The organism is Sanguibacter inulinus (assembly GCF_013415325.1).
Classification (GTDB): Bacteria; Actinomycetota; Actinomycetes; order Actinomycetales; family Cellulomonadaceae; genus Sanguibacter; species Sanguibacter inulinus.
The window spans coordinates 1-47589 of the sequence record NZ_JACBYE010000033.1; the positions used below are offsets into that span (position 1 = coordinate 1).

Below are 47589 nucleotides of genomic sequence, written 5' to 3' on the forward strand. Positions count from 1 at the left end.
CCTGCAGGCTGGACGCCCCCGCCCGGCTGGAGCCCGGACCCCTCGTGGCCGTCGCCGCCCCCGGGCTGGCAGCTCTGGGTCGAGGACGGCGCCGACGGTGGCCCGGCCGGGGCCTCCGACGACGTGTCACGGTTCTCCAAGCCTGACGCCCAGTCCGCCCCGACGTCGGTCATGCCGACGTACCAGGCACCCGGAGCCCCCCAGCCGGGCGCTGTCCCGCCGAGCGGCTCTGTCCCCACAGCACCTCCAGCGCCGTGGTCGGCGCAGGGCTCGGCCCCGTCGTGGCAGCAGGGTCCGTCCGGGCCCGGCGGCCCCGGCGCCGGCGGTGCTGACGGCTCCGGACCGTCGCGCTCGGGCGGCAAGCAGTGGCTCATCCCCGTGATCATCGCGATCGTCGCGATCGGTGCCATCATCGCCGTCCTCTTCGCGACAGGCGTGCTCGGCGGGAGCGACGACCCGGAGCCCAAGCCGACCACCTCGTCCACGGCCGCAGAGACCGAGGACCCGACCGACGAGCCGACGACCGACGACGCGACGGACGAGCCGACCGACGAGCCGACGACCGACGACGCCACGGACGAGCCGACGGTCGAGCCGACCGATGAGGCGTCCGCCCCCGTGACCGGAGACGGTGGCTCGCGCACCTCTCCGCTCGCTCCCGGCGAGACTGCCCCGCTCGGGGAGTGGACGACCTCCTTCGCGGCGACGAACACCGATGCCTGGACCGAGATCTCTGCGTCGGGCGAGGTGTCGGACTACTACGCGCCGACCGACGGGAACAGCTTCCTCATGGCGCCCGTGACCGTCACCTTCCTGGGTGAGGGCAGCGAGCCGCTGTACATGCTGGAGTACGTCTTCGTCTCGGCCGACGGCGTCACCTACAAGGACAAGTGCGGCTACGCACCGCTCCCGAACGAGCTCGACACCGGCCAGGAGCTCTACACCGACGCGTCGGTGACGGGCAACGTCTGCATCACCGTCCCGACCGACAAGATCGACGGCGGTGTCTGGCGCATGAGCGGCTGGGACCGTGTCAACAAGGACACCGAGGCGTACTTCGGCCTCAAGTGACCTGACGGGACCTCGGCTCGCGCCGACGGTCCCGTGCCCTGACGGAGCCAGGTGGTGGACACGCACCGCCTGGCTCCGTCGTTCGCGGCCTGAGCACGGATAGATTGGCGCCTATGGCTACGCGGACTACCCCCACCCCTCGCTCGACCTCGGGTGGCGCGAGGGGCGGCAAGACAGCCGCCCCCCGGACCGCTGCCAAGAAGGCACCCGTCGTCGAGACCCGCCCCCCGTGGTTCGTCCGGGCGGTGCGTGGTTTCTTCATGGGCATCGCCCACCTCTTCGGAGGCACGGCCCGCAGGGTCGGCCGCGGAGCACGTGACCTCGACCCGGCCCACAGGCGCGACGGGCTGGCCTTCGTCCTGCTGGCCTTCGCCCTCGTCGTCGCCGCCCGTGAGTGGTGGGGCGTCGAAGGGTCGGTCGCCGAGGGTCTGCACGTCCTGGTCGCCGGCACGCTCGGCGTCGTGGCCATCGCGCTGCCCGTCGTGCTGCTCGGCATGGCTGTGCGCATCATGCGCCACCCGGACCGCGAGCAGGCCAACTCCCGCATGACCATCGGGCTGTGCGCGATCACCGTCGCGGTCTGCGGCGTGGTGCACATCGGGTCTGGACGTCCCGTCCCCGCAGAAGGCTTCGAGCAGCTGCGCGAGGCCGGCGGGATCGTCGGGTACGCGATCGGTCACCCCCTCTCCGCAGGGCTGAGCACGTGGGTCGCCGTGCCGATCCTGCTGCTGCTCGCCTTCTTCGGCGTCCTCGTGGTCACCGCCACACCCGTGCACGCCATCCCGACGCGGCTGCGAGGCGTGTACGACAGGCTCACGGGCAACGACCAGCACGGCCTCGGCCGCGACGCAGCCGACGTCGAGCACGACGACGACGACCTCCACCTCGCCGAGGGCGTCTCGCGCCACGACGGCACCGACCCCGAGCCCGCACCGGCTGCGAAGCCGCGACGGGTCCGCGGCTCGCGAAAGTCACGCGAGCAGACCGCCGACGACTCTACGACGGTGCTCCCCGGGGGCTACGTGGGCGACGAGGCCTTCGAGCGCGCCGCAGCCCTCGAGCGCGAGCTGCTCGAGAACGCCGCCGCCGACGGGGGAGACGTGTACGCCGACCCCGAGACCGAGATGCTCGCCGCCGCCGTCGTGTACGGGGAGGACGACCCCTCCGACGCCTCACGCCCGGCGGCACCCTCGGACGCCCCGACCGCGGCCATCGCGACGGTCGTCGAAGACCGCACCGCCCGGGTCTTCGACGCACCTCCGACGACCGCCGTGCCGCCCGGCGAGCAGCCCATGCTCGACGGCGACACCGTGTACGTGCTCCCCGACGAGGACACCCTGGTCAAGGGCGCGCCGCACAAGGTCCGCTCCGCGGCGAACGACAGGGTCGTCGAGGCCCTCACGACGGTCTTCGAGCAGTTCGACATCGCCGCGAAGGTCACCGGCTTCACGCGCGGCCCGACGGTCACCCGGTACGAGGTCGAGGTCGGTCCCGGCCTCAAGGTCGAGCGCGTCACCGCGCTCAGCAAGAACATCGCGTACGCGGTCGCCTCGGCCGACGTCCGCATCCTCTCCCCCATCCCCGGCAAGTCCGCGATCGGCATCGAGATCCCGAACACGGACCGTGAGACCGTCGTGCTCGGAGACGTGCTGCGCTCAGCCGTCGCGCGGCGGTCCGAGCACCCGATGATCATGGGTGTCGGCAAAGACGTCGAGGGTGGCTACGTCGTCGCGAACCTCGCCAAGATGCCGCACATCCTCGTGGCCGGGGCGACCGGAGCCGGTAAGTCGAGCTTCGTCAACTCGATGATCACCTCGATCCTCATGCGCGCGACCCCTGACGAGGTGCGCATGGTGCTCGTCGACCCCAAGCGTGTCGAGCTGACGATCTACGAGGGCATCCCGCACCTCATCACCCCGATCATCACCAACCCGAAGAAGGCTGCCGAGGCCCTCGAGTGGGTCGTCCGCGAGATGGACGCCCGCTACGACGACCTCGCGATGTTCGGGTACAAGCACATCGACGACTTCAACGCCGCGGTCCGCTCCGGCAAGGTCAAGCCGCTGCCCGGCTCCGAGCGCAAGATCGCGCCGTACCCCTACCTGCTGATCGTCGTCGACGAGCTCGCCGACCTCATGATGGTGGCCCCCCGCGACGTCGAGGCGTCGATCCAGCGGATCACCCAGCTCGCCCGCGCGGCAGGCATCCACCTCGTGCTCGCCACGCAGCGTCCGAGCGTCGACGTGGTCACCGGGCTCATCAAGGCCAACGTCCCGTCGCGGCTCGCCTTCGCGACGTCGTCGCTCGCCGACTCGCGCGTGGTGCTCGACCAGCCCGGGGCGGAGAAGCTCGTCGGTCAGGGTGACGCCCTGTTCCTGCCGATGGGGGCGTCCAAGCCGATCCGTGTCCAGGGTGCGTGGGTGGGGGAGAGCGAGGTCCACGCCGTCGTCGAGCACGTCAAGGCCCAGCTCAAGCCCGTCTACAGGGCCGACGTCGCCGTCACGGCGACCAAGAAGCAGGTCGACGAAGACATCGGCGACGACCTCGACCTGCTGCTGCAGGCCGCCGAGCTCGTCGTGACCACCCAGTTCGGGTCGACGTCGATGCTGCAGCGCAAGCTGCGGGTCGGCTTCGCCAAGGCTGGGCGCCTCATGGACCTGCTCGAGTCCCGTGAGATCGTCGGCCCGTCGGAGGGGTCCAAGGCGCGCGACGTCATGGTCCAGCCCGACGACCTCCCGGCCACCCTCGCGATGCTCCGCGGAGACGGCGGGGCCGCTGGCGGCGCGTCCCAGGGGCCAGGTGCACCCTTCGACGCCCAGGCCGACGAGCCGCCGCCGTCGCACTACGAAGACCTCAGCGCGAACATGCCACCGACGGCCGTGGACTACCACGACAGCGCCGACACCGAGGACGACGGCTGGAGCGGCCCAGTCAGGTGAGGCCGGTGTGCTCAGTGCTGGCCGGGCGAGGCCCGCGCTGCGATGTCCTCTGCGGCGGGTCTGGCGTCGCGAGGGACGCGCCCGATCGTGCGGCCTGACGGAGGAGCCGCGGACTGGCTGTCGCCGTGGGGTGGCGCAGGCTGACTCACGAGCGCCTACGCTGGTCGGGTGAGTACCCAGACAGCGTCGCCGTGGAACATCGCGAACATCATCACGATGGTGCGCATCGCCCTCGTCCCCGTCTTCGGGTGGGCGTTGATGCAGGAGGGCGGCGACGACGTCACCTGGCGGCTCGTGGCCGTCGTGATCTTCGGGGTCGCGGCGATCACCGACAGGCTCGACGGCTACCTCGCCCGCAAGAACGACCTGGTGACAGACCTCGGCAAGATCCTCGACCCGATCGCCGACAAGGTCCTCATCGGGACGGCGCTCGTCCTGCTCTCCGTCCTCGGAGAGCTCTGGTGGTGGGTCACGATCGCGATCTTGGTCCGTGAGCTGGGCATCACCCTCATGCGGATGGTCATCCTGCGCTACGTCGTCATGCCGGCCTCGCGCGGGGGCAAGCTCAAGACCGTCCTGCAGTCCGTGGCGATCCCCATCTTGCTGCTCCCGCTCGACCACCTCCCCGCCTTCGTCGGGTGGGTCGGCAACCTGGCGATGGGGGCTGCCTTCGTCGTCACGATCGCGACGGGTGTCGACTACGCCCTCCAGGGATGGCGGGTGGTCCGCGAGCACAGGGCAGAGCAGCGGCTCTCGGGTGCCGACGGCACCGAGACCGTGCGGCACGGCTCGCAGCAGCCGTGAACAGCCCTGCGGGCAGCCCGACCCGGCTGGTCGGTCTGCTTGCGGCGTCCGGACGGACGCTCGCCACGGCTGAGTCGCTGACCGGAGGGGCTCTCGCCGCGCGCGTGGTCGACGTCCCTGGGGCGTCGGCAGTCTTCAGGGGTGGTGTGGTCGCCTATGCGACCGAGCTCAAGGCACGGCTTCTCGACGTCGACGCGGACCTGCTCGCGCGCCGCGGCGCTGTCGACCCCGACGTGGCTCTCGCGATGGCGGCCGGGGTCCGCGCGCGTCTGGGCGCTGACGTCGGCGTGTCGACGACAGGTGTCGCCGGACCCGACCCCCAGGACGGCGTCGCCCCGGGCACCGTGTACGTCGCCGTCGACGACGGGACGGGTGAACCTCGCGTCCGCCGGCTCCAGGTCGAGGGACCGCGCGACGCGGTCCGGGCCGCGAGCGTGGAGGCTGCGCTCGGTCTGCTCGACGAGGTGCTGTCTGCGGGGTGAACCCTGTCCCACCTGGTGCAGCGCGGGAACAACGGGGCAGCCCGTCGCGTTGGACAGGGCGTGATGACAAATCGTGGTGACCGCCGGACCGATGTGACGAGACCGTCGAGATCTGGCGTCGGTGTTCCCCTCGCAGGGCAGCCTGTCGGTCGATCAGGGTACGGTAGAACAGACGCAGCGTCGACGTCCGCACGACCGGACGGACGACGGAGCGTCATCATGAGACCACAGCCAGCACCGGACACGAGAGGAGGACGTCAGATGGTCGTACTACGCCGCGAGATCGGTGACGTACTGCGAGATGCTCGCCAGCTTCAAGGACGCACGCTCCGCGAGGTGTCCTCGGCAGCACGGGTGTCGCTCGGGTACCTCAGCGAGGTCGAGCGAGGCCAGAAGGAAGCATCGTCGGAGCTCCTCGGTTCGATCTGCGAGGCTCTCGACATCCCCCTCTCCTCGATCCTGCGAGAGGTCAGCGACCGCATCGCGGTCGCCGAGGGTCTGCTCATCCCCGACACCGTCCCGGCAGACCTTGCCGCCATGGGTCGGGACCAGCTCGGGCGTCCCGTGAAGGACCTCCAGCCGATCGGTTGACGGCTCGGCCCTCCGGGGCCCCGCGGTCAGACCGCACGCACGACCTCGATCAGGCCGCGTACCCCAGGGTGCGCGGCCTGATCGTCTTCTGTCTCGAGTCCCTGCTCAGGTTCGCGGGAGCCCGCGCTCGTTCAGGCCCGGCCGGGCGGCGGAGGCTGGCACGTCGGGCAGTAGAACATCGGGCGCTCCATCGGGGCGACCCCCGCGAGACCGCGGACGATCGTGGTGCCGCAGCGGTGGCACGGAGACCCTGACCTCGAGTGCACGTGCACGATCCGACCGTCGACAGGTCGAGCGATCCCTCGTCCGAGGTTGCGCCGTATGCTGCCCAGGAGCGGGCGCAGGTCGACCTCGGCCGCAGGGGTCCACGGCCAGATCTTCTGGTCGAAGAGGCCTTCGGCCGCGAAGAGGGTGCCGACACCGACCATGAGCGTCTGGTCGAGCAGGCAGTCTCCGACGGGTCGGGCCCCCTGCTCCTGATAGCTGCGGATCACCGCGGTGAGCCCGTCGGGCGAGCTGGCGAAGTCTGGCGCGAGGATGTCCGGGCCGAGATGGTCGAGCAGCGTGTGCTCGTCTTGGGTCCTCACCAGGTCGAGCATGCCGAGCCTGTCGCCGACGCAGGTCCAGGTCTCGTTGGCGAGCACGGCGCGGACCGTCGGGCTCCGGGCCAGGCGCGCGGCGGGGTCTGTCCTGTGCACCCGCCACGTGCCGTCCATCCGCAGGTGGGTGTGGAGCGTCCACCCGGTGTCGACGGTCGTCAGGACGTGCTTGCCGTAGGCGCGAGAGCGCAGCACCGTGGCTCCGGACAGAGCGGTCGGGTCCAGGTTCGGCCACCGGAGCTCGGCCCAGGTGAGGACCGTGCCGCTGAGCGCCTCGTCCAGCCGGCGGGCCGTCAGGTAGACGGTGTCGCCCTCAGGCACGGCCCGCTCCTGACGCAGGACGGCCTGCTGGCAGACCGGAGAGCCGCAGGCCGGAGGGCGTCGGGCCGAAGCCCGCTCCGACGAGGGCAGCCACGCCAGCGGTGCGGCTCGAACCGCCGACAGTCAGCGACTCGTCGCCGTCGACCCTGCGGAGCGTCACCTTGCCGAGCCTGCCGTCGGAGACGGCGCGTGCGAGCGCTCGGGCGGCCGCGTCGAGCACGACAGGGTCGTCGCTGAAGGTCAGGAGGCTGCGCCCCCCGCGCTCGAGGTACAGGGCGAGCTCACCGCGGACCACGACGACGTGCGCCCCAGCCTTGCGTCCCGGTCGGTGCCCCGAACGTCCTGCCTCGTCAGCCCCCGGCGAGGCAGGCCAGGCGAGCGCCGCGCCGTAGGGCTGCGCGGGGTCGGTCGCGGCCAGGCACAGGGCTGTCGGCGGATCGATCCGCTCGGCCTCTCGGAGCCTGTCGTTCTCGGCCGTGCGGAGCTGGTCGACAGCGCCGGGGAGCGCGAACTGCGACCCCCCGAGATGCTCGACGAAGTACCCGCGACGGACCTGACCGGCCGACTCGAGGGCGCCGAGCACCTTGTAGACCCCCCTGTACTCCGAGGTCACCTGCTCGGCGCCGGTGACGGCCCGGGTGAGCACACCGTGCCGGTCCAGCAGGACCGTCGCGAGCGCATGGGCGCGACGGGTCGTGTCGACGTCGCGCACCGGGAGGGCAGACCATCTCCCGCCGCCTGACGGGTCGGCGGCTGCCTCTCGGAGCGACGAGGCGGTGGCTCCGAGCGAGGAGAAGCGCGGACGACGGCTCAGCGGTCGCGGCCTGGCCGCCGGGGTGGACCTGCTCGCCGCTCGGCGACCGCTCAGCCGGCCGCGCAGGGGGCCGAGGGTGTCGTTGGTGACCTGGCCGGACCAGACGAGCTCCCAGAGCGCCGCGAGCACGTCGGGGCCGGGGTGCTCGAGCGACGAGGCGAGCCGAGGGTAGAAGAACCCGCCCGCTGCCTCGAGGAGCCCGAGGACTGCCGCCTGCAGCTCGGTCAGGGGTGCGTCGTCGGTCTCCACGGGGCGCAGCGTCAGGTGGGCCGACTCGGCGAGGTGCAGGCTGACCATGGCGTCCGCCGTACCTCGACCGCCCGGGAGCTCGTGGTGGCCGCACCAGACGACCTCGCCCGAGGTGGTGAGCTCGTCGAGCATCGAGGGTCTGTAGTCGACGACACGGGCGGGGAGGATCTGGGACTCGAGGGCGGAGACGGGCACGGGTGCGCCTGAGAGCTGTTCGACGACCCTGTAGAGCCCGTCGACGCCTCGCAGGCCGCCGACAGACTGCCAGCGGGGCAAGAAGACACCGAGGGCCGGGTGCTGGACGGGCTCGACCTCGGCGCGCAGGGCAGCGAGAGACCTGCGGCGCAGGGTGCGCAGGACGTCGGCGTCGCAGTACTCCTCGCCCGTCCCGCCGAGGACGTCGGGCCGGAGGCGTCCCGTGACGAGCTGCCCCGCCTGCACGTGGCGTCGAAGGACGTCTGCGACGACAGCGACCCCGAGCCCGTACCGTGCCGCGAGGTCGCGTGCTGCGAAGGGGCCGTGCGTGCGGGAGTACCGCCTCACGAGGTCACCGAGCGGGTCGGGCACGAGCTCCGTGACGCTCTCGGGCAGCCCGACGGGCAGCGCGACACCGAGGGCGTCGCGCAGACGTCCGGCGTCCTCGGCGACGGCCCACCGCTCTGCGGGATCGACCCCTGCGATCCTCACCTGGATGACCCGCCGGCTCGCGGCCAGCGCGTCGAGCCACGCCGGCGCCTCGGACCTGACGTCCTCGCGGGTGCGCTCGACCACCTCGGCGGTGGTCAGCGGTCCGGTGCGACGGAGCAGGTCCCACACGTCTTCGCCGTGGCGGGCGTGCCGCTCGGGCGTGAGCCCGCTGAGCTCTTGCTCGGTGCGGACCACGGCGTCGGGGTCGAGCAGGTCGGCGATCTGCGAGCTGCCGTCGCTGCCGAGCAGCTCGGCGAGCAGGTCCGGGTCGAGGGTCAGCGCGGCCGCGCGGCGCTCGGCGAGCGGGGCGTCTCCGTCGTAGAGGAACTGAGCCGTGTACCCGAACAGCAAGGACTGGGCGAAGGGCGACGGTGTCCGCGTGGTCACCTCGACGACGCGCACGGCGCCGTTCTCGACGTCTCGCATGAGGGAGACGAGGGACGCGACGTCGAAGTCGTCCTGCAGGCACTCGCGGATCGCCTCGAGGACGATCGGGAAGTCGGGGAACCCCGACGCGACGCTCAGCAGCTGGGCGGACCTGTGGCGCTGCTGCCAGAGCGGCTGGCGTCTGTCGGGCCGGCGCCGGGGGAGCAGGAGCGCTCGCGCGGCGGCCTCGCGGAACCGTGCGCCGAACAGGTTGGAGCCGCTGAGCTCGGTGCGCACAGCCGTCTCGACGGCCTCGGGGTCGAGCAACAGCTCGGCGAGGTCGACCTGGTCTCGCGACCCGTCGGTGCTCGTGCCGTCGGGGAGCTCGGCGAAGGGGTCGGAGACGTCCGGCATGCGCAGCACGATGCCGTCGTCGGAGTGCATGGCCGCGGCGTCGATGCCGAAGCGTTCCCTGATCCGCGCGGCGAGCACCAGCGCCCAGGGGGCGTGGACCTTCGCGCCGTAGGGGGAGTGGATGACCACACGCCAGTCTCCGAGCTCGTCGCGGAACCTCTCGACCAGCAGCGTCTTGTCGTCGGGGACGACACCCGTGGCCTCGCGCTGCTCGTCGAGGTAGGCGCGGAGGTTGTCTGTCGCCCAGGGGTCGAGCCCGGCCCAGGGGCTGTCGTCGGTACGTGATGTCTCGGTGCCCGGGGACGCTCCGGGCTCCCGGGCGGGTCCGGCGGCTCCTGCGGGGCCTGTCGCCTCGCGGACCCAGGCGCCGATGGCGCGGCCGAGCTCGGCGGGTCGTCCTGGGGAGTCGCCCTTCCAGAACGGCAACCGGCCCGGCACACCGGGCGCCGGGCTGACGAGCACCTGGTCGGGGGTGATGTCCTCGATCCGCCACGTGCTCGAGCCGAGGGTGAAGGTGTCCCCGACGCGTGACTCGTAGACCATCTCCTCGTCGAGCTCACCGACCCGTTTGCCACCTCGTGGTGCCCCGGAGTCGCCTGTCGCGTCGGTCGCGCCGGAGGCGAGGAACACCCCGTAGAGCCCGCGGTCGGGGATCGTCCCGCCGCTCGTGACAGCGAGCCGTAGCGCGCCGGGCCGCGCGGAGAGGGTGTCCGTCACGCGGTCCCACACGATGCGCGCGCGGAGCTCGCCGAAGTCTTCGCTCGGGTACCGGCCGGCCAGCATGTCGAGGACGGCCCGCAGCGTACGGTCACCCAGGGTGGTGTACGGGTCCGAGCGGCGCAGGACTGTCGCGAGCTCGTCGAGGTGCCAGTCTTCGGTCGCCACCATCGCGACGATCTGCTGCGCCAGGACGTCGAGGGGGTTGCGCAGCACGTGCACGGGTTCGATGCTCCCGGTCCGCATGCGCCCGGCGATGACTGTCGACGGGACGAGGTCACCTCGGTGCATCGGGAAGACGACGCCGTGCGAGACAGCGCCCACCTGGTGCCCTGCGCGCCCGATCCGCTGGAGCCCGCTCGCGACGGAGGGCGGAGAGCCGATCTGGACGACGAGGTCGATGGCACCCATGTCGATGCCGAGCTCGAGAGACGAGGTCGAGACGACGGCGGGCAGCCGCCCTTCTTTGAGCTCGGTCTCGGTGTGGGTGCGCTCGGCGCGGCTCATCGAGCCGTGGTGGGCGCGGGCGAGGACGCCGGGTGCCCCGGTCGAGGCACCAGACTGACCGGAGACGAGCGCCGGGTGCACCTCGCCGTGGTCGACGGTGCGCTCGCCCTGACGCTCGGCCCACACCTCGTTCATGCGGGAGGTGAGCCTCTCGGCGCCGCGCCGGGAGTTGGTGAACACGAGCGTCGAACGGTGCGCCGCGACGAGGTCGACCACGCGTTCTTCGATGTGGGGCCAGACCGAGGGTCGGGCCCGAGGCCCTGCGGCAGCACCGGAGAGGTCCGGCACGCCCGGGGCGGGCTGGGACGTGCTCGACCTGTCGGTGCTCACGGCGGGTGCTCCGCCTGCGGGTGCTCCGCCTGCGGGTGAGGTGCCTGCGGGTGAGGTAACTGACGCGTCGAGGCCCTGCGGGTCTGTCGTCACGGCGGAGCCGGCCAGGCCGGTCTGCTCAGGTCCACCTCCGACCGACGGCGCCGACCGCAGGTCGGCGAGGTCGGGGACCGGCACCACGACGTCGACCTCGATCGTCTTCGATGCCGGCGGCTGGACCACGTCGACAGGTCGACCACCCTCGGACGGAGTCCTGCCCCCCGCGAGGAAGGCTGCCACGGCCGCCACCGGGGTGACTGTCGCCGAGAGCCCGATCCGCTGGACCGGAGCCTCGACGAGGGCGTCCAGCCGCTCGAGCGAGACGGCGAGGTGGGCACCGCGCTTGGTGCCGGCGACGGCGTGGATCTCGTCGAGGATCACCGTGGTGACACCTCGGAGGCCTTCCCTGGCCCCTGAGGTGAGGATGAGGAACAACGACTCCGGTGTCGTGATGAGGATGTCGGGGGGAGTGGTCGCGAAGGCGCGGCGCTCGCTCGCCGGGGTGTCCCCGGTGCGGGTGCCGACACGGACCTCACGGATGCTCTCGCCGCGGCGCGCTGCGGCCTGCCGGACCCCGGCGAGCGGAGACCGCAGGTTCCGCTCGACGTCGGCGGCCAGGGCCTTGAGGGGTGAGACGTAGACCACGCGGCACCGAGCAGCAGGGTCGGGCTCGGGACCTGAGGCGTCCAGGAGCCCGTCGAGCGCCCACAAGAAGGCGGCCAGCGTCTTGCCCGAGCCTGTCGGTGCGACGACGAGGGCGTGGTGGCCGTCCGCGACGGCGTCCCAGGTGCCGCTCTGTGCGGCGGTCGGCGCGTGGAAGGCACCGTCGAACCAGTCCTGAGTGGCGGGCCTGAAGCGACGCAAGCCGCTCAGAGGAGTCGTGCGGGCGCTCCCTGCGGGAGGGCGGGTGCCGCTCGACGTCTCGTCCTGCTCTGGTGTGGCCACCCTGACATTGTGTCTGGTCCCGCCGACACACGACGGACGTGGCACCCTACTGGTGTGCGAAACAGAGAGTTCTGGGACCTGGTGGACGAGGTGTTCGGCCGTGGGTACGGGCGGACGCTGGCTGACGACCAGATGCTCACCGCCCTCGGAGACCGCACAGCGGCCCAGGCGATCGAGGCGGGTGTCGAGCCGCGGGTGGTGTGGCACGCGCTGTGCGACGCCATGGACGTGCCCGACGAGCGCCGCTGGGGGCACGACAGGTTCCGGCAGGCACCGCCGCCGCGCTGACAGGTCCCGACGGGCGCTGACGGTCGCCGACGGGCGCTGACGGCACCGCCGCCGCGCTGACGGGAGCTGACGTGCACTGACGGGCACTGTCGGTCAGCATCCGCAGACACGCCGGGGCCGCACTGGATCTTCGAACAGATGTTCGGTTATCGTTGTCCGCAGGGCGCCTCTTCTGATGCGTCGTCCACAGGTCCGCACGGCCGAGAGGTCGTTGTCAGTGGGTGGACGTAGCGTCCTCACCAACGACAGGCACCACACCGAGCGGGCTACCGCTCACAGACGGAGAGGCGGCAGACATGCCCGCACCAGCAGACCGCGAGAAGGCCCTCGAGGCGGCGCTCGCACAGATCGACCGGAACTTCGGCAAGGGCTCGATCATGCGGCTCGGCGAAGAAGGCCGCGCCCCCGTCGAGGTCATCCCGACCGGCTCGATCGCGCTGGACATCGCACTCGGCATCGGTGGGCTCCCGCGCGGCCGCGTCGTGGAGATCTACGGCCCCGAGTCGAGCGGTAAGACGACGGTCGCCCTCCACGCCGTCGCGAGCGCCCAGCGCAACGGTGGCATCGCCGCCTTCATCGACGCCGAGCACGCTCTCGACCCCGACTACGCGAAGAAGCTCGGCGTCGACACCGACGCGCTGCTGGTCTCGCAGCCGGACACCGGAGAGCAGGCCCTCGAGATCGCCGACATGCTGATCCGCTCCGGTGCGATCGACATCATCGTCATCGACTCTGTCGCGGCCCTCGTGCCCAAGGCTGAGATCGAGGGCGAGATGGGTGACAGCCACGTCGGTCTGCAGGCTCGCCTCATGTCGCAGGCGCTCCGCAAGATCACCGGTGCGCTCAGCTCCTCAGGGACCACCGCGGTGTTCATCAACCAGCTGCGCGAGAAGATCGGCGTGATGTTCGGCTCGCCCGAGACGACCACAGGTGGAAAGGCGCTAAAGTTCTACGCCTCGGTCCGCCTGGACATCCGACGCATCGAGACCCTCAAGGAGGGCACCGAGCCCGTCGGCAACAGGACCCGCGTCAAGGTCGTCAAGAACAAGATGGCCCCGCCGTTCAAGCAGGCTGAGTTCGACATCCTCTACGGTCACGGCATCTCCCGCGAGGGTGGGCTGATCGACATGGGTGTCGAGCACGGCTTCGTCCGCAAGTCCGGCTCGTGGTTCACCTACGACGGCGACCAGCTCGGGCAGGGCAAGGAGAACGCCCGCACCTTCCTCAAGGACAACCCCGACCTCGCCAACGAGCTCGAGAAGCGCATCAAGGAGAAGCTCGGCGTGGGCGCTCAGGTCGACGCCCCGGCCGTCCCAGCGCCGATCGACGCAGCGCCCGCCAAGGCTGCTGCCAAGGGGAAGAAGAGCGACTCCTGAGTCGCTCGACAGGCTCGCAGAGGCCGCAGACCGCTCCTGGGGAAGAGGAGAGGGCTGCGGTCTCTGCGCTGTCCCACGCCGAGAAGATCGAGAGCGCTCGCAACCGTGCGCTCAAGATCCTCACCGCCACGGCCAAGAGCAGGCACCAGCTCGAAGAGCGGCTGCTGAAGGCCGGGGAAGAACCTGAGATCGTCACCGAGCTGCTCGACAGGCTCGAGAACGTCGGGCTCCTCGACGACGCCCAGCTGGCGGCCATGATCGTCCGGACGCGGTTCTCCGAGCGTGGCCAGACGCGGCGTGCTATCGCCCAGGAGCTCCGCCGCAAGGGGATCGACGGGGAGGTCGCCGAGGAGGCTCTCGCGCAGGTGGACGACGCCGACGAGGCCGGTGCAGCCGTCGAGGTCGCCCGCAAGAAGCTCCGGCAGACCGCGTCGCTCGACCGCCCTGTGCGTATCCGTCGGGCTCTCGGAGCCCTCGGACGCAAGGGCTACTCCTCAGGTGTCGCGATGCAGGCGATCCAGAGCGTGCTCGCCGAGGAGCCGGCGATCCCGGACGACGGCGGGTCGACGGAGGACGATCTCGGCGACACGGGCCCTGGAGACGACTGGATCTAGCGGCGGTCGGTGATGATGGGACCCGCGCCCGTCCGAGGTGCCCGCCCAACCTCGAAGGAGTGCCCCGCCGTGACCGGTGCAGAGCTCGGAGTCGTCCTCGCGCTGCTCCTTACCTGCCTGGTCGCGCTCCTGCTCGTCCAGACCGCCCGTCGCGAGGCAGCGGCGGTCCGTGCCCGGGCAGCTGACGACGTCGCGGACCTGCGTGCCGACAGCCGCCGCAGGGACGAAGAGTCCAGGGCGCGGGTCGACGAGGTCCGAGCACTCGAGAAGGACCTCGTTGCTCGCCGTGCACGGCTCGAGGCTGCCGAGGCGCGGCACCAGGACCAGGTCCTCTCCGCCGCCGGAGCGGCCCGGCTCGCCTCGGAGGAGCTCGCCGGTCGTCAGGCCGAGGTCGAGCGAGAGCTCGAGAGCGCTGCTGGCCTGAGCCGGGAGGACGCGCTCGCCAGGCTCACCGACGTACTCCGGACGCAGGCCACCCGCCAGGCGGAGGCGACCGTCCGCACGGCGGAGGCCTCGGCGCGGCGCACGGCGGACCAGACCGCGCGACGCATCGTCGCCGCTGCCGTGCAACGCCTGAGCGTCCCCACCAGCTCGGCAGTCGCGGTGACCCTCGTCCCGCTGCCCTCGGACGACCTCCGCGGTCGGATCATCGGACGGGAAGGACGCAACATCCGGACCTTCGAGGCTGTCACCGGGGTCAACCTCCTCGTCGACGACGACTCGTCCACAGTCCAGCTCTCGTCCTTCGACCCCGAGCGCAGAGAGGTCGCGCACGCGACCCTCCAGATGCTCTTCGACGACGGGCGGATCCACCCGCAGCGCATCGAGTCCGCCTACGCCCTCGCCCTCGCCGGGAGCGACGACCGCGCTGTCGCGGCCGGGCACGACGCCGCCGAGCGCGCCGGGGTGCTACGCCTGCCCCACGACCTCGTGGTCGTCGTCGGTGCGCTCCGGCTCCGGACCTCCTACGGCCAGGACGTCCTCGAGCACAGCGTCGAGGCTGCTCTCGTCGCGGCTGCCCTGGCGGCCGAGCTCGGGGCGGACGTCGAGGTCGCGCGGCGCGCCGCGTTCCTCCACGACATCGGCAAGGCCCGCAGCCTCACGGCTGGCGGTACCCACGCGGCTGCGGGTGCGGACCTGCTGCGTGATGCGGGGGAGTCCGCCGAGGTGGTCAACGCTGTCGCCGCCCACCACGGCGAGGTCGCTGCCGAGACCGTCGAGGCCGTCCTGGTCCAGGCGGCCGACGCGATCTCGGCGGCGCGGCCCGGTGCACGCCGTGACGAGCTCGAACGGTACGTCGAACGGATGGAGCGGCTCGAGGGTCTCGCCGCAGCGCACCACGGGGTCGTGCGCGCCCTCGCCCTGGCGAGCGGCCACGAGCTCAGGGTGGTCGTCGAGCCGGCAGCCGTCCCCGATGCCGACCTGCCCGGCCTGGCCCGCGAGATCGCCCGAGACATCGAGGCTGCGCTGAGCTTCCCCGGGGAGATCTCGATCACCGTGGTCCGTGAGCTCCGCGCGCACGCGACCGCCGGCTGATCCCAGCCCGCCGACCTTGGGCACGGCCTGTCAGGGGCTCCAGAGTCGTCAGCCGATGCCTCGCGCGGGTCGTAAACTGGGGCCGATGTCATCGAACACCCTGCCGCTCGACGCGCTGACCCAGACCCCGTCGGACACCGGCCACGAGACCCCCCGGACCTACGTCGTCCGTACCCTCGGGTGCCAGATGAACGTCCACGACTCCGAGCACATGTCCGGCATGCTCGAGCAGGCCGGCTACAGCCGCGCGACCCCCGAGGCGGCGTCCCGGGACGAGGCCGACGTCGTCGTCATCAACACCTGCGCGGTCCGCGAGAACGCCGCGACCCGCCTCTACGGCAACCTCGGCCAGCTGGCAGGGGTCAAGAGCAGGCGTCCTGGGATGCAGATCGCCGTGGGCGGCTGCCTCGCGCAGAAAGACCGGTCCACGATCGTCGAGCGTGCTCCGTGGGTCGACGTCGTCTTCGGCACCCACAACCTCGATGCGTTGCCGGTGCTCCTCGAGAGGGCTCGGCACAACGAGGCCGCGCAGGTCGAGATCGCCGAGTCGCTCCAGGTGTTCCCGTCCACGCTGCCCACCCGCCGAGAGTCCGTGTACGCGGGATGGGTGTCGATCTCCGTCGGCTGCAACAACACCTGCACCTTCTGCATCGTGCCCCACCTGCGGGGCAAGGAGCGGGACAGGCGTCCGGGCCAGGTGCTCGCCGAGGTCGAGGCGCTCGTCGCGCAGGGCGCCATCGAGGTGACGCTGCTGGGCCAGAACGTCAACAGCTACGGCGTCGAGTTCGGAGACCGCGGCGCGTTCGCGCACCTGCTGCGGGCGTGCGGGCAGATCGACGGTCTCGAGCGGGTGCGCTTCACCTCCCCGCACCCCGCGGCCTTCACCGACGACGTCATCGAGGCGATGGCGCAGACGCCGAACGTCATGCCGCAGCTGCACATGCCCCTCCAGGCCGGGTCCGACAGGATCTTGCGCGCCATGCGCCGTTCGTACAGGTCCGACAAGTTCCTCGGGATCTTGGACCGCGTCCGTGCCGCGATGCCTGAGGCGGCGATCACGACAGACCTCATCGTCGGCTTCCCGGGGGAGACCGAAGAGGACTTCCGCGAGACGCTGCGTGTGGTCGAGGCGAGCCGTTTTGCCTCGGCCTTCACCTTCCAGTACTCACCGCGCCCCGGTACCCCCGCCGCGACGCTCGAGGACCAGGTGCCGAAGGAGGTCGTCCAGGAGCGCTACGAGAGGCTCATGGCGCTCCAGGACTCGGTCTCCGCGAGCGAGAGCGCGCGGCAGGTGGGCCGCACCGTCGAGGTCCTGGTCGCCGAGGGTGCGGGACGCAAGGACGGCGCGACGCACAGGCTCACCGGGCGTGCCCAGGACAACCGCCTCGTGCACCTCGCCGTCCCCGCTCACCTGACCCACGCCCTGCGGGACGGACCGACAGCGCCGGTCGACGACCCGCGCCTGAGCGAGAGCATCGATCCGGAGCTTCCTCGTCCCGGCGACGTCGTCACCGTCCAGGTCACGGGGTCTGCGCCCTACCACCTGGTCGCCGACTCGGTCCTCGCTGGAGAGCAGCCCGTCGGGCACGACGGGGTGACCTCGGCCGGTGGCCGGGTCTACGCGGTCCGTCGCACCCGGTCTGGCGACGCGTGGGCGGCTCGCGAGCGAGCCAGGGCCGGGCTCGGAGACGACGCGCACTCGCACGGCGACGCGGCCGCACCGGCAGGTGGGCCCGTGGTCCTCGGGATGCCCGTCCTGCGCCGCAGCTGACGCGGTCCGACCGGCACCGTGCACGTCAGCGGGTCGACCGCTGTCATGCTCCGTCGTTCGCGAGCTCGGTGGTTGACGTGCTCAGCCGTCGTCGTGCTCAGTCGTCGTCGACGGGGCCGTCGTTGTCGTCCATGTCGCCGTCGTCCTCGTAGACCTGCGGCCTGAGCGATGCGGCGACCGAGGCGAACAGCTGGAGAGAGTTCCCGAGGCCACCTGCGAGGGTCTCGTCGATCTGGTCCTGCGTCGCTCCAGGGCCGAAGTCGACCGAGTGCTCGGTGTACAGCGACAGGGCTCCGTTCTCACGGCGCACGTAGGCCTTCGGCCAGATCCTGTCCCTGTTCCAGTCGTTGACGATCTGCAGGGTGGCCACCCGGTTCGACTCGGCGAGCGGGCGGTGCCAGCGGCCGCGCACCTGGATGATGTCTTTGTCGACGCCCAGGAGCATGAACCAGAAGCGGTTGCCGTCCCACGTCCCGGTGATGTCACCGTCTTCGTCGAGCCGGAAGGTGTACCCGCGGGACCCGAGGTACGACGCCAACCTGTCGCGGGTGACCGCCGTCGGGACGTCGAGCAGGTTCGCGCTGGTCTCTTCGGCAGGCAGCGGGCCGGTCCGTTGGCGCGGGACGGCGTCGGGCAGCACGGACAGCAGCCTCGACAGCCACGCGCGACGCGGCGCAGGGGTGCTCATGGGGCCGCCTTCGCAGGGTCGGGGTAGTGGGCGTCGAGAGAGTCGAAGAGCATCGCGGCCGTGCTCAGCCCGCAGCTGAGCAGCCTGTCGAGCTGTTCGTCGGTCGCGCCGTGCTCGAGGTCGACCGACATCTCGGCGTAGACCTGGATCATGCCGTTGTCGCGCACCCGGAAGTACGCCTTGGGCCAGATGCGGTCGGTGTTCCACTCGTTGCAGAGGTCGAGGACCTCTTCGATCCGCTCGATGCTGATCTCACGGTTCCACTGGCCACGGACCTGGAGGATCTCGGAGCGGGACCCGAAGATGAGGAAGTAGAAGAGCCGAGAGTGCCACAGCCCTCCGACGTCCCCGTCCGAGTCGATGAAGTACGAATAGCCGTAGTCGCTGATCCACTCGATGACGCGCGCCCGTGTGACAGGGCGGACGCCGTGGACCTGGTCGAGAGCTGTCGCTGCACCGAGCTCGCGGGCGATGACCTCTTCGACGTCGAGACGCAGCTGCTCGTCGTCCCTGTCAGCCCCGCCGACGGCGGCCTGGGCCTCGTGAGAGGCGTGCGTGCCGGAGAGGCCACCCGTCCTGCGGTGACGCCGGTCCTTGAAGAGCCCCATCCGTCCAGCCTACAGCCGGTCCTGGGACCCGCGTCCGCTCGACAGCCGACGGTCAGGTGGTTGACGTACGGTGACACGATGCACGCCATCCTCGCTCGTCTCACGCTGTCTCCGGTGCTGCTCCCCGGTGCCTCAGGACGCACGGACGTGTCTGCGCGGGCTCGCGCGGTCGTCGTCGCCCGGATCACCTCGCTGCTCGAGGAGGCAGGACTCAGCAGGCTCGGGGCGGGCGCGGAGGCCGACCACCCCCACGTGCTCGTCGTCGCGCCTGCCCGTCGGCCGATGATCGCTGTCGACGCACGGCCCGACCTCGGCGCTCTCGGGCTCGAGACCTCCAGCGCTCCCGGCGGGCCAGGCTCCGGCGTCGGCGGTGGTTCGCCGGCCCTCGACGTGACGTCGGCCCTCGACGTGACCGCGACCGTCGCCGTCACGCTGCTGAGGCTGGCGGGCTGGCACGGGGCCGTCGAGACCATCGAGGTCGCCGGGCACGCCGACGACGGGGCGAACAGTGCCCATGACGCGCTCGCCGCCCTCGACTCTCTCGAGGCCGTGGTGTCGGCAAGGCTCCCAGGGCGCAGGCTGGTGCTGCTCGCGACGGGGTCGGACGAGGCCGAGCTGCCCGCCGGTGCGCGACCCGCGCTCGCCGTAGCGCACGCGAGGGTCCGCACGCTGGGCGACCGGCTGGGTGTCGCGCGGGTCAGCCCGGACGCTCTGGTCGACTGAGCCTGTTCCAGCGCCCAGCGCCCCTGCGCCCAGCGGCACGCAGGCTTCCCTCGAGTCTCTGAGCGGCTGCTCAGAGCGACAGGCGTCGGACCAGGTCCTCGGCCTCGGACGTCCGGCCCAGTGCTGTCAGCACCTCGACCAGCTCGCCCGTGACCTCAGCACGGGGCGCTGTCGACCGCACCATGGCGAAGCCCTCCGCTGCTGACTCGAGGAGCCAGACGGCGTCCTCGAGGCGGCCCTCGGCGCGGTCGAGCCGACCGGCGAGCCAGAAGGCGTGGGCGGCGTCCTCGACCATCCCGAGCTCGGCGAACGCCTCGGCAGCGGTCCTGGCTGCTGCCGTCGCCTCGTCGGTCTGGCCTGCGGAGGCCTGCGCACGAGCGAGGGTGTCGAGCAGCTGGGCGTGCTCCGCCGCGAGGACCGTCGCCCGACGCGCTCGGGTCGTGGCCTCGTCGGCCATCTCGGCCTCCGCGGCACCTGCGACGGCCTGGACCGCTCCGCGCGCCGCGGCCGTCTCGATCTCTGCGGCAGCCACGAGCGGCCCGAGGACGGACACGGCCGTCGGCACGGCGCCGACCGACACGCAGACCCGTGCGTAGGCCCTGGCGACAGGTCCTGTGTACTCGATGCCCGTCTCGGCGCGGGCGAGCAGCGCGAGGGCCTCGCGGAACGAGGACTCTGCCCCCTCGTCGTCTCCGAGCGAGCCGGCCAGGGCTGCTGCCTCGGCCAGGGCGAACCCGGCGGCCTCCGGCTCGTCGATCACCTCGAACATCTCAGCCGCCTGCGCGTACAGCCGCGCGGCGCTGACGGTCTCGCCCCGCGCTGCCGAGCTCTCGGCGGCCGAGACCAGGGCGTCGGGTCCGACACCGGCGCGGCCAGCGGTCTGGTCTCGCGACGGCTCAGCCGATGCCGCGGCGGTCGGAGCGCCTGCAGGCGCGCCGTCGTGCTCGGTCTCGTCCAGCAGGTATCCGGGTACGTCGCCCGCACCTGTGCCATGGTCTGCACCCACGGGCGACCCTGTCGACCCCGTCGGTGCGGCAGCGGCCGCGGAGCCCGCAGGCGCGTCAGGCGCACCGGAGCCTGCGACCTCGTCCCGTCCAGCAGTCAGGTCGCCGCCCCGTCCCGCGGGCAGGTCCGCGCCGTGGCCTGTGAGCACGCTGAGGTCGACGCGGAGCTCGCTGTGCCCGCCCGACCAGGCGCGCAGCACACGCTCGGTCGAGGCGCTGGTGCCACCCCGCCTGTCGAAGGCGGCGGCGAGCTCGAGGGCCTCTCCGTGCATCCAGTCGTCGAGCTCGGCGACTGTCGTCGCAGGGACCCCCGGGTACGAGACGGCCCGCAGCGGGTGGTGCCGGCGCAGGACGCTGACCCCGGTCCCGGCGTGCAGCAAGAACGAGAGCCTGTCGGCCGGGGTCTCGGCCTTCGTGAGCAGCCCGGCGGACCTGTCGAGGAACCTCCAGGCCGCGGAGTGGTTGCCCGACCGTGCGAGGAGCTGGACGTGTCGCCCTTGCGCCCCCGCCAGCTCACCGCTCGTCGGCAGGCTCTGCAGGCCGTGCCGGTGCGCCCTGGCCGCGCCCTCGGCGTCCCCGACCTCGAGATAGGCGAGCTGGAGCTGGGAGAGCCTGTCTGCCGGTTCGGAGTGGCACGAGGCCGACGTGGCCTCGGCGGACTCCAGCAGGCGGATGCCCTCCTCGTAGCGGCCAGCCTCGAAGAGGTAGGCGGTGCGGTCGCCCGGCTCGCAGGCCGGGCACTGCGAGAAGTCGTCACGCTCGGTCGTGATCCACCGCTCGTAGGCGGCAGGCAGCTCGTCGTCGCCGAGCAGGTGGTGCCACTGGAAGGTGAGGTGGTTGACGGCGCTCATCCCGTTGCCCGCCAGCTGGTAGCGGCGACGCATGTCGTCGAGCGTCGAGGTGATCTGCGCGGCCGGGATGGCCGGGAACTCCATGAGGTTGCCGACCATCCACTTGAACGACCAGAACAGGGAGTGCACGTCGTGCTGGTCGAAGAGCTCGGGGTGCTCGTCCCACAGCCTCACGGACTGGGTGAACGGGAGGTACGCCTTCTCGACCTCGTCAGAGAAGGCGTAGGACTCGGTGAGGGCGAACAGCGCGAAGGCGCGTGCCTCCTGGGGGCCTTCGGTGGTGACCTCGCGGACGAGTGCCGCGGCCACCTCGTTGCGGGCCGAGCCGAAGGGCAGGTCACGGGCCTTCATGATCGCGCGGTTCATGTCGTCGAGCTGGCGTGCCATCAGGCTGCGCCCCCGTCCAGGTGGTCGTGGCGCTCGGGGTCTCGCGGCGCGGCGGCGCTGCGCATCAGGGTCGAGAGCGCATCGGTCATGAGGTTCGCCTCGTGGGCGGGCAGCGGGCGGCCGGACTGCAGCAGCGCCGTGACGTACAGCGCCTGGGCACCGGCCTCGCGGACCACCCGGTCAGCGACGTCGAGCACGTCGCGCACGGCAGGGTTGGCGTCGTTGAGCACGAGCCGGCGTCGGTGCTGCGGCTTGGAGAACTGCCCGAGGACGCCGCCCCACAGGTCGGCAGCCTCGGACACCGTCGAGGTGACCTCCTGCTCGTGGTCTGCGTCGCGGTCGTCGAGGAGCATCGACGGGATCTGCGCAGGCTCGAAGGTCCGCAGGTCCACGTCGCACCCGCCTGCTGCGAGGACCTCACGGATGCTCACGAGAGCGTCGGTCGTCTCGAGGGCACGCAGCGGCTCGAGGGGGAGCAGCACCTGGGAGACGTCCGAGGCCGAGACCGGCATGACGGTCCACGACGGCCTGCGGGTGCGCACGCGCTCGAGGAGGTCGGCGTCGTAGACGTACCCGGCGTTGACGACGGGGAGGTCCTGGGCGTGCGCGACAGGCGCGATCCGCCGGTATCCCTCGACCGTCGGTGTGAAGTGGATCTGGCCGTAGCGCTCGTGGATCTCGGCGAGGGTCGCCTGGCCCGTCGTGCACTCGAAGGGCAGCACCTCGACGGCCAGGTCGAGCATGTCGTCGTCGACGAGGGCCAGGGCGCGCACCGCGAGGTGGTGCACGGCGAGGAGCTGGGCCGAGCCCGCGTCGCGCAGAGCGAGGGTCTCGAGGGTCCACCGGCGGATCCGCGCGCCGAGAGCGTCACGGGTGGCGAGCAGCACGTCGTCCTCGTACAGGCCCTCTCGTGAGGCTGTCGGGCGCACCGCGGTCGTGTTGACGACGCAGCGCACGAAGAAGGCCCACGGCGGCAGCAGCTCGTCGACCTTGGTGCCCAGCAGCATCCTCTTGAGGTAGACCCTGTGGGCGCTGCTCGTCGTGGGGGACACCGCCGTCGGCAGCACGAAGGCCACGCCGCTCAGCCCGGCGAGCGGCAGGTCGAGGTCGATCGAGGCGAGCGGCGTGAACCCGAGGGCCGACTCGCAGTACGACCTCAGGGCGAGCTCCCGCGCTCGGGGGGTCTCGTAGGTCTGCTCCCACGGGAGCACGGGCTCGCTGAGGGAGCGGGAACGGACCGAGCCGTCGGCGTCCTCGACCTCGAGCAGCAGCTCGACGGGCAGGAGCGAGCCGAAGTCGGCGGCGAGGGCCGCCACGGTCTCGGGCTCGAGCCAGTGCTCGAGGTCTCGGCGCGGCGCGAGACGCACCGTGCTGCCCGGCTGCTCAGGTCTCCTCGGGTCGTCGTCGGAGAGCTCGACCAGCGTGTACCGCCCGTCCGCGTGACCTGTCCACCGCACGGCCGGGGCCTGGGGGTGACGGGCCGAGCGCGAGACGAGCTCGATCTCGTCGGCGACCATGAAGGCCGACAGCAGCCCGATGCCGAACTGCCCCAAGAACTGCTCGCGGCCCGTGCCCATCTCCAGGTCGCGCTTGGAGCTGCGCCCGATGGTCGCGAGGAGCTCTTCGGCCTCGGCCAAGGTCAGCCCCACACCGGTGTCGGTCACCTCCAGGCTGCCGTCGGGACGGCAGCGCAGGGTGACCCGGGGGGTGGTCGCCCCCGGACCCGCCGTCGACGGGTCGCCGGGGGACGAGACACCGGGGGACGAGTCGCCCACCTCGGCCAGCGCGGTGATGGCGTCGGTCCCGTTCTGCAAGAGCTCCCTGAGGTACACCCGAGGGCTGCTGTAGAGGTGGCGGGCGAGGAGGTCGACGATCCCGCCGAGGTCGACCTGGAAGGTCTGGCTCATGCGCGGGCCGTCACTCCTCGGGGATGCCGAGGCGCTCGGCCAGCCGCTCGAAGGAGCGCAGACCCGTGAAGAGGCCGCAGGAGATGAGCTGGCCCAGCTGCGCGTCGCTCACACCGTGCTCGAGGTCCGTCGAGACCTCGGCGTACACGCCGATCTCGTCGTCCTCGGCCCTGACGTAGAGCTTGGGCCAGATGAGGTCGCGATTGTACTCGTTGAGCAGGAGGGCGAACTCCGCCTCGCGGGCGACCGGGAAGGAGTGCTTCCACCGCCCGCGCACCTGCAGCACCTCCTGGGACTCGCCCATGAGGAAGAAGTAGAAGACGTTGTCGTCCCACTGGCCCCCGACGTCGCCGTCAGGGTCGATCCCGAAGTTCCAGCCCTGCTCGGTGAGGAAGGACTCGATGCGCGCCCGGGTGAGCGGTGCGTTGTCGCCGGAGGCGGCGAGTGCCGGAGCAGTCTCCGGCTTGTTGAAGAAGCCCATCGTGTCGTTCTCCTGGGGTGGTGTCGGTGCGTGCTGGTGCCACGGCGCCGTGCTCCTGGTGGGGCCAGGCGGTGCCGTCGGCCCCTCGGCGGGGCGGGCGCCGCTGTCGGCCCCGGGAGCGGGGTCGGGCGGTGCTGGCGAGGGTGCCGCGGTCGAGGACGCCGCGGTCGTCTGCTGATTCCCGTTCACCCTAGGTCCACACGGCGACAAGCACCAAGGGCTTCGGGCCCGGCCCGGCGAGCCTGTACCGTCTCGGTGTGCTGATCGTCGCAGTGGTAGGCCCCACGGCCACCGGAAAATCGGACCTCGCCCTCGATCTCGCCGAGGCTCTCCAGGGCGCCGGCGGGGACTTCTCCCCACCGGAGGTCGTCAACGCCGACGCCTACCAGCTCTACCGCGGCATGGACGTCGGGACGGCGAAGGTGCCCGTCGACGAGCGCCGCGGCGTGGTCCACCACCAGCTCGACGTCCTCGACGTCCAGGACGACGCGTCCGTGGCCACGTACCAGACCCAGGCGCGCGCAGACCTCGCCGCGATCGAGTCCCGGGGCGCACGTCCCCTCGTCGTGGGAGGTTCGGGCCTCTACCTCCGAGCCCTCCTCGACGACATGCGCTTCCCGGGGACCGACCCGCAGGTCCGTGCTGCTCTCGAGGCGCGCGCGGAGGCCGAGGGCACCCGCCGTCTCTACGACGAGCTCGCCGAGCGCGACCCCGCTGCCGCTGCGGCCGTCGAGCCCCGCAACACCCGCCGGATCGTCCGCGCCCTCGAGGTCATCGAGCTGACCGGGGCCCCGTACTCCGCGAACCTCCCACGCCAGGAGTACGTCAGGCCTGCCGTGCAGATCGGCCTCGACATCGACCGCGGTCTCCTCGACGACCGCGCGCAGGCACGCGTGGACGCCATGTGGGAGCGCGGCCTCGTCGACGAGGTCGTCGCGCTCGCGGACCGCGGCCTGGGCACGACGGCGTCGCGCGCCGTCGGCTACGCCGAGATCCTGCGCCACCTCGCGGGGGAGACCACGCTCGACCAGGCCAGGGCGGACATCGTCGCGAACACCCGACGGCTCGCCCGCAAGCAGATGGGGTGGTTCGGCCGCGACCCGCGCGTGCACTGGCTGCGGGCCGAGTCGCCCACTCTCGTCGAGGAGGCCCTCGCCGTCGTCGCGTCGGCCGACCGCGGGACACCGCCCCCGCCCGCGGACGGACCCGTGCGCCGTAGTCTGGGCTCATGACGCCAGGAACGATCCCCACGACGCCCCTGCCCTTCACCAAGGGCCACGGCACCGAGAACGACTTCGTGCTGCTCGACGACCGCGAGGCGCTCCTCGACCTCACGCCGGCGCTCGTGCGGGCGCTCGCAGACCGCCGCGCCGGGATCGGCGCAGACGGCGTCATCCGGGTGGTCCCCTCGTCGGCCCTGCCCGAGGGACAGGCTGTGCTCGCCCACGAGCCCGCAGCCCACTGGTTCATGGACTACCGCAACGCCGACGGGTCCGTCGCCCAGATGTGCGGCAACGGCGTCCGCGTCTTCGCCGCCTACCTCGAAGAGCTCGGCCTGGCGACCTTCGCCGACGGGCGCGACCTCGTCCTGGGCACGCGCGCCGGAGCTCGGCGGGTCCGCAAGGAAGACAGCGGCTGGTACGCGGTCGACATGGGCGTCTGGTCCTTCCCCGGGGGAGACTCCGCAGTCAGCGACGGCTTCGACGCCGAGGTGACCGTCGCCGGGCTCGAGCCTGCCGACGCCCAGGTCCCCAGACCCGCACTGAGCGTCGACCTCGGCAACCCGCACACCGTCGTCGCGCTCGCGAGCCTCGACGACCTCGAGCGCGCCGACCTCACGACAGCGCCCGACGTGCTCCCGCTGCCCGCCGACGGGACCAACGTCGAGCTCGTGGTCCCTCTCGGCGAGGAGACCAGCGTCGACGGCACCGTCGTCGGCAGGGTCCGCATGCGCGTCCACGAGCGCGGCGTGGGGGAGACCCGCTCGTGCGGGACCGGTGCCTGCGCGGCGGCGCTCGCGGTCCGCGCGTGGGCCGGACCGCAGGCACCCGACGTCTGGCTCGTCGACGTGCCCGGCGGGACCGTGCGGGTCACCCTGCTCGAGGACGGGCACGTCGAGCTCGCCGGACCCGCGGTGCTCGTGGCCGAGGGCACGGTGCGTCGGGACTGACCGCCCGCGCAGCAGCGGGCCTCAGCCTGCGACGACCTCGATCACCCGGAAGCCCTTGGCCGACGCGAGCTTGGTCGCCACGGCCTCGAAGGGAGCGCCCTCGGGCGTGCGGACCTCCGCAGTCGTCCCGTCGTAGCGGTCGTTCATCCACCCCATGAGCGAGTCCGCGCCGAGGTTGCGCTGCACCACCAGGTAGGCCGACCCGCCGGGCACGAGGCGCGGCAGCCACCTGTCGAGCATCGAGTGCAGCATCTCCTTGCCGACCCGGATCGGCGGGTTGGACCAGATCTGGGCGAGACGGACGTCCGCCGGGACGTCGTCGGGCGTGCACGCGGTGATCCCGTCGAGGCCGAGCCGTGACGCGTTGCGGCGCGTGAGGTCGAGCGAGCGCTCGTTGACGTCGACGGCCCACACCCGCGCCAGCGGGTTCTGCATCGCCATGGTCAGCGCCACGGGCCCCCAGCCGCACCCGAGGTCGAGCACGTCACCCGTCGGCGGGCCGGACACCGTGCGCAGGAGCACCTGGGTGCCGAGGTCCAGCCGGCCGGGCGAGAAGATGCCCCCTGCGGTCTCGACGTCCACGCTCGTGCCGTCGAGGACGACGGTGAGTGCCCGGCGCTCGGCAGAGGAGGCCGGCTCAGCGGTGAAGTAGTGGTCTGGGGTCTGATCGCTCACAACGCGTCATCGTAGGCCCAGCCGGGCCGCAGCAGTTCATCTGTGCGCAAAAAGTCTTCGGCGCAGGCGGCCCTCGTGGGAACCTAGAGGGACACGAACACCACCATCCACGAAGGACGTGCATGACGAACAGCCACGAACCGCGCCCCGAACCTGCTCAGGGTCCGTCGCCGACGACAGACCAGCACGTCGGCGTCGCGGCACCGTCGGCGCGGGACATCGCGAGCGACGTCGTCGCCCGTGTCCTCGCGCGGGCGGGGACGGCACGAGCAGACGGCGGGACCCAGCACTCCGCCCACGACGGCGACCAGCTCGACCTCGCCGAGCGGTCTGCGTTGCGACGTGTCGCGAACCTCTCGACCGAGCTCGAGGACGTCACCGAGGTCGAGTACCGCCAGCTGCGCCTGGAGAAGGTCGTCCTCGTCGGGCTCTGGGCCCGCGACGCGGCCGACGCCGAGGTCTCGCTCCGCGAGCTCGCGGCGCTCGCCGAGACCGCCGGGTCCCAGGTGCTCGACGGCCTCCTGCAGCGCCGCCAGACCCCCGACCCGGGGACCTACCTCGGCTCGGGCAAGGCCGCCGAGCTCGCGGCCGTCGTCGCCGGGACCGGCGCCGACACCGTGATCGTCGACGGCGACCTCGCCCCGTCCCAGCGTCGTGCACTCGAGGACATCATCAAGGTCAAGGTCGTCGACCGGACAGCGCTGATCCTCGACATCTTCGCCCAGCACGCGAAGTCCCGAGAGGGCAAGGCCCAGGTCGAGCTCGCCCAGCTCGAGTACCTCCTCCCGCGCCTGCGAGGCTGGGGAGAGTCGATGTCCCGCCAGGCCGGTGGCCAGGTCGGTGGCGCCGGGGCAGGCATGGGCTCGCGCGGACCGGGTGAGACGAAGATCGAGCTCGACCGTCGTCGCATCCGCAACCGCATGGCCAAGCTGCGCCGGGAGATCGCCGCGATGGCGCCCTCCCGCGAGACCAAGCGGTCCTCGCGCAAGCGCAACGCGATCCCGTCGGTCGCGATCGCCGGCTACACCAACGCCGGCAAGTCGAGCCTGCTCAACGCCCTGACGGGTGCCGGGGTGCTCGTCGAGAACGCGCTCTTCGCGACCCTCGACCCGACGGTGCGACGCACCAAGACCCCTGACGGTCGCGTGTACACGCTCGCGGACACCGTCGGGTTCGTCAGGTCGCTGCCGCACCAGCTCGTCGAGGCCTTCAGGTCGACCCTCGAAGAGGTCGCCGACTCCGACCTCCTGCTGCACGTGGTCGACGCCTCGCACCCCGACCCCGAAGGTCAGATCGCTGCCGTGAGGCACGTGCTCGAGGGGATCCCCGGGGCGCTCGACGTCCCCGAGGTCATCGTGCTCAACAAGGCCGACCTCGCCGACCCCGACACCATCGCCCGGCTGCGCAGCCGGGAGCGCACGACCCTCGTGGTGTCTGCGCACACGGGGGAGGGCATCACCGAGCTGCTCGACTTCATCTCGGCGGCGCTCCCGCACCCCGGGGTGACGGTCGACCTGATCGTCCCGTACAGCCGGGGAGACCTCGTCAACCGCGTGCACCTCGAGGGTGAGATCGACCACCTCGAGCACGTCGGCGAGGGCACCCTGCTGCGTGGTCGGGTGGACGACGAGCTCGCAGCAGAGCTCGCCGCCGTGGCCGTCCGCTCCTGAGCACCCACGGTCCGGGGCCGGTCTCGATGAGGCCTTCCCCGGACCGTAGACTCCTCGGGTGAAGGACACCCCGCACGCCACGACCACAGGCTCGGCCGACGAGGTGCACACGCTGCTCGACCTCGCCGTCGGCGCACTCGGCGGCGGCCGCCGCGACGGGCAGCACGACATGGCCGAGGCCGTGTCGACCGCCATGACCTCTGGCGAGCACCTGCTGGTCCAGGCCGGGACCGGCACCGGCAAGTCGCTCGGCTATCTCGTGCCGGCCGTCCACCACGCCGTCAACGCCGGCGAGCGCGTGATCGTCTCGACCGCGACCCTCGCGCTCCAGCGCCAGATCATGTCCCGCGACCTCCCCCTGGTCGCGGAGGCTCTCGCGGACCACCTGCCCCGCCGTCCCACGCTCGCCCTGCTCAAGGGCTGGCACAACTACGCCTGCCTGCACAAGATCGACGGCGGCTACCCGGCCGACGACGCGGGCACCCTCTTCGACATGCCCCGCTCCGAGGGCCCTGCAGAGCCGCTCACCGGCGGCGAAGCCGTCCCGGCGGCGGAGGCCGCGAGCCTCGGGCAGCAGGTCGTCAGGCTCCGCGAGTGGGCACGGACGACCGACACCGGTGACCGGGACGACCTCGTCCCCGGCGTCCCGGACCGTGCGTGGCGCCAGGTCTCGGTGACCTCGCTCGAGTGCCTGGGCCAGCGCTGCCCGCTCATCGAGGAGTGCTTCCCGGAGCAGGCCAGGGCCCTGGCCCGCGAGGCCGACGTCGTGGTGACCAACCACGCGATGCTCGGCATCGCGGCGACGGGCTCGCCCAACGTCCTGCCCGAGCACTCGGTCGTCGTGGCCGACGAGGCGCACGAGCTGGCCGACAGGGTCACCGCCGCGGCGACAGTCGAGCTCTCGGTCGCCTCGATCGAGCACGCAGCGCGCCAGGCTCGCCGCCACGGCGGTGTGCTGACGACCGACCTGGACGCGGCCACCTCGGACTTCGGCTCTCTCGTCGCCGGCCTGCCCGCGGAGCGTTTCCCCGACGGGCTCCCCGAGGGGGCCCGGCTCGCGGTCGCGGGCGTCCGCGACGCCGCCCGCGGCGTGCTGAGCGAGCTCAAGCCCGAACCGCGGGCCGGGGGCGGTGAGGGCGGAGCCGACTCGGGACTCAAGATGGCCCAGTCGAGCATGCTGCAGATCTTCGAGATCGCCGAGCGGATGACCGGTGAGGCCACGGGCTTCGACGTGCTGTGGTGCTCACGAGGTGCCGAGGGCGGCTTCGGTGCCGGGATGTCCAAGCTGCACGCCGCCCCGCTCGGGGTGTCCGGGCTGCTCCGGACGAACCTCTGGAGCGAGAAGGTCGGCGTGCTCACGTCCGCGACTCTCGCGCTCGGCGACTCCTTCGACCCCGTCGCCCGCTCGGTCGGCCTCGAGCGTGCGGCGACCGAGGCTGACGGAACGGAGTCGAGCGGGCCTGCGCCGCGGTGGCGCGGGCTCGACGTCGGCAGCCCCTTCGACTACCCGCGCCAGGGGATCCTCTACGTCGCGAAGAGCCTGCCGACCCCGGGGCAGCAGAGCACGACCGACGACCAGGTCGACGAGATGGCTGCGCTCATCACCGCGGCCGGCGGGCGGACGCTCGGGCTGTTCTCCTCGCGCCGGGCCGCGGAGCGCGCGGCCGAGCTGTTGCGGGAGCGCCTGGACGTGCCGATCCTCTGCCAGGGTGACGACCAGCTGCCCACCCTCGTCAAGCAGTTCGCTGCCGACGAGGCCACGTGCCTGTTCGGCACCCTCTCGCTCTGGCAGGGGGTCGACGTCCCGGGTCCGTCCTGCCGCCTGGTGATGATCGACCGCATCCCGTTCCCTCGGCCCGACGACCCCGTCAAGGCGGCGCGCGCCCGGTACGTCGAGAGCCACGGCGGCAACGGGTTCATGCAGGTCGCGGCCACCCACGCGGCGCTCCTGCTCGCCCAGGGCGCGGGGCGGCTCGTGCGGACGGTCGAGGACAAGGGCGTGGTGGCGATCTTGGACCCCCGCCTCGTGACAGCCCGCTACGGGAAGTTCCTGGTCAGCTCGCTGCCCGACTTCTGGCGGACGACCGACCGACAGGTCGCCACTTCTGCGCTCGAGCGCCTCTCGGCCCTAGGCTGATCCCAGCGCGCCCCTCACCAGCGCCCGACTTCATGGAGGACCGATGAGCCAGCCTGAGACCCACCGAGCACCCGACGAGACGCCCCGCACGCGCAAGACCACGAAGGTGGCGGTCGTCGGAGCCGGCGCCGTCGGCTCGACGATGGCCTACGCCGCGCTCATGCGCGGCTCCGCCCGCCACATCGCCCTCTACGACATCAACCGGGCCAAGGTCGAGGCAGAGGCTCTCGACCTGTCCCACGGCATCCAGTTCATGCCGATGGCCGAGGTCGTGGGCTCTGACGACGTCGCGGTCTGCGCCGACGCCGACATCATCATGGTGACCGCCGGTGCCAAGCAGAAGCCTGGCCAGACCCGGCTCGACCTCGCCGAGGCGACCATCAGCCTGGTGTCGAAGATCCTCCCCGAGCTCCTCGCGGTCGCCCCCGACGCCACCTACGTCATGGTGACCAACCCCGTCGACATCGTCACCTACGCGGCGCTCAAGATCTCAGGCCTGCCCCCCACGCAGCTCTTCGGCTCGGGCACCGTGCTCGACTCGTCCCGCCTGCGGTTCCTCATCGCCCAGCACTGCGGGGTCGCGGTCCAGAACGTCCACGCGTACATGGCCGGCGAGCACGGGGACAGCGAGATCCCGCTGTGGAGCTCGGCCACCATCGGTGGGGTGCCCCTGCTCGAGTGGGACGCGATCGACGGCCGCGAGCCCCTCACTGCCCAGGTCCGCGACGAGATCGCCCACGAGGTCATCAACTCCGCCTACCGCATCATCGAGGGCAAGGGGGCGACCAACTACGCCGTCGCGCTCGCCGGGTCCAGGATCATCGAGGCCGTCCTCAACGACGAGCACCGCGTGCTGCCCGTCTCGACGCTGCTCGACGACTACTACGGCATCAGCGACATCTGCCTCTCGGTCCCCTCGATCGTCGGACGGCACGGCGTGACCGACAAGCTGCAGGTCCCGCTCTCCCCGGTCGAGATCCGTGGGCTCCAGCACTCGGCGACCTCCCTCAAGGAGGTTGCTCGCCGCTTCGGCGTCTGACCCGCACCCCCAGCACGCAGCAGAGCGCCGCACCCCTCGTGGGGTGCGGCGCTCTGCTGCGTGCTGGGGAGCTGGGGAGCTGGCTGGCCAGCCGGGCCACGGCCCGCGCGTCGCTGTCAGAGGCTGCGCAGGACCGTGACGATGCGGCCGAGGATGGTCGCCTCGTCGCCCAGGATCGGTGAGAACGCGTCGTTGTGCGGCATGAGCCACACGTGCCCGTCGATGCGCTTGAAGGTCTTCACGGTCGCCTCTCCGTCGATCATCGCGGCGACGATCTCACCGTTCTCCGCCACGGGCTGACGGCGCACCACGACCCAGTCGCCGTCGCAGATCGCGGCGTCGATCATCGACTCGCCGGAGACCTTGAGCAGGAACAGCTCGCCGTCTCCCACCAGCTGACGGGGGAGGGGGAAGACGTCTTCGACCATCTGCTCCGCGAGGATCGGGCCACCCGCGGCGATGCGGCCGACGACAGGCACGTAGGACGGCGACGGGTGGTTGTCCTGGTCCTCGTCGGTCGACGCACGGACGGGCAGCGGGACCGAGCGCAGCGTGCGTCCGGTGGTGCGCCCGGTCAGCTCGGTCGTGCTGGAGTCGGCGGCGGGCCCCTGGGTGACGAGCTCCATCGCGCGCGGCCGGTTCGGGTCGCGACGCAGGTAGCCCTTGCGCTCGAGGGTGGTCAGCTGGTGCTTGACGCTCGACGGGCTGGTCAGCCCGACGGCCTCACCGATCTCGCGCATGCTCGGCGCGTAGCCGCGCGTCTCGACCGACGTGCGGATCGTGTCCAGCACGCCGCGCTGCCGCGGGGTCAGGCCGTCCGCAGCGCCGATCACCGACACAGGGTCCGTGGCAGCAGCGCTCACGCCGTCGCCCTCGGTCGTGGTCGCTCCTGACGGCGTGCTGTCCTGCGTCTTCACGTCGGGCCTCCGGTCGGTGCTGCGTGCTGCGGTCTGGTCGTCCCTGCCCCGGGTGGTCGTCGTCGCGCCGGCGCTGAGGCGGAGCCAGCAGCAGCGGCAGCAATGTCGGTGGCCCGTGGTCGAGTGTCCTTGCTGGTGGTTCAACAGTAGGGCCCGGCCCCCACGACTTCAAACACCTGTTCGAGCGTGTCGCGCCAGACCCCTTGCAATATTCTCGATCCTTCGTACAGTTGTACGACGTACACATGTTCGAACGCGTCGCCCGGTCACCCCGACCGACGACGATCAGGAGAGGAGTCGACATGGCCCACACCGCACAGGTGCTGACGCCCCGGCCAGAGCTGCGCCTGGTGCGAGACGGTGACGGGCGGCGCTCGTCCGCCGCGACGGCCTCTCGCGAGGGTTCGCTCCGCGACCTCCGCCTGACCCGGCGCGGGTGGTGGGTGCTGTCGGCTCTCGCTGTCGCGCTCGTCGCTGTCGGCATGTTCCTCGGCGACCGCGCCTTCGCGAGCGCCCCGGCCGAGCCCGTCGCCGTGGCTGACCATTTCGTGGCCCCGGGGGAGACGCTGTGGCAGATCGCCGGCGCCGTCGCGCTCCCTGGCGAAGACCGCCGCGACGTGGTCGACATGCTCGTCGAGCTCAACGGTCGGTCGACGGCCTCCCTCGAGGTGGGCGAGCGCATCCTGGTCCCGGCTCGGTGACACGCGATATCGTCTCGACATGTGAGAAGGCAGCTGAGGAGAGTTGCTCGCCCTCTTAGGTCGCCCTAAGTTAGGACTACCTCATCAACCGGCTGGGGGCCGGGTTGTGAGGCGGGGTGCACGGGTGGTCATCACCAGGTACTCCGACAGCACGCCGGTGTCATGACGAGGCGAGTCGTCCAGGCACTGTGGGGACGGGGGCGTCCCGGACGGAGGTGGTCGACCATGACCACCTCCGTCTCTGTCTCCAGGCGCCGGCTGGTGGGGTATGTGCGCAGGTCTCGGAGACGCGCGTACCCTTGCGAGTGCCGCGGAGCCGTGGCATCCGAGCACGTCCAGATGGAGGCCACTGTGCACTGCCCGTTCTGCCGCCACGCGGACTCCCGGGTCGTCGACTCGCGAACCTCGGACGACGGCGCGTCGATCCGTCGCCGCCGGCAGTGCCCTGCGTGCTCTCGGCGCTTCACCACGCTCGAGACCGCGAGCCTCTCTGTCGTCAAGCGTTCTGGTGTCACAGAGCCGTTCAGCCGCGAGAAGGTCGTCAACGGGGTGCGCAAGGCGTGCCAGGGTCGACCCGTGAGCGAAGACGACCTCGCTCTGCTCGCCCAGCGTGTCGAGGAGAGCGTGCGGGCCACCGGCATCGCCGAGCTCGACGCCTACGAGATCGGTCTGACGATCCTCGGGCCGCTCCGTGAGCTCGACGAGGTCGCCTATCTGCGGTTCGCCTCCGTGTACCAGGCCTTCGACTCCCTCGAAGACTTCGAGGCGGCGATCAACCTGCTGCGTGCCGAGCACGAGCAGAACGACCGCGACGCAGCGTCCTCGCAGGACTGATCGTCGGTCGACCCGGTCTCACCTGCAGCGTGGCCTGAGGGCTGGACCGTTCAGAGCTCGCTCGAGCGGGACGCCCACAGGTTGAGCCCGCCCTCGACCGCAGCCGCGTCGATGGCGTCGAGCTCCTCGGCCGAGAACGGGAGTGCCTCGAGCGCTGCCAGGTTCTCGTCGAGCTGCGCGGTCGTGCGGGCGCCGACGAGGACCGCGCTCACCCGCTCGTCCCGCAGGCACCACGCGAGGGCCATCTGCGCGAGGGTCTGACCACGTCGCAGGGCGATCTCCCGCAGGCTGCGCACCGAGGCGAGGTTCTGCTCCGACAGGTACTGCCGCTGGAAGGACGTCCCCTTCGCGGCGCGCGAGTCTGCCGGCACGCCGTCCAGGTACCGGTCGGTCAGGAGTCCTTGGGCCAGGGGAGAGAACGTCACGAGGCCCGTGCCCGCCGCTGCGGCGACCTCGACGAGCGAGCGACCTGAGTCGTCCGGGACCTCGATCCACCGGTTGAGGAGCGAGTACGACGGCTGGTGCACGGTGAGCCGCAGCCCGAGAGCGTCGGCGATCTCGAGCGCCTGGAGCGTCCGGGTCGCCGAGTACGAGGAGATGCCCGCGTAGAGGGCTCGCCCGGACCGCACGGCAGTGTCGAGCGCGCCGATGGTCTCCTCGAGCGGGGTGCTCGGGTCGAACCTGTGGCTGTAGAAGATGTCGACCTCGTCGACGCCGAGCCTGCGCAGCGACTGGTCGAGCGAGGCGAGCAGATATCCGCGGGAGCCGCCCTCGCCGCGTGGGCCGGGCCACTGCCTGTACCCGGCCTTGGTGCTGATGCTCAGCTCGTGCCGGTGCGCGGCGAGGTCGCGCCTCAGGATCCGGCCGAAGCCCGTCTCGGCCGACCCCGGTGGTGGGCCGTAGTTGTTCGCGAGGTCGAAGTGCACGACCCCTGAGTCGACGGCGTGCAGCACGAGGGACCGCTGGTCGTCGGCGGGTGCGGCGTCGCCGAAGTTCTGCCAGAGCCCCAGGCTCAGCGCGGAGACGCCGAGACCAGACCTGCCGACACGGCGGACGGGGAGGCTGTCGTGACGGTCGTGGGCGGGGGAGCGCATGACTGTACGGTACCGCTGCGATACTCGAGGCTGCCGTCCCTGTCTCTCGTGGCGACCACGTCGGCGAGAGAAATGCCTGGCGTCCCACGCCGGGCTGCGGGAGGGTTGGTCTGCATCGGCAGACATCGAGACGAGGAGGCCGGAGCAGATGACTCAGGACCGAGAAGTTCCCGAGACCGCGATCAGCGCGGACACGAAGGCGAAGTTCAAAGAGGCGCTCGACCGCAAGAACGCGGCTCGGCACCTGACCTCCGAGGGTGACACGAACACCGGCAGCGTCCACGGCTCCGAGCCGATCGGCAAGACGCAGCGCACCTTCCGCCGCAAGTCTGGGTGACCAGGCGTGCGCCCGGCAGCAGCCGGGCCTAGAGCAGACAGCGAGGGTGGTACGGGATCTTCCCGTACCACCCTCGCTGTCTGCTGTCTGCCGGATGCTGAGCGGCGACGTCCGCCCCGCGGAGCGGCGACGCCACCGTGCTGAGCGGGCCCCCTGCGGGCGTCCCTCCGGGGGATGCGGCCCGGCCGGAGGGGCTCAGCCCTTGATGTCGGTGAGCACCCGCAGCTTGATCGTCTGGCCCATCGCCCGCAGCGCCTCGACGACAGCAGCCTCGACGCTCGAGCCGGCGTCGGTCACCACGTAGCCGACCTCACCGCGGGTCGCGAGCAGCTGACCCTCGATGTTGGTGCCGTGCTCGGCGAGCGTGCGGTTGACCTCGGCGAGGACACCCGGGGTGTTGCGGTGCAGGTGAGCCACGCGAGCGACACCTGTCGAGCTCTCGAGAGCCAGGTTCGGCAGGTTGACGCTGAGGGTCGTCGAGCCCGAGCGGACGTAGTCGCGGATCTTGTTCGCCACGAAGACTCCGATCGCCTCCTGCGCCTCGAGCGTCGAACCACCGATGTGCGGGGTGAGGATGACGTTGGGCAGGCCACGGAGCTCAGACTCGAAGGCGTCGCCGCGCTTCTTCGGCTCTTCGGGGAACACGTCGATCGCCGCACCCGCGAGGTGGTGGGACAAGATCGCCTCGCGCAGGGCGTGGGTGTCCACCACGAAGCCACGCGACAGGTTGAGGAAGATCGCACCGGGCTTCATCTGCGAGAACTGCTGGGCGCCGAAGAGACCCGCGTTGCCGCTGCGGCCGTCGACGTGGAGCGTGACGACGTCCGCGACGGCGAGCAGCTCGTCGAGAGACCCGAGGCGACGCGCGTTGCCGAGCGCCAGCTTCTCCGAGGTGTCGTAGAAGACGACGGACATACCGAGGTTCTCGGCGAGGACCGACAGCTGGGTGCCGATGTTGCCGTAGCCGATGATGCCGAGCGTGCGCCCACGGACCTCGTGCGAGCCTTCCGCCGACTTGTCCCACACCCCGGCGTGGAGCGCCTTGTCGCGCTCCGTGAGGCGACGGGTGAGCGAGATGATCTCGGCGAGCGCGATCTCGACGACAGACCGCGTGTTCGAGAACGGCGCGTTGAAGACCGCGACCCCGTGGCTCGCAGCCGACCTGAGGTCGATCTGGTTGGTCCCGATGCAGAACGCACCGATCGTCAGGAGCTCCGGAGAGGCGGCGATCACCGCGTCGGTCACCTGCGTCTTGGAACGGATACCGAGGATGTGGACGCCCTCGAGGGCGTGGATCAGCTCGGACTCGTCCAGGGCGCCAGACCGGACCTCGACCTCGACGCCGTGGGCGGCCAAGATCTCGACGGTGAGCGGGTGGACATTTTCAAGGAGGAGGGCCTTCAGCACGCAGTCATCGTCCTCCCCCCGCGCGCTGCGACCAAAACGGTCTTGGCACGTGGACGGATCTCGCTGGCGCCCCGGGGCGAGGCCGCCCACGGGGGTCAGCCGACGAGACCCGCAGGGAGGTCCCGGGAGTGGGTGACATGCAGATAGCGGGTCGGCCGGGTCATCGCGACGTACAGGTCTGACGCGCCGCCGGGCCCGTCGACGAGGGCAGCCGGTTCTTCGAGCACGACGGCGTCGAACTCGAGCCCCTTGACCTCGCGGGCGGAGGCGACCACCAGACCGTCACCTGCGGACGCAGCCGCGGGGATCTCCCGGAGCATCTTCTCGACATCGGCCACGTCCGCGGCCGGCACGACGACCGCGACCTGTCCCGCGCCGCCCGAGCGGATGTCGGCGAGCAGCCCGACGGCGATCTCCACGGTGCGCGCACGCACCTCGTCTGCCGCGAGCCTGTGGACCGTGAGGGCAGCCGGGACCTCGCGCGCGGACGTGAGCCTCGAGACGGGTAGCCCGGCCTCGACGGCCATGCGCTGCGCGGCCGACGCGATCTCCTCGGGCGTGCGGTAGTTGACGGTGAGCTCGGTCAGGCGCCAGGAGTCGCGCAGCAGCGGCGTGAGCATCGCGTCCCACGAGCGGGCCCCAGCGGGCGAGGACGTCTGGGCCACGTCGCCGACGATTGTCATCGACCGCGTCGGGCAGCGGCGCACGAGCATCCGCCAGGCCATCGCCGACAGCTCTTGGGCCTCGTCGACGACCAGGTGCGCGAAGGTCCAGCTGCGGTCCTTCTCCGCACGCTCTGCGGTCGTCAGGTAGGGACCAGAGGTCGCGAACCTGTCGGCGAGAGCCTCGGCGCTCACCATGCCGTTCCCGCCCGAGCCCTCGAGCACCTGACGGGCGTACTCGAGCCGCTCCTCACGCTGCTCCGCGTCCTGGCGCGCCTGCGCCCGGGCCACCTGGTCGTCCTCGCCGAGCAGCTCGGCAGCCTCGTCGAGGATCGGCACGTCGGCCTCGGTCCACGGCGAGCCCGGGGCCCGCACGAGGGCGTCCCTGTCGGCTGCGGAGAGCTCGGGGGCGGCCTCGGCGAGCCTGTGCGGCTTGGCGTAGAGGTCCTCGACCAGCTTCTGGGGCGACATCGGCATCCACGCGAGGTTGAGCGCGACCCGGATCTCCTTCGTGCTGCGCAGCTCTTCCAGGATCTCGCCGCGCTCGTCCGACTCGACCGAATAGCTCAGCTGCTCGGTGTACTGCGCCGCGAGACGGTTGAGCATCTCGCGGACGAAGGTCACCCTTGCGAGGTTGTGCGGCTTGCGGTGACGCCGCGCCTTCGCGATGGCGTCACGGATGTCGCGCCGCCGGATCACGAGGTCGTATCCGTCGACGCGCACCCTGGTGTCCTGCGCGGGGACGCGCTCGCGTGCGCTCACCGCGCGCCTGACGATCGCGCCGAAGACCGAGCGTCCCTTGATCTCGGCGACCTTCGGGTCCTCGGTCCCGCGCGCCTCGATCCCGGGCAGGATGTCGGCGATCGTCGTGCTCACGACCCCGGTCTCGCCGAGCGAGGGGAGCACCTGGTCGATGTACCGCAAGAACGACTGGCTCGGGCCGACGAGCAGCACGCCCGAGCGCTCGAGCAGACGACGGTGGGCGTAGAGCAGGTACGCCGCGCGGTGCAGGGCGACAGCGGTCTTCCCCGTGCCGGGGCCACCCTGGACCACGAGGGCACCCTGCAGGTCGGAGCGGATGATGGTGTCCTGCTCGGCCTGGATGGTCGCGACGATGTCGCCCATGCGCCCTGTGCGCCCCGCAGACAGTGCCGCGAGCAGCGCGCCCTCGCCCGAGAGGTTGAGGTCCGAGGCGGCGTCACCCGAGAGGTCGAGGACCTCGTCCTCGAGACCCGTGACGCGACGACCCGACGTCACGAGGTGCCGGCGGCGCAGCACACCGTCGCGCTGGGCCGCCGTCGCCCTGTAGAAGGCCTGGGCCGCAGGGGCACGCCAGTCCGTGAGGATCGAGGAGTGCTGCTCGTCGGTCAGCCCGATGCGCCCGATGTACCGGGTGGTCTCGTCGTCGAAGTCGAGCCGGCCGAAGCACAGCCTGTCCTCGACGGCGTCCAGCAGCGCGGCCCGGTCTTCGTAGAGCGTCGCGAAGGCGTCGCGCTCGCTGCGGTTCTGGGGGGACCCGCTCGGTCCGGACCGGCGCACCTCGGCGAGGCGCTCGCGCGTGACGGCGCGCAGCTCGTCCAGCCGTGCGTAGAGGACGTCGAGGGTGTCCTGCTCGACCCTGATCTCGTCGGGCTGCTCGGTCACGCTGGTCCTTCCCTCGCGGGGGTACGGAGATGAGATGGCGACTGGAGGCTGCTGGTGCCGCAGTCCCACGTTCGCGACCGTCCATTATTGCTGATCGTGGCACCCCGACGCGCCGCGCAGATGGGCCGGGAGGGCCGTGGCGACTAAGATCAGCGGATATTCGTCTGGGGGGAGGAGTGCGGTGAGCGTGAGAGACGGGTCGACCGGCGAGACCGCCCCGGTCCGGGTGCTCATCGTCGACGACGACGACGGCGACGCGATGCTGGTCGAAGAGCTCTTCGCCGACAGCGCCCTCGAGGTGACCCTCGACCGCGCGCGATCGATCGACGAGGCCCTCGGTCGGCTCGACGTCGACTGCGTCCTCCTCGACCTGGGCCTCCCCGACGCGACAGGCCTCTCGGGCGTCGAGCGCATCAACGCGACGGGGACCAGCGCAGCGCTCGTGGTCCTCACCGGCATGACCAGCTCTGACCTCGGTGTCGACGCCGTCGCAGCAGGGGCCCAGGACTACCTCGTCAAGCACGAGGTCGACCCCGACCTCCTCGCCAGGTCGGTCCGCTACGCCGTCCAGCGCCGGCTCTCCGACGAGCAGGCACGGACGATCTACAAGAGCTCGGTCCGGGCCCGCGAGACCGCCCGCCTCGAGCGTGCGCTGCTGCCCACACCCTCGATCGTCGACCCACGGCTCTCCGTCCTCGTCGGCTACCTGCCCGGGGGAGACGGCCTGCTCGGAGGTGACTTCTACGACGTCGTCGAGCGCGCCGACGGCACGCTCGCCTGCATCATCGGCGACGTCGCCGGCCACGGACCCGACGAGGCTGCCCTCGGAGCCACCCTGCGCACCGCCTGGCGGACCCTCGTCCTGGCCGAGATCGACCCCGAGCGCATCCTCCCGCTGCTCGAGCGCGTCATGCTCGACGAGCGCTCGCGGCCCGAGACCTTCACGACGCTCTGCCAGCTGGTCATCTCGGCCGACAGGTCGTCGGCCGAGCTCTACCTCGCCGGTCACCACGCGCCCATCCTCGTCTCCGAGCAGTCCCGTGCCATCGAGCCGACCCACCGCGGCCGTGCCCTCGGCATCCCTGTCGACTCGCCCTGGAAGTCCCAGCGGCTCGAGCTCGCCGGCAGCTGGTGGCTCATGCTCTACACCGACGGTCTGCTCGAGGCCACGGTCCGCGACCCCGGCAGCGACCAGGACCGTCCCCACGACGCCGACCGCCGAGACCGCGGCGGGCGCTCGCGGATCGGCATCGACGGGCTCCTCGCCGCCGTGAGCGCCGAGTTCCGCGACGGCACAGAGGAGCTCGTCGAGCGCATCTTGCGCACCGTCCATGCCGTGCACGGTGGACGCCTCGTCGACGACGCGGCCGTGCTGATCCTCGGCTGGCCCGGCTGCGACGCCGGGCACGGGCAGCGGTCCGCGACCCTGGCCGACTCGGAGGAGTGGAGTTGAGGCGTCCTGCCGCGGCGCAGCGTGCAGGGTCGACGCTGCGCCGCCAGCTCGGCGTGACCGTGGCGAGCGCCGGAGCGGTCCTCCTGGTGATCCTGCTGTACGCCGTCTACTCCCTGCTCCAGGTGGTCCACTACCAGAACAGGGTCACCGACATCTACGCGAGCGCGATCTCCTACTCCGACGGGCTCACCTCACGGATCGGTGACATCGGCTCGGCCGTCGACGCCTACCTGCAGTCGGGTGTCGACTCGGCGCTCGGCTCCTACAGGACCGCCGACACCGAGGCTGCCCGAGCCATCCGGACGGCGTTCCTCGAGGACTACGGCCCCGACTCTGAGGTGGTCGTCGCGCTCGACAGGACGCTCGGCCTCGTCGCGACCTGGCGCTCTCAGTTCGCGGACCCTGCCGTCGCCGAGGTCTCGGTCGAAGGACCCGGCGCCGTCAGCGACGCGACGGTCGAACGCGGCGAGCGGCTGCTCGCCGACGCCCGCGACGCGGCCCTCGACCTCGAGACCGTCCTCGAGACGGGCCGCGAGGAGGCCTCCGACGCCCTCGCTGCCTGGACGCGCAACCTCTTCCTCGCCGTCGTCGTGCTCGCGGGTGCAGCCGTGGTCGTGGCTGTCGGGACGTGGCGGACGCTGCGCCGACGGGTCCTCGAGCCTCTCGCCGACCTCGCGGCCAAGGCGGAGGCGGTGAGCACCGGCGAGCTCGACCTGCCGGTGCGGACCGAAGGGCCTGGCGAGATCGCCTCCCTCGCGCACGCCGTCGACGCGATGCGGGTCGAGCTCGTGGCACGGATGGCCTCCGAGGCCCGCTCCCGGGCCGAGATCGCCGAGGCGCACGAGCAGGTGCTCGAGCAGGCCGAAGAGCTCCGACGCTCGAACCGGGACCTCGAGCAGTTCGCCTACGTCGCCTCGCACGACCTCCAGGAGCCGCTGCGCAAGGTCGCGAGCTTCACCCAGCTGCTGCAGAAGCGCTACGGCGGTGAGCTCGACGAGCGCGCAGACCAGTACATCGAGTTCGCGGTCGACGGTGCCAAGCGGATGCAACGACTCATCCAGGACCTGCTCGGCTTCTCGCGCGTCGGGCGGTCGGCGGGCGAGGCCGTCGAGGTCGACCTCGTCGAGGCCTGCGCGACGGCGGTCACGACCTTGGACGCCGCCGTCGAGGAGTCGGGCGGCCAGGTCGAGGTCGGCGACCTCCCCGTGGTCCTCGGGCAGCAGACGCTCCTCGTCCAGCTCTTCCAGAACCTCGTCGGCAACGCGCTGAAGTTCAGGCACCCCGACAGGACGCCCCACGTCATCCTCGGGGCTGTGCGCCGCGAGGACGCCTGGGAGCTGTGGTGCTCCGACAACGGCATCGGGATCGACCAGCAGTATGCCGACAGGGTCTTCGTGATCTTCCAGCGGCTGCACGCCAAGGACGCCTACGAGGGCACGGGCATCGGCCTCGCGCTGTGCAAGAAGATCGTCGAGTTCCACGGCGGTGAGATCTGGCTCGACACCGACGTCTCGCAGGGCACGACGATCCGCTGGACGCTGCCAGACCCCCGCGAGGTAGGCTCTGCGGGGCCCGAGGACCAGTCCCAGGCCGAGGGTGCTGACGGCACCACGCCCGCGACGACGACCGCAGGGACGGGCGACCTGCCCGGACCAGGACAGCACGACGAGGAGAGCTCATGACCGTGGCACCCGGAGTGATCGAGGTCCTGCTGGTCGAAGACGACCCGGGCGACGTCCTCATGACGCGCGAGGCCTTCGAGCACAACAAGGTGGCCAACCGGCTCTCGGTCGTCAACGACGGCGTCACCGCGATGGACTTCTTGCGCAAGCGCGGTGAGTACGCGGACGCCGTGACGCCCGACCTCATCCTGCTCGACCTCAACCTGCCGCGCATGGACGGCCGAGAGGTCCTCGCCGAGCTCAAGGAAGACCCCGAGCTCCGCCGCATCCCCGTCGTCGTGCTCACGACCTCCGAGGCCGAGGAAGACGTCGCGCGCAGCTATTCGCTCTACGCCAACGCCTTCGTCACCAAGCCCGTCGACTTCGAGAGGTTCATCGAGGTCGTCCGGCAGATCGACGACTTCTTCGTGACCGTCGTCAGGCTGCCCTCGCGCTGATCGGTCCCGGACCCTGCGGAGAGCTGCACCGACGACCGGAGGTCGTGGTCTGGCCTGCGGGAAGAAACTCCGGCGCGGCGGTGTTCTGGTCCTCAGACGACGTTCGTGACGTCACCGGTCAGGCCTGAGCCTGGTGGTGCGTCGAGGCTGACAGGAGGCCCACCATGCTCGATCCGCAGGAGCTCTACACGGTCGACGCCACAGTCGAGTCCGCTCTCCGGCTCTCGCCGGACGAGGCGGGGACGGGGCCCGTGCTCGTCAACGCGCTGCGCGGGTTCGTCGACGCCGGGCACGTCGGGCAGATCGCGCTCGAGCACATCCTCGACCTCGGCGAGACGACCCGCCTGGTCACCTTCGACGCCGACCAGCTGGTCGACTACAGGTCGAAGCGCCCCACCATCGTCTTCGACACGCAGCGCTGGACCGAGTACTCGGGTCCGAGCATCGCGATCGACGTCGCACGAGACCGCGAGGGGACGACCTTCCTCGTGCTCCACGGCAACGAGCCCGACGTCCAGTGGGAACGCTTCGTCGAGGCCGTCCTGTCCCTCGTCGACAGGTTCCGGGTCTCGCTGACCGTGGGCACGTACGGCATCCCGATGGGGATCCCGCACACCCGTCTGCTCTCCGCGACGCCGCACGCCTCGCGCGACGAGCTGATCCCCGACGCCTCGCCGTGGTTCGGGCGCGTCACGGTCCCGGCGACCGCGGCCAACCTGCTCGAGCTCAGGCTCGCGGAGCGCGGCCACGACACCGTGGGCTACGCCGTCCACGTGCCGCACTACCTGGCCCAGTCGACCTACCCGCCCGCAGCGCTGGTGGCCCTCGACAAGCTCGAGTCCGCGACCGGGCTGGACCTGGACCTCGAGACCCTCGAGGAGGCGGCGAACGAGGCGCGTGCCGAGGTCGTGCGTCAGGTCGCCGAGTCGCCCGAGATCGCGGAGGTCGTCCGAGGGCTCGAAGAGCAGTACGACGCCTTCACCATCTCGGCCGAGCGCCAGAGCCTGCTCGCCGACACCGCAGAGATCCCGACCGCCGACGAGATCGGCGAAGAGCTCGAGCGCTTCCTCGCCCAGCAGGGTCCCGACGGGCAGTCGTCCTGACCTGAGCCCGGTATCGCCGGCATCACCAGCACGGCCCGGTCGCCATCACCTCTGGAGGGGATGGCGACCGGGCCGTGCTGCGTCAGGCGGGCGGTGCGGGGTCGACGAGAGGGACCGCGGTCCCCGCGAAGCGTGACACCTCGTCCGGGCCGCAGAGGATGTGCGCCGGGACCGCAAGACTGCGCAGTGCACGCGCAAGGCCCGCGCTGGCGAGGCCGTCCCCGTCGCGAGGGCCGCCCGGAGCCGTCGCGGCGAGCACGATGTTGCCGTAGCGGCGCGCCTTGAGCACCGCGGGCTCGGTGATCAGGGCGAGGTCGTCGTCGGTGCGGGGGACGCTGTCCGTCGCGACGCTGTCCAGCGCCGCACGGATCGTGGCGACCTCGGCACGGGCTGTGGACAGCGGAGGCTTGTCGGCGCAGTTCACGAGGTACAGGCCTCCTGGACGCAGGACGCGCAGCACGTCGACGACGAACTCGACGGTCAGCAGGTGACCCGGCGTGCTGTCGCCGGCGAACACGTCTCGGACGACGACGTCGACGCTCGAGGTCGCGAGCGTGGCCAGCTGCTCCCGGGCGTCGCCGGCGCGCAGGCGCAGACGGGGTGAGCGGGGGAGGTCGAACCACGACCGCGCGAGCTCCAGCAGCCGGGCGTCGATGTCGATGCCGATCTGGCGTGAACCGGGCCGGCGGGCGTCGACCGACCGGGCCATCGCGCAGCCTGCGGCCCCGAGGTGGACCACGTCGAGCGGCCCCTCGGTCGTGTCGTCGAGGACCGCCGACATGATCTCCATGTACTCGAAGCCCACGTTGGTCGGGTCGTCGAGATCGATGAAGGAGCTCGGGACGCCGTTGAGCATGACGGTGATGGACCTGTGGTCGTCGCGGTCGAGGACGAGCTCGACGGTTCCCGAGGACGTCTCGACGGGCCCTGCGGGCAGGTCAGGCTGCCCGGTCTGTGTCAGTGGTCCGGAGGAGGATGAGCGGCGTGAGGTTCGGCGTGCCATCCCGCAAGCCTAGGCGGGCGGGAGGGGACCGGCGGAGCACCGAGAGGCGACCACCTCTTGACTTCGTTCGAACAGGTGTTCGATACTTGAGCAAGGAGGTTCGACATGGCAGCGACACGGATGACCGCAGCGACATCAGGAGCACGCGCTCTGGGGACGGCTTCAGCGGGCGCGTCGCGATCAGCACGCCACGGTCGGCCCACCCGAGCTCCGCACGCCGTCTCGGCAGCACCTGTCTCCGCTGAGGCTGCGGGTCTGACCTCGGCTCTGCGTCGCCAGGCTGCCAGCGACCTCTTGGACCGTGCCGACGCCGAGCTCGTGGCCGCACAGCTGGCCACCGATGCCGCTGAGCGGTTCACCCACGCGCACATGGCGGCGCTGAGGGTCTCGGGTGCCGTCCTCGCGGTCCTCGGCACCCGGCCGCCGCGCGGACGCACGCGCAGCGCGTGGGAGCGTCTCTCGGCGGCCTCCGACGACTTCGTCCCGTGGGCGTCGTTCTTCGCCTCCGGGGCGCACCTGCGCTCCTCGATCGACGCCGGCCGGTTCGACGCCGTCGACGAAGACGGGGCTGCTCGCTGGGTCGCCGCCGCGGAGGACTTCCGCGACGAGGTCGGCGCCTGGGTCGACGACGCCGAGGTCCCGCTCGCGCGCAGCGGCATGCTCGTCGACGGTCCGGTGAGCGCATGAGCAAGGGTCCGCGGTCGACGACAGTCCCGCGTGACCTCGGCGAGAAAGACTCGGACTGCTCGATACTCCACGTCGACATGGATGCGTTCTTCGCCTCGGTCGAGGTGGCTCGTCGGCCTGAGCTCAAGGGGCGCCCGGTGATCGTCGGTGGCTCGGACCGGTCCGTAGTCCTGGCTGCGACCTACGAGGCGCGAGCCTTCGGCGTGCACTCGGCCATGCCCGCGGCCACAGCACGTCGCCTCTGCCCGCAGGCTGTCTTCATCCAGCCCGACAGGACGGCGTATCACGACGCCTCGACGGCTGTCATGGAGATCCTCGGAGAGGTCACGACCCTCGTCGAGCCCGTCAGCATCGACGAGGCCTTCCTCGACGTCGAGGGTGCCCGACGTCGGTTGGGCTCGTCGAGCGAGATCGCCCGGAAGATCCGGGCGAGGGTCTACCGCGAGCTGGGTCTGACCTGCTCCGTCGGCGTGGCCTCGACCAAGTTCGTCGCGAAGCTGGCGTCGACCCACGCGAAGCCTGACGGCATGATGCTCGTCCCGCGCGAGTCGACGGTCCGGTTCTTGCACTCCCTGCCCGTGGGTGCGCTGTGGGGCGTGGGGGAGAAGACCGAGAAGAACCTCGCCGCGTGGGGCATCACGACGGTCGAGCAGCTCGCCAGGACCGATCCGCTCGTGCTGCGACAGGCTGTCGGCACTGCTGCTGCCGCCCACCTGTTCGACCTGTCGTGGGGACGTGACCCGAGGCCTGTCGAGCCGACGCGTCGCGAGCGGAGCATCGGGGCCGAGACGACCTTCGGGCACGACGTGACCGACCTCAGCGTCGTCGAGTCCAAGCTCCTCGAGCTCTCTGACCGGTGTGCAGACAGGCTGCGGGCCCAGGGGTATCTCGCGCGGACCATCAGCGTGAAGGTGCGCTCGAGCGACTTCCGCACCCTGAGCCGTTCGAGGTCTCTCGTCTCGCCGACGGACAGTGTCCGTGAGATCTACGCGGTCGCCCGTGAGCTCGTCTCCTCGGTCGACCTCAAGGGCCTGCCGGTCCGGCTCGTGGGGGTCCGGGGCGAAGGTCTCGAGGCGCGGGGGAGTGCCGCTCTGCAGCTCACCCTCGAAGACGCCGTGGCCGGTGATACCGAGCAGCAGCGACTGGCGGATGCTGCGATCGACCAGGTACGTCTGCGCTTCGGACGATCGGCCATCCGGCAGGCGGCGGTCGCCACGACTTCCTCACAGCGCTCGACTACCGTTGTGCCGGATGTCGAACTATCCTGAACTCTGACAAGGTCCGATCGAACAGTGCGGGGGTTGCGATGCCTCTGTCCGAATACGAGCAGCGTGTTCTGGAGCAGATGGAGCGAGAGCTCACGTCTGATGATCCGCGCCTTGCGACAAGTATGAAGACGACGTCCCAGCGGTCTTCGGTCCGCTACGTGATCGCGGGGGTAGGGCTGATCGTCGGGCTCCTCGCGCTGGTGGTCGGTGTGGCACAGTCTGTGCCCGTCGTGGGAGTGGTCGGCTTCGCGGTGATGTTCGCCGCCGTCGCCTACGCCTTCGCCCAGCCGTCGAAGTCCAGCGGCCCGGTCGGTGTGGTCTCGCCTGACGGGACCGTGAGGCCGGCTGCGAAGCAGCAGAAGACCAAGCGTGGGGGCAAGGCCGGCAAGGCACCCTTCATGCAGCGCATGGAAGAGCGATGGGACAAGCGCCGCGACGAGCAGTGACGCTCAAAGGCACCGCGGCCTAGATCGTAGGTCGGCAGACCTCTTCGCTCCGATGATCTAGCTCTCCACAGTCAGTACCTAGAGATCTTCTCCAGCGCGGGCTGGGCGTATGAA

General features: G+C 71.3%; 39 protein-coding genes and 1 pseudogene. 27 read left to right on the forward strand and 13 right to left on the reverse strand.

Features of this window, described 5'->3' with window-relative positions; translation table 11 throughout:
- The 5 genes and pseudogenes from HZZ10_RS12825 to HZZ10_RS12845 form a co-directional block, all read left to right on the forward strand.
- A pseudogene (locus tag HZZ10_RS12825) lies at window positions 1-1071 on the forward strand (hypothetical protein); the annotation flags it as partial.
- Between the two features lie 113 nt (window positions 1072-1184).
- Window positions 1185-4010, forward strand: coding sequence for an FtsK/SpoIIIE family DNA translocase (locus HZZ10_RS12830; RefSeq protein WP_228087533.1), 2826 nt, complete (start codon window positions 1185-1187; stop codon window positions 4008-4010).
- A 168-nt stretch (window positions 4011-4178) separates the two neighbouring features.
- On the forward strand, window positions 4179-4814 hold the full coding sequence (pgsA, locus tag HZZ10_RS12835) for a CDP-diacylglycerol--glycerol-3-phosphate 3-phosphatidyltransferase (protein ID WP_082543837.1): 636 nt from the start codon (window positions 4179-4181) through the stop codon (window positions 4812-4814).
- Window positions 4811-5296 (forward strand): CinA family protein, encoded by a 486-nt coding sequence (locus HZZ10_RS12840; RefSeq protein ID WP_308507575.1) that lies wholly within the window; start codon window positions 4811-4813, stop codon window positions 5294-5296. Before pgsA ends, HZZ10_RS12840 begins: the two co-directional genes overlap by 4 nt.
- A gap of 261 nt (window positions 5297-5557) precedes the next feature.
- Window positions 5558-5887: a helix-turn-helix domain-containing protein gene (locus tag HZZ10_RS12845; protein ID WP_056130100.1), complete on the forward strand. Its 330-nt coding sequence runs from the start codon at window positions 5558-5560 to the stop codon at window positions 5885-5887.
- A gap of 131 nt (window positions 5888-6018) precedes the next feature.
- Here the strand turns inward: HZZ10_RS12845 and HZZ10_RS12850 are convergent, their stop codons facing one another.
- Both HZZ10_RS12850 and HZZ10_RS12855 read right to left on the reverse strand, forming a co-directional pair.
- Window positions 6019-6807, reverse strand: a complete 789-nt coding sequence (locus HZZ10_RS12850; RefSeq protein ID WP_179913807.1) for a DNA-formamidopyrimidine glycosylase family protein — start codon at window positions 6805-6807, stop codon at window positions 6019-6021.
- Entirely contained in the window at window positions 6800-11875 is a 5076-nt protein-coding gene (locus tag HZZ10_RS12855) for a DEAD/DEAH box helicase (protein ID WP_373367332.1), read from the reverse strand. The genes HZZ10_RS12850 and HZZ10_RS12855 overlap by 8 nt, the downstream gene beginning before the upstream one ends.
- Window positions 11876-11929: 54 nt before the next feature.
- Between HZZ10_RS12855 and HZZ10_RS12860 the strand changes: the two genes are divergently transcribed.
- The 5 genes from HZZ10_RS12860 to miaB all read left to right on the forward strand — a co-directional run bounded on the left by HZZ10_RS12860 (window position 11930) and on the right by miaB (window position 17460).
- Window positions 11930-12163, forward strand: coding sequence for a DUF3046 domain-containing protein (locus HZZ10_RS12860; protein ID WP_056130105.1), 234 nt, complete (start codon window positions 11930-11932; stop codon window positions 12161-12163).
- 296 nt (window positions 12164-12459) lie between these two features.
- Window positions 12460-13539 carry a recombinase RecA gene (recA, locus tag HZZ10_RS12865; RefSeq protein WP_056130109.1) on the forward strand — a complete coding sequence of 360 codons (1080 nt, stop codon included), beginning with the start codon at window positions 12460-12462 and terminating at the stop codon, window positions 13537-13539.
- Window positions 13540-13625: 86 nt separating this feature from the next.
- Window positions 13626-14153 carry a regulatory protein RecX gene (locus HZZ10_RS19175; RefSeq protein WP_373367334.1) on the forward strand — a complete coding sequence of 176 codons (528 nt, stop codon included), beginning with the start codon at window positions 13626-13628 and terminating at the stop codon, window positions 14151-14153.
- Between the two features lie 69 nt (window positions 14154-14222).
- Entirely contained in the window at window positions 14223-15689 is a 1467-nt protein-coding gene (locus HZZ10_RS12875) for an Rnase Y domain-containing protein (RefSeq protein ID WP_179913808.1), read from the forward strand.
- A gap of 85 nt (window positions 15690-15774) precedes the next feature.
- Window positions 15775-17460 (forward strand): tRNA (N6-isopentenyl adenosine(37)-C2)-methylthiotransferase MiaB, encoded by a 1686-nt coding sequence (gene miaB / locus HZZ10_RS12880; RefSeq protein ID WP_056130116.1) that lies wholly within the window; start codon window positions 15775-15777, stop codon window positions 17458-17460.
- A gap of 97 nt (window positions 17461-17557) precedes the next feature.
- Here miaB and HZZ10_RS12885 read toward each other — a convergent pair whose 3' ends face one another.
- Entirely contained in the window at window positions 17558-18148 is a 591-nt protein-coding gene (locus HZZ10_RS12885; protein WP_179913809.1) for a type III secretion system chaperone family protein, read from the reverse strand.
- Window positions 18145-18756 carry a type III secretion system chaperone family protein gene (locus HZZ10_RS12890; protein WP_179913810.1) on the reverse strand — a complete coding sequence of 204 codons (612 nt, stop codon included), beginning with the start codon at window positions 18754-18756 and terminating at the stop codon, window positions 18145-18147. The genes HZZ10_RS12885 and HZZ10_RS12890 overlap by 4 nt, the downstream gene beginning before the upstream one ends.
- A gap of 78 nt (window positions 18757-18834) precedes the next feature.
- Here HZZ10_RS12890 and HZZ10_RS12895 point away from each other — a divergent pair, with 78 nt between their 5' ends.
- Window positions 18835-19479, forward strand: coding sequence for a hypothetical protein (locus tag HZZ10_RS12895; protein WP_179913811.1), 645 nt, complete (start codon window positions 18835-18837; stop codon window positions 19477-19479).
- A 70-nt stretch (window positions 19480-19549) separates the two neighbouring features.
- Here the strand turns inward: HZZ10_RS12895 and HZZ10_RS12900 are convergent, their stop codons facing one another.
- Genes HZZ10_RS12900 through HZZ10_RS12910 form a run of 3 tightly spaced genes read right to left on the reverse strand, consistent with a single transcriptional unit; the run spans window position 19550 to window position 24109 of the window.
- Window positions 19550-21721 (reverse strand): hypothetical protein, encoded by a 2172-nt coding sequence (locus tag HZZ10_RS12900; protein ID WP_179913812.1) that lies wholly within the window; start codon window positions 21719-21721, stop codon window positions 19550-19552.
- On the reverse strand, window positions 21721-23628 hold the full coding sequence (locus HZZ10_RS12905; RefSeq protein ID WP_179913813.1) for an HSP90 family protein: 1908 nt from the start codon (window positions 23626-23628) through the stop codon (window positions 21721-21723). The genes HZZ10_RS12900 and HZZ10_RS12905 overlap by 1 nt, the downstream gene beginning before the upstream one ends.
- 10 nt (window positions 23629-23638) lie before the next feature.
- A complete protein-coding gene (locus tag HZZ10_RS12910; protein ID WP_056130132.1) occupies window positions 23639-24109 on the reverse strand; it encodes a type III secretion system chaperone family protein in 471 nt (156 codons plus the stop codon).
- A gap of 1 nt (window position 24110) precedes the next feature.
- On the opposite strand from HZZ10_RS12910, the gene HZZ10_RS12915 reads away from it, so the two are divergent.
- The 3 genes from HZZ10_RS12915 (at window position 24111) to dapF (ending at window position 26279) form a co-directional block, all read left to right on the forward strand.
- The gene (locus HZZ10_RS12915; protein WP_179913814.1) at window positions 24111-24287 is read left to right on the forward strand and encodes a hypothetical protein; all 177 of its coding nucleotides are present in this window, start codon (window positions 24111-24113) and stop codon (window positions 24285-24287) included.
- A gap of 79 nt (window positions 24288-24366) precedes the next feature.
- Window positions 24367-25341, forward strand: a complete 975-nt coding sequence (gene miaA / locus HZZ10_RS12920) for a tRNA (adenosine(37)-N6)-dimethylallyltransferase MiaA (protein ID WP_179913815.1) — start codon at window positions 24367-24369, stop codon at window positions 25339-25341.
- On the forward strand, window positions 25338-26279 hold the full coding sequence (gene dapF, locus HZZ10_RS12925; protein WP_179913816.1) for a diaminopimelate epimerase: 942 nt from the start codon (window positions 25338-25340) through the stop codon (window positions 26277-26279). The genes miaA and dapF overlap by 4 nt, the downstream gene beginning before the upstream one ends.
- Window positions 26280-26300: 21 nt before the next feature.
- Here dapF and HZZ10_RS12930 read toward each other — a convergent pair whose 3' ends face one another.
- On the reverse strand, window positions 26301-26954 hold the full coding sequence (locus HZZ10_RS12930) for a class I SAM-dependent methyltransferase (protein WP_179913817.1): 654 nt from the start codon (window positions 26952-26954) through the stop codon (window positions 26301-26303).
- Window positions 26955-27076: 122 nt separating this feature from the next.
- Here HZZ10_RS12930 and hflX point away from each other — a divergent pair, with 122 nt between their 5' ends.
- The 3 genes from hflX to HZZ10_RS12945 are packed head-to-tail and all read left to right on the forward strand — an operon-like array spanning window position 27077 to window position 31800.
- Entirely contained in the window at window positions 27077-28624 is a 1548-nt protein-coding gene (gene hflX, locus HZZ10_RS12935) for a GTPase HflX (protein WP_179913818.1), read from the forward strand.
- A 58-nt stretch (window positions 28625-28682) separates the two neighbouring features.
- Window positions 28683-30761 (forward strand): ATP-dependent DNA helicase, encoded by a 2079-nt coding sequence (locus tag HZZ10_RS12940; RefSeq protein WP_056130145.1) that lies wholly within the window; start codon window positions 28683-28685, stop codon window positions 30759-30761.
- 43 nt (window positions 30762-30804) lie between these two features.
- The gene (locus HZZ10_RS12945) at window positions 30805-31800 is read left to right on the forward strand and encodes an L-lactate dehydrogenase (protein ID WP_056130148.1); all 996 of its coding nucleotides are present in this window, start codon (window positions 30805-30807) and stop codon (window positions 31798-31800) included.
- A gap of 116 nt (window positions 31801-31916) precedes the next feature.
- On the opposite strand, the gene lexA is transcribed toward HZZ10_RS12945, so the two are convergent.
- Window positions 31917-32663 carry a transcriptional repressor LexA gene (gene lexA / locus HZZ10_RS12950; RefSeq protein ID WP_056130893.1) on the reverse strand — a complete coding sequence of 249 codons (747 nt, stop codon included), beginning with the start codon at window positions 32661-32663 and terminating at the stop codon, window positions 31917-31919.
- 356 nt (window positions 32664-33019) lie between these two features.
- Here lexA and HZZ10_RS12955 point away from each other — a divergent pair, with 356 nt between their 5' ends.
- Together HZZ10_RS12955 and nrdR are read left to right on the forward strand one after the other, a co-directional pair.
- Complete coding sequence (locus HZZ10_RS12955; RefSeq protein WP_056130151.1) at window positions 33020-33418, forward strand: LysM peptidoglycan-binding domain-containing protein; 399 nt, start codon at window positions 33020-33022, stop codon at window positions 33416-33418.
- Window positions 33419-33769: 351 nt separating this feature from the next.
- Window positions 33770-34252, forward strand: a complete 483-nt coding sequence (gene nrdR, locus HZZ10_RS12960) for a transcriptional regulator NrdR (protein WP_056130896.1) — start codon at window positions 33770-33772, stop codon at window positions 34250-34252.
- 50 nt (window positions 34253-34302) lie between these two features.
- Here nrdR and HZZ10_RS12965 read toward each other — a convergent pair whose 3' ends face one another.
- Window positions 34303-35346, reverse strand: a complete 1044-nt coding sequence (locus HZZ10_RS12965) for an aldo/keto reductase (RefSeq protein ID WP_179913819.1) — start codon at window positions 35344-35346, stop codon at window positions 34303-34305.
- 148 nt (window positions 35347-35494) lie between these two features.
- Here HZZ10_RS12965 and HZZ10_RS12970 point away from each other — a divergent pair, with 148 nt between their 5' ends.
- On the forward strand, window positions 35495-35683 hold the full coding sequence (locus HZZ10_RS12970; protein WP_056130160.1) for a DUF5302 domain-containing protein: 189 nt from the start codon (window positions 35495-35497) through the stop codon (window positions 35681-35683).
- A gap of 195 nt (window positions 35684-35878) precedes the next feature.
- Here the strand turns inward: HZZ10_RS12970 and serA are convergent, their stop codons facing one another.
- Together serA and HZZ10_RS12980 are read right to left on the reverse strand one after the other, a co-directional pair.
- On the reverse strand, window positions 35879-37090 hold the full coding sequence (gene serA / locus HZZ10_RS12975) for a phosphoglycerate dehydrogenase (protein ID WP_056130162.1): 1212 nt from the start codon (window positions 37088-37090) through the stop codon (window positions 35879-35881).
- 95 nt (window positions 37091-37185) lie between these two features.
- The gene (locus HZZ10_RS12980; RefSeq protein WP_179913820.1) at window positions 37186-39396 is read right to left on the reverse strand and encodes a HelD family protein; all 2211 of its coding nucleotides are present in this window, start codon (window positions 39394-39396) and stop codon (window positions 37186-37188) included.
- A gap of 181 nt (window positions 39397-39577) precedes the next feature.
- Between HZZ10_RS12980 and HZZ10_RS20075 the strand changes: the two genes are divergently transcribed.
- The 4 genes from HZZ10_RS20075 to HZZ10_RS13000 all read left to right on the forward strand — a co-directional run bounded on the left by HZZ10_RS20075 (window position 39578) and on the right by HZZ10_RS13000 (window position 44071).
- Complete coding sequence (locus tag HZZ10_RS20075; protein WP_179913821.1) at window positions 39578-40849, forward strand: PP2C family protein-serine/threonine phosphatase; 1272 nt, start codon at window positions 39578-39580, stop codon at window positions 40847-40849.
- On the forward strand, window positions 40840-42531 hold the full coding sequence (locus tag HZZ10_RS12990) for a sensor histidine kinase (RefSeq protein ID WP_373367333.1): 1692 nt from the start codon (window positions 40840-40842) through the stop codon (window positions 42529-42531). Before HZZ10_RS20075 ends, HZZ10_RS12990 begins: the two co-directional genes overlap by 10 nt.
- Window positions 42528-42968 carry a response regulator gene (locus HZZ10_RS12995; protein ID WP_012867279.1) on the forward strand — a complete coding sequence of 147 codons (441 nt, stop codon included), beginning with the start codon at window positions 42528-42530 and terminating at the stop codon, window positions 42966-42968. The genes HZZ10_RS12990 and HZZ10_RS12995 overlap by 4 nt, the downstream gene beginning before the upstream one ends.
- Before the next feature lie 164 nt (window positions 42969-43132).
- The gene (locus HZZ10_RS13000) at window positions 43133-44071 is read left to right on the forward strand and encodes a PAC2 family protein (RefSeq protein ID WP_179913823.1); all 939 of its coding nucleotides are present in this window, start codon (window positions 43133-43135) and stop codon (window positions 44069-44071) included.
- A gap of 82 nt (window positions 44072-44153) precedes the next feature.
- Here the strand turns inward: HZZ10_RS13000 and HZZ10_RS13005 are convergent, their stop codons facing one another.
- A complete protein-coding gene (locus HZZ10_RS13005; RefSeq protein ID WP_179913824.1) occupies window positions 44154-45074 on the reverse strand; it encodes a spermidine synthase in 921 nt (306 codons plus the stop codon).
- Window positions 45075-45179: 105 nt separating this feature from the next.
- On the opposite strand from HZZ10_RS13005, the gene HZZ10_RS13010 reads away from it, so the two are divergent.
- From HZZ10_RS13010 to HZZ10_RS13020, 3 genes are read left to right on the forward strand one after another with little or no spacing between them, the layout of a single operon-like run.
- Window positions 45180-45761 (forward strand): SAV_6107 family HEPN domain-containing protein, encoded by a 582-nt coding sequence (locus HZZ10_RS13010; RefSeq protein WP_228087535.1) that lies wholly within the window; start codon window positions 45180-45182, stop codon window positions 45759-45761.
- The gene (gene dinB, locus HZZ10_RS13015; RefSeq protein WP_056130181.1) at window positions 45758-47029 is read left to right on the forward strand and encodes a DNA polymerase IV; all 1272 of its coding nucleotides are present in this window, start codon (window positions 45758-45760) and stop codon (window positions 47027-47029) included. The genes HZZ10_RS13010 and dinB overlap by 4 nt, the downstream gene beginning before the upstream one ends.
- Before the next feature lie 38 nt (window positions 47030-47067).
- Window positions 47068-47475: an SCO2097 family morphological protein gene (locus HZZ10_RS13020; RefSeq protein ID WP_179913825.1), complete on the forward strand. Its 408-nt coding sequence runs from the start codon at window positions 47068-47070 to the stop codon at window positions 47473-47475.
- Window positions 47476-47589 lie beyond the last annotated feature (114 nt).

Bases quoted from the DNA above. Each gene is read 5' to 3' on its own strand.
- HZZ10_RS12830 (WP_228087533.1), top strand. From the start codon at position 1,185: ATGGCTACGCGGACTACCCCCACCCCTCGCTCGACCTCGGGTGGCGCG.
- HZZ10_RS12845 (WP_056130100.1), top strand. From the start codon at position 5,558: ATGGTCGTACTACGCCGCGAGATCGGTGACGTACTGCGAGATGCTCGC.
- recA (WP_056130109.1), top strand. From the start codon at position 12,460: ATGCCCGCACCAGCAGACCGCGAGAAGGCCCTCGAGGCGGCGCTCGCA.
- miaB (WP_056130116.1), top strand. From the start codon at position 15,775: ATGTCATCGAACACCCTGCCGCTCGACGCGCTGACCCAGACCCCGTCG.
- HZZ10_RS12885 (WP_179913809.1), bottom strand. From the start codon at position 18,148: ATGAGCACCCCTGCGCCGCGTCGCGCGTGGCTGTCGAGGCTGCTGTCC.
- HZZ10_RS12890 (WP_179913810.1), bottom strand. From the start codon at position 18,756: ATGGGGCTCTTCAAGGACCGGCGTCACCGCAGGACGGGTGGCCTCTCC.
- HZZ10_RS12895 (WP_179913811.1), top strand. From the start codon at position 18,835: ATGCACGCCATCCTCGCTCGTCTCACGCTGTCTCCGGTGCTGCTCCCC.
- HZZ10_RS12900 (WP_179913812.1), bottom strand. From the start codon at position 21,721: ATGGCACGCCAGCTCGACGACATGAACCGCGCGATCATGAAGGCCCGT.
- HZZ10_RS12905 (WP_179913813.1), bottom strand. From the start codon at position 23,628: ATGAGCCAGACCTTCCAGGTCGACCTCGGCGGGATCGTCGACCTCCTC.
- HZZ10_RS12910 (WP_056130132.1), bottom strand. From the start codon at position 24,109: ATGGGCTTCTTCAACAAGCCGGAGACTGCTCCGGCACTCGCCGCCTCC.
- dapF (WP_179913816.1), top strand. From the start codon at position 25,338: ATGACGCCAGGAACGATCCCCACGACGCCCCTGCCCTTCACCAAGGGC.
- hflX (WP_179913818.1), top strand. From the start codon at position 27,077: ATGACGAACAGCCACGAACCGCGCCCCGAACCTGCTCAGGGTCCGTCG.
- HZZ10_RS12945 (WP_056130148.1), top strand. From the start codon at position 30,805: ATGAGCCAGCCTGAGACCCACCGAGCACCCGACGAGACGCCCCGCACG.
- HZZ10_RS12955 (WP_056130151.1), top strand. From the start codon at position 33,020: ATGGCCCACACCGCACAGGTGCTGACGCCCCGGCCAGAGCTGCGCCTG.
- HZZ10_RS12965 (WP_179913819.1), bottom strand. From the start codon at position 35,346: ATGCGCTCCCCCGCCCACGACCGTCACGACAGCCTCCCCGTCCGCCGT.
- HZZ10_RS12970 (WP_056130160.1), top strand. From the start codon at position 35,495: ATGACTCAGGACCGAGAAGTTCCCGAGACCGCGATCAGCGCGGACACG.
- HZZ10_RS12995 (WP_012867279.1), top strand. From the start codon at position 42,528: ATGACCGTGGCACCCGGAGTGATCGAGGTCCTGCTGGTCGAAGACGAC.
- HZZ10_RS13000 (WP_179913823.1), top strand. From the start codon at position 43,133: ATGCTCGATCCGCAGGAGCTCTACACGGTCGACGCCACAGTCGAGTCC.
- HZZ10_RS13005 (WP_179913824.1), bottom strand. From the start codon at position 45,074: ATGGCACGCCGAACCTCACGCCGCTCATCCTCCTCCGGACCACTGACA.
- HZZ10_RS13010 (WP_228087535.1), top strand. From the start codon at position 45,180: ATGGCAGCGACACGGATGACCGCAGCGACATCAGGAGCACGCGCTCTG.
- dinB (WP_056130181.1), top strand. From the start codon at position 45,758: ATGAGCAAGGGTCCGCGGTCGACGACAGTCCCGCGTGACCTCGGCGAG.
- HZZ10_RS13020 (WP_179913825.1), top strand. From the start codon at position 47,068: ATGCCTCTGTCCGAATACGAGCAGCGTGTTCTGGAGCAGATGGAGCGA.